This is a genomic window from Acinetobacter albensis (assembly GCF_900095025.1).
Classification (GTDB): domain Bacteria; phylum Pseudomonadota; class Gammaproteobacteria; order Pseudomonadales; family Moraxellaceae; genus Acinetobacter; species Acinetobacter albensis.
In genome coordinates this window covers 1-49162 of record NZ_FMBK01000017.1, presented here as the reverse complement: position 1 = coordinate 49162, position 49162 = coordinate 1, and the positions used below count along the sequence as shown (strand labels likewise).

The following is a 49162-nucleotide window of genomic DNA, read 5'->3' as shown; positions in this document are numbered from 1 at the left end:
TGTCCTGCGGTACCGAAACCACCAATCATGATGGTGGAGCCGTCTTTGATTTGGGAGAGGGCTTCACGTAATGAAGCAGTGCTTTTATCTATCATTTGACAACTCCGTTTGTACCCTGCATCAATCAAGATCATTTGTATTCTTTGGATGAATAACATCAATGATGCATCTATAATTTCAAATCATTCAATTCCGAGTATTTTAATTCGGATTTCTTGTTACTATTTTTGATTCTTTTTTAAAATTGATCTATGGTTAAACATCAATTAAGTTCGATCATTGCAATTATTGTTCGATCATCGAACAATAATTGCAATGATCTATCATATAATCCTTATATTCTATTTATCGAATTTTAAATGTTTAACATATACCAATGGAAACGCGGCTATGGATGATGTTAAAAGCAAAATAACTAAAACCTTACAAAACCCTGATAATCAAAAAGTGATGCGACACGAAGACTTTGTAGCAGGGATTAGCAAAGGCATGGCGATTTTAGATTGTTTCGGACCTGAACGACATCGCTTAAATATTAGTATTGCAGCAGAAAAAACAGGTATGACCCGTGCGGCAGCACGAAGGCATTTACTCACTTTAGAATACTTAGGCTATTTAGAGTTTGATGGGCACTACTACTACCTTTCACCTAAAATATTAAAGTTTTCAGGTGCTTATTTAAGTGGTGCTCAATTACCTAAAATTTGTCAACCCTTACTTAATCTACTAACCAATCAAACGTCGCTTATCTATTCAGTCATGGTATTAGATGGCTATGAAGCCATTACGATTGCTCGAAGTGCTGCACATCAACAAACGGATCGCGTTAATCCTTATGGTCTGCATTTAGGAAATCGGTTACCTGCTCATGCTACGTCAGCAGGGAAAATTTTATTGGCTCAACTGGAACCTGATGAACAAATACAATGGTTAGAAAAATATCCGCTCAAACGCTTAACCAAATACAGTTGTACCAATAATCAGGATTTCATGAAACTCTTGGCTGAAATTAAAGAACAAGACTGGTGCTATTCTTCAGAAGAGCATGAATTGGGTGTACATGCCCTTGCCGTTCCTATTCACAATCCTAAGGCCCAAGTGATTGCTGCCTTGAATATTGTGTCACCCACCATGCGAACTACCAAGGAATATTTAGTTGAGCAAATTTTGCCTTTATTGCAGGAAACTGCAAGAGAATTAAGAAATGTGATTTAACTTGGATAAATGAAAATATTGAATTCTTATGGATGATGCTCAGCAAAGTAAAGATTTATTCTTTATCAAAGCAATCAGAAATCTAGAAAGCTGTAGTGATTATCACTCGACATCATGAAGCACAATTTAATGCATTCACGATGCCAAGCATCTTAAATCATTACCATCCTTATGTAAGATTATTTAGACTCATCTTTCTAAAATTTGCCTTTCAATCTTCACTTGATCTAGCCACAAAATTGGCACGTGCGTGATGCAGTTTTTTATAACTCTCAATCAAGCGCAAATGTCGATCAAGACCTTCAAGTTTCATACTGGTAGGTGTTAAACCATAGAAACGGATGCTACCGTCCATCGAACCTATGACTGCATTCATACGTTCATCACCAAACATACGGCGGAAATTGGCTTCATAATCACTTAAGTCCATTTCATCATCAAGCTCGACTTCTAGAACCACATTCAGGCATTGATAGAATAATCCACGTTCTACAGTATTGGTGTTGTATTGTAAAAAAGCCCCAACCAAATCCTGAGCTTCTTCAAATTGTTGTAAAGCAAGATAAATTTGAAGTTTTAACTCCAGAATGGTGAGTTGGCCCCAAACAGTATTGTCATCAAATTCAATCCCAATCAAGGTCTTGATTTCAGTGTAATCATCTGAATCACATTCTTCTAAATGTTCAAGCAATGCCTCAAGACGTGATTCATCTAAACGATGTAAGTTCAAAATATCTTCACGGAAGAACAGGGCTTTATTGGTATTATCCCAAATCAAATCTTCGACCAGATAAATTTCTGAATAACCCGGCACTAAAATACGACAAGCTGTTGCACCTAAATGCTGATAGACCGCCATGTAGACTTCTTTACCCATTTCTTCAAGAATACCAAAAAGTGCTTTGGCTTCATCAGCATTGGAGTTTTCACCTTGACCTGAGAAATCCCATTCTACAAATTCATGATCTGCTTGAGCACTAAAAAAACGCCATGATACGAGGCCACTAGAATCAATAAAGTGTTCAACAAAATTATTCGGTTCTGTTACAGCATTACTGCTAAAAGTGGGTTTAGGTAGGTCATTAAGGCCTTCGAAACTTCGACCTTGTAATAATTCTGTGAGACTACGCTCAAGCGCCACTTCCAAGCTTGGATGTGCACCGAAAGAAGCAAATACTCCACCCGTTCGTGGATTCATCAAGGTGACGCACATAACCGGATATTTACCGCCCAATGAAGCATCTTTGACCAAGACAGGAAAGCCCTGTTCTTCTAGACCTTGAATGCCTGCAACAATCTGCGGATATTTTGCTAAGATTTCCTGTGGCACATCAGGAAGCGTCATTTCGCCTTCTAAAATTTCACGTTTAACCGCACGTTCAAAGATTTCAGACAAGCATTGAACTTGAGCTTCAACCAAGGTATTTCCCGCGCTCATTCCATTACTTAAATACAAGTTTTCAATTAAGTTTGAAGGGAAATAAACGGTTTCACCATCAGACTGACGTACAAATGGCAGTGAACAAACACCACGCTCCATATTGCCTGAATTGGTATCAAACAAATGCGTCCCCAGCAATTCCTCATCTGGGTTATAAATATCTAAAGTATATTCATCTAAAATTTCTGTTGGCAACGCCCCATCTACGCCTGGTTTAAACCATTTTTCATCTGGATAGTGTACAAACTCTGCCTGAGCAATGTCTTGACCCCAAAACTGGTCGTTATAGAAGAAATTACAGTTTAAGCGTTCAATAAACTCCCCTAATGCAGAAGCCAGTGCACTTTCTTTGGTTGAACCTTTACCATTGGTAAAACACATTGGAGATTGCGCATCACGAATGTGCAAAGACCATACATTGGGTACAATATTGCGCCATGAAGCAATTTCGATTTTCATGCCCAGACCTGCCAAAATAGCAGACATATTGGCGATGGTTTCTTCTAAAGGCAGATCCTTCCCTAAAATACGAGTGCTGCTTTCTGAAGCCAAATTTGGCATAAGCAATGCTTGTGCATCGGCATCAATACTTTCGACAGCCTCAATCACAAACTCTGGCCCAGTTTGAACGACTTTTTTGACAGTACATCGATCAATTGAACGCAAAATACCTTGACGATCTTTTTCTGAAATATCCGATGGTAATTCAATCTGAATCTTAAAAATCTGTTTATATCGATTTTCTGGATCAACAATATTATTTTGAGAAAGACGAATATTATCCGTCGAAATATCACGTGCTTGACAGTAAACTTTAACAAAGTAAGCTGCACACAAAGCAGAAGATGCTAAAAAGTAGTCGAATGGCCCCGGTGCAGAACCATCACCTTTGTAGCGAATAGGTTGGTCGGCAATCACCGTGAAGTCATCAAACTTAGCCTCAAGCCGAAGATTGTCGAGATAATTGACCTTAATTTCCATGTTTGCACCTAATAATGCTTATGCATTGTCACAAATACACAAGATTTTATATATTGATCGATAAGCCGAATCAGAGAGAAAAATTGACTTAAAAAAAGATGAATTAGATTTTTTGCATGCGGTGTGTACACCAAATACATCATTCTAAAAATAATGCTGCATATTATAGAGGGATTTTAGCGGATTGATAACTTTTGTCTGAATTCAGCACTTATTTCTGCTTTTAATTCATTTCGATGCGTTCTTCTTGTGGTAAACCTCCTAGTGCCAATCTCAACATACAGGTTGCAGAACTCAACCTCAGAACCTTACCATTTTAAGATATCAAGATTAATTTTATATATCACGCCCCTCTAGAACGATTATTTTTATTTGAATTTCCAGAATTTAATACTCAATTTTAACTTACAACCTCATCCCTAGACCTTTTTGAAATGATCTAGCCTGCTTATAATCAGAATAATTAACGATTGCTTTTAATCACATGCTGTGACGCAAAATGCTTATACGTTAGGCGTTCTGTTGAGTTTTCTGACAAAGGTTCAACCTCATGCATGCTATTTAAGCAACGTGCTGTGAGTTGAATATATTCTTCAGTCCCTTTTGTTTTCCATGCAATTTCATTTTCTGCCAGACTGCGAATCACGCGTGCAGGACTCCCTAAAGCCAAGCTATTCTCAGGAATTCTGGCTTTAGCTTTTACCGTACTATTTGCACCAATAATACTATTTTCGCCAATCTCTGCCTCATCTAAAATTACGCTATTCATACCGATCAGCACATTTTTACGAATCAAGCACCCATGTAAAATCGCACCATGTCCTATATGACCATATTCCTCAACAATGGTTACATAGTTAGGAAATCCATGAATAATACAAGAATCTTGAACATTGGCATTTTTATGGATATGAATTCCACCAAAATCCGCTCTTAAAGCTGCAAATGGTCCAATATAAGCACCCGCTTCAACGATCACATCTCCAATCAATACAGCCGTAGGATGAACATACGCTTTTGGACTAACGACAGGCATCACACCATCAATGGCATAACAAGGCATTTTCTCTTCCTTTAAAATTTAATTTAGAATTAAATTAATAACTCAATTCTTCCTGTTTTCAATGATCAAAGTATTTATAAAATTGCGAATTTACTGGAGGCATAAACCTTTAGAACTAAGATCAGTGTCTAGCAAGAACTCATGACCTGCATTTTGAAATGTCTAATATCCATTGCTATTTAAATTTCGTGCTTTTAAAAATTATGAACTCGCAGATAAAAGTTCAAGAGGTAAATTTGGATCTTGAAATAAAGTATGACGAAATAAACTCATAAACTGGCTAATCACTAGTGACCATTTTTTCTGATCATAAAGTCAGGACTTAAAATATGTTTTTAAATCCCCACATAAAAACATCAATATATTTAAATATACCGCTAATAGATTTCCTCTAACTGCTGCCCATTTAATACAGGCCAAATCTTTTGTAATTTCTGTTCAAAATCTTTATTTTCTACTTTCCATATAGGTTTCTTGTCTTTATCTACAATTAAAGCTCGAACGCCCTCTATAAAGTCTCCTTGCTCTAACCAAATATCTTGCAAATGACGTTCGAGTTGCATGCATTGCTCAATGGATAAATTTGGCCCCACTTGTTGTAGTTTTAGACTGACCTGTTTTGCAATCAATGGACGTTGTTGCAAAGTGTGTAAAGTTTTTTCCGCCCATACTTGCTGTTTTGGATCAGGCTCATTTGCTAAGCTTTGTTCAATTGCCTCTAAGTGAGAAGAGGAAAAATGTAAATGAATACTATCTGCGCGTGACTGAATTTCACTCGGCTCAGGTTCAGTCACAAATTCACTTATTTTTAGTCGAATCAAAGCTTCACTTAAAGTTGGCATTTCAGCGATGGCTGTGTGTAATTCACCCAATTTTTCACTTGGTACATGATAATCAACCAAATCTAAATGAAGTGCATCACTACAGCTGATTTGATCGCCTGTAAGTGCAAGATAGGTTCCAATTTCTGCAAGACGTGAAAGGAAATGGGTTGCGCCAACATCGGGGAAAAAGCCAATCGCTGTTTCAGGCATAGCAAAACGTGACTTTTCGCTACTGATGCGTATATGACAGGCTTGTGCTAAACCAAAACCGCCTCCCATGACATAACCATCTAAAAAGACCAAAATAGGTTTTTCAAATTGTCGAATGGTCGCCAACATTGAATATTCAGCTGCAAAGTAATCTCGGTAATCGGCCTCGCCTGAATGATAACTGTCATATAAATAGCGGACATCCCCGCCCGCGCAAAATGCTTTAGGACTATTCGAGTTGATTAAAATAGCCTGTATCTCTTCAGTATTACGCCATTCTTCTAATTGATCCCGAATCGCTTGAATCATGTCGATTGAAATAGCATTTAAATGTGAAATACGATCTAAAGTAATGACGCCGAGATGACCGTGCGTACTCACAATGATATTATTTTTGATCACAGTGTCGTTTTTAAGAAGATTATTATCATTATTCATATCAGATTTCTCAGCGCTGGTTAAATTGAGCAGGACGTTTTTCCACAAATGCTTGCATGCCTTCTTTTTGGTCCACTCCAGCAAAGATTGCATGAAATATGCGTCGTTCAAACCGTAAGCCTTCAGCTAAACTCACTTCAAATGTACGATTAATAGATTCTTTAATCATCATCACTGCGGTCAGTGATTTTTGTGCAATTTTTTCTGCGGCGTCTAAAGTCTGTTCAAGTAATTCATCTTGAGAGAAAACGCGGGCCACAAGACCACTTTGTTCAGCTTCTTGCGCTCCCATCTGTCTAGCTGTCAAACACATTTCCATGGCTTTTGCTTTTCCAATCGCCAAGGTGAGACGTTGTGTTCCACCAATTCCTGGAAGTACGCCTAGTGTGACTTCAGGAAGTCCAAATTTAGCATTATCGGCACAGTAAATAAAATCGCACATTAAGGCGAGCTCACAACCGCCACCCAACGCATAACCACTCACCGCAGCAATAATCGGTTTACGGCGCTGTGCGATACGATCTGCCAGACTGAAAAAATCATCTAAATAAATTTGTGGAAAGCTTAAATCTGCCATTTCTTTAATGTCAGCACCAGCTGCAAAAGCTTTTTTTGATCCAGTAATGACAATACAACCAATACTACTGTCTTTTTCTAACTGGTCTAGCACTTGATTAAGGTCAATAATCAGTTGGTTATTTAAGGCATTGAGTGCTTCAGGACGATTGAGTGTAATCAGTCCAACACCATTACGTTGTTCTAATAAAATAGTTTTCCATTGCATAAATCATTCCCTTTATTTTATAAACTACGTGCGATGACTAAACGTTGAATATCACTGGTGCCTTCATAAATTTGACAAATTCGCGCGTCACGATAAATTCGCTCAATGGGGAAATCTTTTAAATATCCATAGCCACCAAATATTTGTAAGGCTTGTGAACAAACACGTTCAACCATTTCTGAAGAAAATAGTTTAGCCATTGAGGCTTCAGTTAAACACGGTTCACCTGCTTCTTTTTTACGTGCAGCATAGTGAACCAATTGTCTGGCGGCTTCCACTTCGGTTGCCATACTGGCCAACCTAAAAGCAATCGCTTGCTGTTCAAAAATAGGTTTTCCAAAAGCAACTCGCTCATGTGCATAATGCGTGGCTTCTTCTAGAGCCGCTCTGGCTAAACCAACCGCTTGAGCAGCAATGCCAATGCGCCCACCTTCAAGATTAGACAAGGCAATTTTGAGACCTTCTCCTTCTGCACCCAATCTTAAACTTTGATGAATACGCACATCTGTTAATGCAATTTGACAGGTGTCTGAGGCATGTAAACCTAATTTTTCTTCAACACGAATCACTTCATAACCTGATGTATCACGCGGAATTAAAAATGCACTGATGCCTTTTTTACCTGCACTTGGATCGGTGACTGCAAAAACAATAATCATGCCTGCATTATGACCCGAGGTGATAAATTGCTTTGATCCATTAATAATGTAGTGATCGCCATCTTTGACTGCGCGTGTTTTAATGGCTGCAGCATCAGAACCTGTATGCGGTTCAGTTAAAGCGAAAGCGCCAATCATCTCGCCTTGCGCTAATGGAATCAAAAAACGTTGTTTTTGCTCGTCATTACCAAATTTAAGAATAGGAACACAGCCAACCGAGTTATGGACACTCATTACCGTTGAAGTTGCTCCATCTGCTGCGGCAATTTCTTCTAGCGCCAGTACATAAGCCAATGTACCTGTATCTGAACCACCATATTCTTCTGGAATAAGCATGCCCATAAAACCCAATTGTCCCATTTGTGCGAGGGCTTGTTTGGGAAATATACATTTTTGATCCCATTCACTGGCATGCGGTTTAATTTGCTCTTGAGCAAAACTTTTTGCCATATCCTGAATCAGTTGTTGTTCTTCGGTTAATTGCATGTCCATTCTCTTGAATTTTTTTAAATATATTGACTGGCATTATTTTTTATTTACTCATCTTTTATCTAAAAATAAAGACTTTTATAATGTGGTGTTTTTACAATGAATGATTGAATTGTCACAGCTTCAATCATCGCCTTACATTTAGTTTAAAGATCATTCGAAATCCAAAATTTTCATTCCAAACTTACCCGAAAGATGTTCTATTTTTCTACGATACCTTCGTTGGTAAATAGTGCTGAATAATACTAGAAAAGTCCAAATTGGCATCACCTTGCAGGCAAAGCTGCTGATAAAGCTGTTGCACCAAACCTCCCAGTAATACGGGTTGTTTTACCTGCCCCGCAGCTTCAATGGCAAGCCCCAAGTCTTTTAACATCAATTGTGTTGCAAAGCCTTCTGTATAGCCACGTGAAGCAGGTGCATTTTCACAAATATCAGGCCACGGATTATTGACTTCAGAACTCCAGCAGCGGCCACTTGAACTATTGATAACACCTGCTAAAGCCTGCGGATCAATACCTAATTTTGCACCAAGCGCCATGCCCTCGGCGACAGCTGTCATAGAAATACCCAAAATTAAATTATTACAAATTTTAGCCACCTGGCCTGTTCCAACCGCGCCACAGTGAACAATGTTTTTTCCCATAAAACTGAGTATCGGTTTAACAGCCTCATAACCTGCATGATCTGCACCTACCATAAAGGTTAAAGTACCGTTTTTTGCGCCCATCGTACCGCCAGAAACTGGTGCATCACAGACCTGTATCTGTTTTTCACTTCCCAAAGCAGCAATATCTTTGATGGTTTGAGGATCAATTGTACTGCTATCAATACAGAGGCTGCCTGCTTTTAATACTGCAAGTATGCCTTGTTCGCCCAAATACACATCGCGTACATGTTTAGCCGCAGGCAACATCGTAATGACTACATCGGCCTCTTGAGCAGCGGCTTGTGGACTGTCACAAATCACGCCGCCCGCTTCAGCAAAATGCTGCAATGCTTGTTCACTTAAGTCAAAGCCAGAAACCATTTGACCCGATTTCAGTAAGTTCTGCGCCATAGAACCGCCCATATTTCCTAAACCAATAAAAGCAATTTTCATAGGTTCTCTCCTTAGCGCAGACTAATCGTGGTATTTACACCACTTGATTCTTGATCATCTTCAAACCAGCGACTGGTAATCGTTTTGGTTTGCGTATAAAACTGTACAGCTTGTTTGCCATAAGGCCCCAAATCCCCGAGTTTAGAACCTCGTGAACCCGTAAAACTAAAAAATGGCACAGGCACAGGAATGGGAATATTGATCCCCACTTGACCAATATCAATTTTGTTTTGGAATGTACGAGCAGTTGCGCCACTTTGTGTAAATAATCCAACACCATTGCCAAATGGGTTTGCATTAATTAAAGCAATGGCCTCTTCTAAGGTATCAACATGAATAATGACGAGAACTGGTCCAAAAATTTCTTCTTGATAAATTCGCATCTCTGTTGTGGCATGATTAAAAATAGTCGCACCGACAAAGTTACCATTTTCATAACCGGGCACTTGAACATCACGGCCATCTAATAAAAGTTGTGCACCTTGTTCTACACCGCTCTGAATCAAATCCAATACTCTGGCTTTCGCACGCGTAGAGATGACAGGACCAATATCCGTATTTGGTTCATGTCCAGCATTGACCTTCAGGGTTTTTGCTTTAGCAACCAATTCATCGACCCAATGTTGGCTTTCACCGACCATCACGGCGACAGATAATGCCATACAACGCTGTCCTGCAGCACCAAAAGCAGCACCCACTAAAGCATTTAATGTTTGTTCTTTATTGGCATCTGGCATCACCACCACATGGTTTTTTGCGCCCATCATCGATTGCACACGTTTGCCATGTTGGCCCGCCAAGTTATATACATGTGTTCCAACTGCTGTAGAACCGACAAATGAAATGGCTTTAATATCTGTATGCGTACACAACATATCTACCACTTCTTTACCACCATGAACAACGTTGAGTACTCCAGCAGGAACGCCTGCTTGAATTGCAAGCTCAACCAACATCATGGTCGAAAGTGGATCTTGTTCAGAAGGTTTTAAGACAAATGTATTACCACACACAATGGCCATGGGAAACATCCACAATGGAATCATGGCTGGAAAATTAAAGGGAGTAATCCCCGCACACACCCCTAGAGGTTGTTGTAATGTATAGGTGTCTACCCCACGTGCTACACCTTCAAGGTATTCTCCCATTTGTAAAGTACCAATTGAACAAGCATGCTCAACCACTTCCAAACCACGCTGGATATCACCCTCAGCATCTGCCAAAGTTTTGCCCTGCTCTGCAGTCAGTACTTTGGCAATACTTTTTGCATGCATACGAATGAGGTCTTGTAGTTTCAGCATAATCCGCATACGTGCTTGTAACGGTGTTTCACGCCAAGTCGCAAAAGCATTTTGCGCTGCGGCAATTGCAGCATTCACTTCATCACGAGTCGCAAATGGAACTCGACCAATGACTTCTTGCGTTGCTGGATTAATAATGTCTTGCCATTGAGTCGTATTTGAATCAATGAATTCACCATTGATGAGAAGTTTTGCCTGTGTAAGCTGTTCAGTTTTATAGGCATTTTGAATCGTGTTCATTGTCTCTCCCTAGAGCATCTTTATTGTTGTTCCTGACTCGAAAAATACGTGATGAGTCGTGTTTTCTTTTGTAGGTTTTCAAGCAGATTAACAAAGAAAACTTTGACCACCTATAGAAATTGTTGCACGATGGTTGTGCAAATTTGCACAAGGCATGAACAGGATATTAAAAGCACATGAAAGTCGATTGGGATCATTTACGATTTTTTTTAGTGCTTGCACGTGCTAAAACGCTCACGAATACTGCACGCTTAATGGGTGTAGAACATAGTACCGTGTCACGTCGTATTCAATCGCTAGAACAGTCATTGGGAAAACAACTTTTTAAACGCGAAGCCACGGGTTATGAGCTAACATCTGAAGGGCTTGCTTTGGTTCCACGTGTCGAGCAAATGGAGCAATCATTTTTACAAATTGATCAACCACATAATCCATTACAAGGTCGTGTGCGAATAGGAACACCTGAAGGGTTCGGGACGACTTTTCTGGCGCGTTTACTGGCCGAATTTTCACAACATTATCCATTGCTGACAATCGATCTGATTCCAATCTCTAAAATGATTAAGTTATCGCACCGTGAAGCAGATATCGTGATCTCTATCGATCGGCCAAAATCTGGGCCTTATATTATTACGCGACTGTCGAATTACTGTTTAAAACTTTATGCAAGTAAACGCTATTTAGCTCAAAATGCACCGATAGAATGTTTACAAGACTTAACCGAACACCGATTTATAGATTATATCGATGATTTGGTTTATAGCTCAGAATTGTATTGCTTGGAACGTTTGCCCTTGCAATTAAGCGCTTGCTTTAGAAGTAACAGTATTTTGGCACAACAGGTTGCAGTAAGTGCAGGTGCAGGCTTAGGTATTTTGCCTGTGTTTCTGGCCAGTGATAAACCAGAACTTGAAGAAATATTAAGTGATGAAGTCTGTTTTACCCATACATTTTGGATGCTGACTTTAGTCGATTTGCAACATGAGCCCAGAATTAAATTGGTTTGGGATTTTTTACGTAAACAGGCAGATGTTCAACAAAAATTATTGATGGGGAATTAATCAATAAAAATAAAAGGTATCCATAGTGGCTACAGATACCTTCATATTAATTAATAATTAATGGTATAACTTAAAGCAAAAGTACGGCCTTCCGCAGGAATCGCCAACAAAGTATTGGCATTGGTCACTGCTGCTTGTTGAGCAAATACGGTTTTGTATTGATTGCCCCAAACATTATAAACCCCAAAATCTACGCGCCCTTTGGCCATCGGGAAATGCGCCAAGACATCCATAGTGGTATAGCCTTTAATTTCTGCTGCACTATTACTATCTGTTAAGCCTGCTGCATTTAAAGCTTGATCATCTTTGTACGCTTTGTTAGTCCCTTGAATGGCTTGCATTTGTGCACGAACACCATAACCTTCATCATTATTCCACTCAGCAAACAACGTTCCCTTCACTGGAGAAACGGCAAAAGCATTTAATTCATGCCAATTATTTGCTGCATCTTTATATTGTCCACGGGTATAGCCTAAAGTTCCACCGACTTTGTAGTTTTCCATAAATGGATAACTGACATTGGCTTCAGCACCATAAACACGTTGATCGGTATCAACTACTCTTGCAGCTCGTTTATCAAACTGGACAGTTTTATCTGAGGTGTTATAAAAACCAGTTAAGCTCATATTCAAACCATCATCTTGATTTAAACGCCAACCCAATTCATAACTATTTACAGTAATTGGCTGCAAATTAGACGTAGAAATTTGATATGTTGATACATCGCGGAGCATGCGTTGTACATCTGGATAACTAAATCCTTGTGAGAAATTGGCATACACCTGTTGTACATCGGTCAGTTTATAAACTGCACCTACATTAAATAATGTTTTATCATTATCAGTAGAATCTGCTGCCACTAAGGTTGTTTCTCGGCTAGGAATATAAGCTTCTGTATTTGCTTGTATATATTGATGACGAATTCCCGTTTGTACATTTAAATTATCGGTTAATTCATAATCAGCTTGTACAAATGCACCAATATTTTGGATTTCGGTATCTGGACCATACCCTTTACTTAAACCTGTTGGTGTATAAACTAAATAAGGGTATTGAGTGGCTAAGATATCAATATACTGTTTATTTTTTTCCCAATCATAATCTAATCCATAAGTTAATTTTAGATCTCTATCATTAATTTTTAAATCAGACTGTATGGTGGAACGTATGCCAGCAACTTCTATTTCAGATTGAGATTGATTTACGGTACTCACTGTTTTATTTGCCAAACCGTAAGGAAAAAATCTCGCTTTTTCATTTCGATAATATGCTTCAACATTTAAACTCTGATTTAAAAAATCATTATTTTGATATTGAGTATTTAATGTATAACGTTCTGTAAATAAGGGGTCACTTAATTTGAGACCTTTAATAGCTCGGTAACTAGGATTTGTTCCATCATTGCTTGTAGAAGTAGCGGGTAAATAAGAATAGTCAGGGCCATATTCTGTATCTTGCTCATCTTTATAATATTGAGCACCAAAACTTAAACTTTGATTGTCGGTTAAATTAAAATTTAAGCGACCATTTACATCAATGGTATCGGTATCCATGGTGCTGCCTTGCCACGGACTTAATGAAATGCGATCACCATTGCCATCAAACTGTGAGCCTCGTTTGGTATAATCTATACCGACAAAACCATCCACTTTATCATTGCTAAAAGAAGCAGTTTGTCCTACTTGATACGCCAAGCTATCACCACGGAAATTATCCGCCGATGTCAGACCCAGCTTGGTTTGAAAGCTGACAGGTTCCGATTTATCCGCACGTTTGGTAATAATATTAATAATACCGCCAGTTGCCCCTGAACCATAAATACTGGTTGCACCTGAAACCACTTCAATATGATCAATCATATTTGGGCTAATACTGTTCAGTTGGCGTGCTACATCACGGGATCCTGTTTGTGATACGCCATCAATCATCACCAACACATTACGCCCACGCATGGTCTGACCATAGTTACTGGTGTTACCACTGCTCGGTGCTAAAGAGGGTACAAGCTGTGCCAAAACATCTGCGACTTTACGTCCAGCACCTGCCTGTTGAGCAATTTCATCCCCTCGAATGGTTTGAACCGTTCCCGCAACTTCAGCAATACTTTTAGGCGTACGCGTTGCAGTCATCACAATCGGTGCTAATTGCGTATTTGCTTTTTTGGTTTCTTCTGATGCTGCTAATGACGGCTCTTGAATGACTTCATTTGCATACAAATGTGTACAAATGGCTGTAGTCAAAAGACAAAGACTAAAGTGAGACAGTCGCATTCTTATTCCTTGAATCATAAGTGTTAATACTGGTGCAAATAATAATCATTATTATTAATATTGTAAAACCTTTGTTTCCGTATTTCAGGGTTTCTTACGATTTTGAATTAAATGGAATATATAAAGATGTGGATATAAAACTCAAGTTTTAAAAAATATCAGTAAATACTATTTTAGAAAAAAGAATCTCAATTTAAAGCTGTGTATATTCCCCACATTCTTGATAAAATTTATATTTAAAACAATGATATAAAATGGCTGTCTTTTCGAGCATTTGAATTTTATGTTGTGCTTCAAATGCAATTTCTTGCGCCACATATTCATAAGATTTCACATTTTCATCAGGTTCTCCCACAATTTTTTCAGCGGGCGAATGTTCAAAAATAAAATAACTCATCATGCGCATCACTGCTTTAAAATGCCCTTTTCCTACGAAATTTTTTTCACCCAATAAAATATGCCAGCCTAAATCTGTGTCTAATGCAGAATAATATAAGGACAGCCGATCTCGTTTGGCTTCATAGATTTCTAAATACCCAACGTCACATCCGTCAATTTGAATAATATAAAGCCGTTGATGATCATCAATGATCATTTTTTCAAAATATACAGCGAGTTCCAGTTCAGGTTTATTCAGTTGCCATTGCGGAATCACATGCGGTTCATGCATCCATTTATAGAGTAATGGAAAATCCTGTGGCAGTTTTAATGCACGAAGAGCATAACCAATGCCTTTTTCTTGATAGGTAAATTGATTTGGGAGTTTGGATGTTATGGTTTGCATCTCATTTATTACTCTGTTAGGCATGGCATTGGTCATTAAATCGCGTGGTAATAGTGTTCAGGTGAATGCTGACTAAAAAATTGCTCACGTTTTTGCTGTTCTAATAATTCCATATTTTGAAATTTTTCCCCATGTTGTGCGGCAAGATCAGGTTTTAAAATAAAGACCCCATCGGCATCGGCAACCATGACATCGCCTGTAGAAATGGTGGCATCGAAATACTGGATGTCTTGATCAAAATCGACCAAACTCTCCCCTTCTGACCGTGTGGTTAAACAACTTACTCTCTGAGCAAATACAGGGACTTTCATTGCGCGTAACGCGTCGATATCTGTAACCGCACCTATGACCACAATGGCTGCCAATTGATGATAAATTGCAGCACGATGACGTTGTTCGCCCCAACAAGCGCGATATCCAAGTTTTCGTGCATCAATGACCAAGACATCACCCGCGTTACTTTCTAGAAGCGCATTCCGAATCTGCGTGGCATTAATCGAATTTAAGGTGACTGTGCGCACAATACCCACGACATGTTGAACAGAATTCACCGCATGAATGTCGGGTAAATAGCCTGTATCTAAAACATGCCCAATGGTTGAGCTGGCAATGGTTGCATATTGTTTTAATACACTATTTAATCGGTCTGACATACACTTACCTCTCTTTTTGGATACTTCTTTGCTAAAGGACAACTACTACAATATTCATGTTGAGCTTCGGGTAATTGAAAATAAAAACAACATTTTTTACGTTGATAACTTCCCGCATTTTCTTTTCTGCTTTGTTCCAACAATAAAAAAGGATTTTGTTTTAAGCCTAAAGACGCAGCAGCTAAATTTGATAGAAATTGACGTTGCTGCTGAATTTTTATCACTCCTACCTGTGGTAAATTTTTTCGTTCCATCAAGTCGTAAAACTGCAAAATGCGAAGCGCGGTATTTTCCCAAAGTAAAAACTTTTGTACTTTTCCAACTTTACTCATCACTTCAAAAATCTGATTTAAATCATCAAAAATCTTAGAAATAACAGCGTCATAAGTTTGGTTTTCGGTGTTAAAAGAATCTGCTGATAAACATGCAGGTTTCAAATTTAAATGCCGATCCCAATACCATGTCGGCGTCATTTTCACCGACAATGCAGAGAGTTCCCACGGCAAATGAACCTGTTCTGTCAATCGCGCATATAAATAGGGAAACAACAGTGGAACTGCCCAATATTTCATAAACATAGAGCCCGCACAGGTCAAATTGACCGCCTGAATTCGCTTTGAAAATTCAGTCAGTACCATCAAGCACTGCTTTGGCTCTAATAAGTCTGCAAAACTTAGGGCAGTATGCGTATGCAGTTGTATTTGAATATTAAGCTGATATGCCAAAACCTGTTTTGCACGAGACAACCCTAGATTTTCTAATTCCAGTTCTGATTCAACATTCAAGACAGAGATATGGGAACGCACGTTTTAAACCTTGTTTGATCAGTTATTATCAAAAGCATTAGCTTTTTTTAAAATATTACAGGTCTGCCCGACACTGCTTGGCATACTCCCAACGCGATTCGTTTGCTGTAATAATGGATGAATTAACTGTTTATACGGCCACTGCTCTTTTTCAAATAAAATATTTTGTAGTTCAGCGCGTGCATCCTCATTCAATGGTACGTCATTTAAAACCAGTTGTAATTGCTGAGCTAAAACCTGCCACAACTCATATTCATCAATTTGATAATATTCAGCAATCGATTCTAAGATGCTGGCTAAATTGACTTGAATCCCCAGCGTTTGAAGGTACAAAATCAGCGCTTCAATGGAATCATGGTAAAGCGTAATTTTAAAATCATGTGGACTTAAATAATTTGGATCTTGCAAACCATGTTGTTGTAGCCACGGTAAATAAATCCGCACTGAATCATGATCACGCAGCATAAAGCCTGAAAATTGTCCGTGTTTTAAGACAATACATATATTTTGACCATGAATTTCGCCCATCAAACCCAAACGGAATAAGCGTAAATTCACATCAAAAAAATCTCGACACAACGCCTTAAAAGTCGCAATGATATTTTCTTTGCAGGATTCCAATTGTTGCGCTTTAAAAATTATTTCAAATGGATAGATTTCTCCATCTATACAGTGTCCTAAACTTGCCATGGGCATAATTTGATACGGTTGCTGCAACAATTCAGCAGGAATACGGCGCCGTTGTGCCGCCAAGTGCATGGGTTGCTCCTCAAACAAAGTCAAATTATCGGGGGTTAAATTTTCAGGTTGATGCGGTAAATACGCCCACCACTGATTTTCATCACACAACCACAAGCGTTTTTTCAGCACCTCATCTTTTTCTTTGGCAGCTTGTAAAAGCTTTTGGTTTTTCTGCCCATTGATCATTTTCACAATTGGCAAAAAACGGAGTGATCCTAAAGATTTCACCGCCAAAGGCAGTTTTAAACTGTCTTGTGGTTTCGACACCGACAATAAACTTCTTAATGAAGAACTGGCATACATTTCGGTAGACTGAAATACCAAAGGAACAATGGCTTGATCGGCTAACTCTTGGGCAAATTTTTCCGATAACACATGTTCAAATTGCCAAGCATGTAGAGGCAATGTTAAATATTCATCCCCGACTCTCTTGTCATGCAACTCCTGTTGCAACTGTAAATTTTCTTGGTTATTTAAGAAAATTTTGGCAGGTTGATGAATGTTAATGTCACTCACATCCTGCCCATACACCACTTGTTCTTTTTTAATGGCCACCCAATTTAATTTGATCTGTTGTAAAAATTCAGGGCTAAATTGCTGATATTCATCTTGATCAAAACCATCTTTCAGTTTCGCCAAAGGATGATATGGTCGATCTCGCAGCCCTGCAAATTGCTCCAGTTGAATGAACAATTGAGCAGGTTGGGCTAAATCCCATCTCTCTGTTCGAATTTGATGTTGCGAGCTCAGTTGGCTTTGCTGCAAAGTCAGTTGTAAATCTGCTCTAAACGTATCTAACTTCGACTGTTCACAATGCGCAAAAAGTTCTAGGCGCTGCATGGCATCAAAAAGTTCTAACGCATTCAGCATACGCGATTGAAAATGATGCTCCTTCTGCACCAATACCTGAAAAGCAGGCGCTGTGGTTTGAATTTGCCAATCTTGTTTCATTGCCTGTCGCACAGGCAAAACAATAAATTCAGCTAATGTCGAATTGAATAAAACAGCACAATCATCTTGATGTGAATACGCTTCAAACAATGAAGCAAAATTTTGCTCGAAACGCGCTGTTAATAAGGCTTGAGCCTGCTGATGAGTCACAATTGATTGCTGAGAAATATAGCCTTCGACCAAAAAACTATTCACCAAATCGACCAGTACCATGTTCGCGGTCACTGTCGGGGAGAACAACATCGTATTCATCTGATCACCCCTTAAACTACTGCTTGGCGAAATGGGTGAAGTGGGTTATTCACCAAACGAAGTTGTACTTCAGCATCGCCAAACAAACGTCTTTTGGTTAATGATTCAATGCAAAACTGCGGTGCAAATACATCGAATTTGTCATATCTGCTTTGATGTTCTGGATGTTGCTGTTGAAAATGATGAATAATATCGGCGGCTTGTTGCCAGAATTGCTGTTCCGAAAAATTGATTTTTTGCTGTAAAGTCATCGCAATATCGCTTAAGGCAACGAAAAATAAACAAGCACAACTAAAATCTAGGACGGCGTTTAAATCGTCGGTCAAAATAAATGACATTCGGTTGGCTTTGGCATGCTCTGCGGGTAACGCATGTAAGTCTGGGTATTCATTGGGATGGGTTAAATGCTCTGGACTAAAGCGAACCCCATCATGAAAATCTTTTAAAATAATTCGGGTTGGCCAGCCATGTTGATGTACCAAAATAATGTTTTGACCATGCGATTCTGAGCCAATTCCTTCAGCATGCAATAAGAACAAAATAGGCTGAATCACGACGGATAGAAATTGTTCGACCCATGCTTCAGTCCCATGTTCATCTAACCACGGCTGAATCAGCAATTTTCCATCACGCTGTATATGACTCACACCATTAAGTGGAATCGCATCTTCTTCAGGCTTTAAATAAGTATGAATACTTTCACGCCATAAACTGCCAATTGTGCCATAGGCTTGTTTCGCATGGGATGTCGGTAGTTTAGTAAAATCGACCGCAGTGGCATGTACTTCACGCAATATGGCGAAATCTAAAGACTTTGCAATGTCGCTCTTTTCAATCAGACCTTGCAACCAATCAGTTATTAAAGGCCCATTCATGGCTGCATGCGACGCCAAAATGCGTGAACTCGATGTATTGGTTAAACTCATTGAAAGCTTAATATACGGCTTTTCAGGATGTTGCACATTGGTCAAAGTTCTGAGCGACTGCTGTGCAATATATGAGTCACTTCCTCGAGCTAAATACACAATTTTTTGTGCTGCGATTTCTTCAAAAAAAGTATGAACCAACGTGCTTTCCCATTGCCAAGGATGGACAGGTAAGCATGTGTATTCAGCCGTATTTAAGCGCTGCTCGATCAGCACTTGATTAAAATGTTCTCGCTCTTGTTCGGTCAATTGCTGCTGCAAAAATTGATCTGCATCAATTGAGACAGATGCATTTTCTGAAAGCAAAGAATGATGTACAGCAAGCCAAACTAAATGAATCGGTTGGGCATACTCCACGCCATATTTCAAATTATCTTGCAAACTAAAGCCGACGCGCGACTTATAACAAGGATGATATGGATGACCATCCATCAAATAAGTTTCTAAAACATCATAATCATGCTGCGCAGCGGGAAGCGCGTATTGGTTTTGGCAATGTTGTGATTGCACATCGTGAATAAAGGTACGTTTTAATTCATGAATGAAATCTTCTAATTTTGCCGCATTTGGAATCACTCGAATAATTTCGTCCACTATGCTATTTAATTGGGCGATGGATCTTTGCCCTGTATGGTCTTGGCGAATGACGTCTTGCTCACTCATACGTACCAAACCAAAGCTTAAATAATGTTTACCTGTGGCAAAGTATTGCACTGGTTGCTGATTTTGATCTTGAGCATGGATGATGAACCTGCCATTTTCGTATTGTGTTGCAATCACCTCTTCATAAATCAAGGCTTGCAGCAATTGTTTAATAACACGCTGTTCGACTTTTTGAATGACAGCTTGATCGGGTTGTTGCCAAGCCAATGTTGGTGTAACAGAAGACGTATTATTTTGTGCTAATGTTGGATGTAAGTGACCCATAATTTTTTTCCTGAATAATTAATTTTAAACATGAAGCTTCTGCTGTTTTTGCTTTGGAAATTTCCACGCATAGGGCAATGCCAAGAGCGTCATGCCCGCACAGAAGAAAAACAGCTCCCGTATCGCATACAGCTGTGCAATAGGCAGTTCATAGCTCGATAAGAAATACTGTGTGCGAATTTGCAAATAAAGCGCAGCCATAACCACAGCAACAGCCGCACAAAGACGTCGAAATAAGTTATTCACAGCCGCGCCTTGCGTGACCTCTGAATCGTTTAGATGATTGAGTCCTGCAGTGGTTGCAGGCATATATGACAGCCCAAAACCCAGACCATGAATAAGCATACAAACGATAAGTAAAATGACGGATATATTGGCGACCAATCCCAATCCAACAAATGCAATAACGGTCAATACCATGCCAAAACTAATCAGTTGTTTTGCACCATGCTGATCTAAATATTTGCCTGCACGTTTACTGCATAAACTGGTGCTTAAGGCACTGCTCATCAGCAATAATCCTGTCCAGATTGGACTTAACTGCAAAGTGTTTTGAATGAGCAAAGGAATGAGCAATAAGCTGATAAACAAGCTGACGGTATGCACGACCGAAATGATTAAACTGTAATTAAACGCACGACTTTGAAAGAGCTGCCAAGCAATAATCGAGTTGACTTTTTTTCGGCTCAGCGTAAAAAAACACAAAGCCGTAAAACAACTTAAAGTAAACAACGCATAGAAAGAAACATGCTGCAAGTCCTGTAATTGCTTAATCGTACTTAAAGCCACCAACAATGAAACAATCGAAATCGCCAGTAAACCAAAGCCAAGCCAATCAAACTTTAAATTTTTGCTCCCCGACTGTTTAGGCAAATACAGCCAACCCACGGTCAAAGCGAATAACGCCAACGGCACATTCAGCAAAAATAAAGCATGCCAATTGAACCAAACCAAGATGAGCGCACCCAACATTGGACCACATGCCAGGGTCAGCATAATCATTGCGCCCCATAGTCCTGTTGCTGTACCGCGCTGTTCTTGCGGTGTAACTGAAAAAATAATGCCCAATGACAAGGGAATCATTAATCCACTAGAAAAACCTTGTAGTGCACGCACAATTAAAACAGTTTCAAAAGACGAGGCGAATGCACCACCAATTGAACTCAACATAAAAATAATGAGTGCGGACAAATACACATGGCGTTTACCAAAGCGCTGACTTAAAAACCCAGTCACCAATAGACTTAAACTCATGGTCAGCAGAAAGATGACAATAACCCAACTCACTGCAGCCTCAGCGATTCTAAAATCTTGCATCATTTGGGGAATAGCAGGATTAAAACTACTATTATTGATACTGACTGTACCTGTCCCCAACATCACAGAAATCATTACCCAACGTTGAGACATGAAAGAAGCAGATGCGCTAAGAGAATCTGACTTAGATATTTCAGCCATTTAAATTTTGATCCTACTTCGCCAAATATTCAGAATATAAATCTGCCGTTTTTCTTGATATTTGAGACGACATACCCTCTGAACGATAGTTACTCTTGGCGATCGCACTCACAGAAAATGGACGCTCTATTTCTTTGGTTTGAAAATCTTGGAAACTTTGCCGTCCTTCAATTTCAAAATAAGGCTCACCTAAAATTTGATTGGCTATTTTTGCAGAACGAAAAGCACCTAACCCCAAGTCAGGTGTGCCCACACCATGATGATGTAAGTCTGTATTTTGAATATAAATTTCACCATCACCTTGATAGCTCAACTGATGATTTTCATTGATGTACCAGTGCTTCTGTTCATTTAAAGCAATATGAGGACTTAACTTATTTAGAAAATCCAGCGATGGATATTGATAACCTGTCGCGGCAATCACTGTATTGGCTTGAATATTTAAATTCTGCTGCTTCTGGGTTTGGAAAAACTTGAGCTGCATATCTTTTCCATTGATCACTTCTGCATATTCAAGTTGATAATGACCTGCAATAGTCACATGCGTATCAACTGCGCCAATGCTCCGCTGATAAAGTCGCTCATAAATATCACGAATGGTTTTGGCGCTAATACCTTTATATAAATTGGCTTGCGTATTCGGCAAAGTCTCTTTTAATTTTTGAGGTAAATCATAAAAATAAGACATATAGTCTGGACTAAAACTTTCCAAGCCTAACGGTGTATTTTCCATGGGGAAAAAGCCCGCTGAACGGGTTAACCAATATAGATGAAATTTAGGTTTCCCCGTTTCCAAATTGATTTGTTGATCAAATAAATCAATAAAAATTTCTGCCGCCGATTGACCCGAACCAATCAGAACAATATTGCCTGATAAATCATCAGTACATTGATGGATATAATTTGAAGAATGCAAACACTGTTTATTTTGCGCTGCAAGCATTTCTAAGGGTTGGGGTAACTTCGGTGTTGTGCCTGTTCCTAAAACCAATTTTCGTGTTTGATGAACAGAAAGCCGTCCTTTTTGCTCGGTAATGACTTGAAAACCACCCACAATAGGTGCGATGTCAGTGACTCGGCTTCCAAACTGTAAATGAGCTAACTGCTTAACCACCCACTGGCAATAATGATTGTATTCTTGACGTGGAATATATAGATTCTCACGGAAATAAAATTTATATAATCGCTGATGGGCTTTTAAATAATTTAAAAAACTATATGGACTGGTCGGTTCTACCATACTGACCAAATCTGCCATAAATGGTACTTGCATCATGGCATTCGGTAGTTGTATTCCAGCATGCCAATCAAACGCTTGACGTTTATCAAAAAACTGATATTTGAGAGAATGATGTGAATTCAGCAATGCCGCTAGGCTTAAATTAAATGGGCCTAGACCAATTCCAATAAAATCAAGCATATTCTGCCTCCACTACAGTTTGTGCAACATACAGTGGGTTTTTTAAATTGACATAAATGGACTGCTGAGCAATATCGGCTTGTAATTCATCTAACTCATATAAACGCGTCATGAGGTTACCTTTATAAGGAAAAGTATCCTGATGTAAAACGGTTTTTAATAAATTGCTTTCTGGGTATTTTTGATAGGCCTGAATTAAATACGCTTGTAGCATTTCAATCAGTTGTTGCTCTTTGACAACACCCGTCATACCTATAGCATTGATCAAACCAAATAGCGTATTACCAATAAAGTAATAACGGAAACGCTCATCGACTAATGCCAACGGACATACCGCTTGACCATCGGTAGCCAATGTTGGAAAACGTTCTAAAATTTCGCTGGCCAATTCCTCAATATAGTAAAATCCTTGGTTATCTCTAAACCAAACATTTTTCGGCATTCCAGCTTCTAGTTCAATTAAAGTATTTTGTTGATGTGCTTCAAATGCCATACCAAACTCATGGTACAACTCCATCAACGGTAAAATCGTCATCTCTAGAAAACGATCAAACCACTGTAAAGCAACATCCGGCTGGCTTTGACCTGTTTGCTGTGAAATATTGGCAAAAATTTCGCTAAAACGATTTTTAGCTTCAAATGGATGATCTTGGCACAATGATGCAATACAGGTGACATCATCACTTGGTTTAAAAGGATTTTCACGCAAGATACAAATGGTTTCATCTACAACCTGTCCATTGACTTTTAGTGCAATCCAAGCAGGATCGCTAATGGTTTGTAGGCGAGGATTGCGCTGTCTAAAATCTGCAAGACAGTGATCATTCCAAAGTTGATAACTGAGTAAACCACGATGGCATTCTTTATAAAGATTCACTCGAATTGAATTGGTTACGGCTACCGTCATTGACGCTTTAAACATCCACGGGGCGTGTTCACTATATAAAGTTCGCACCGAAGTTGTTGCTTTCATCTCCCACCCTAAAGCACCAAAATCGATCAGTTTGCCTTCATGTAAAAGCTGCTGATACCAATCTTTATCTTTTAGGTATCTTGCCTGCCATGGATGCAAAGGCAATAAAGCATAATCTGGGTATTCAGCCATTTTTGCATGATGATAGGCATTAAAGAATGGCTCTAAATCCTGTTTTAATTGACTTGGAATATCCACATTATGCGCATTGTCATGTATGACCTGATCTGGATGTACATATAAAAAATGCATTTTAAAAGCAGTTTTCGTTTCAGGAGAATATAATTGCCAATCATCCTGTACAAAGCCCTGACGGCTTTTCGGTGCAGGATGCATGCTGTGTCCAAGTACTAAGGCTTGTTCGCTTTGAATAAAGTTTTGCTCAAGTGCGACAACTTCATCTATCTGTTCTTCTCGATAGCTTATAAATTGCTGCAATGCTCGACGGCTCTGAATCCAACATTCTAATAATGATGATGTATCTAATTGTTTATCATTTTCTTGTATTGTTAAATTTTCCAGTAAATTCGCAGCTAAATTCACTGCGCTAATTTTGATCACCTGACCTTCTTGCTCAACCCAAGGTAAATCTGCAAATCGATGTCTGCCAACTTTACTTACATATTCAAGCGGCACGTATAAAAATGCAGAAAGTGTATGCAAAGGAATACATAGGACTGTTTTTCTCTGACTTTGATTTTGTAGCTGTTGGGATTGTTCAGCAAGAGCAATAAAACGTCCGTTGCCAGTTTCTTGTAAATAAGAGTTGATTAAGTGTTGTAAGGCGATCTTATCCGTGACTGATTTCATCAGCATCACTCTATTAAGTAAAATAGTGTGGTGATGAATATATACCTCTTTTCTCAAATGTAAATGATAATTGTTATTATTTACATTTGAGAAACAAAAGTTAAAACTTGTTCTATATTTAGCTTCTTGTCTTAACCATCATCTCTATGTATAGAACTACTCTTCAAATAAAATAATACTTTGAAAGAGGGTTAAAAACACAAGTTATTGAACTTATTGTCTATTTATAAAAAATAATCATTATAAAATTTAAACTGGCTTTAACTTCAGCTTAGCAATAGATGTGCTGTTCATCTTTTTTTTATTTAGCAAGTAAAAGCCATACATGAGGTTTAATCCATGACAATTTGCTTATAACCTAAACTTTGCACTGTAAGGAGCGACGTTTTATTGACATTAAAAATTGCAATTTTACCATCTGCTGTGCCACAGAGTGCGATATGTGACATGCCATCTGTACCAATTTCTGCTGAATACACCTGTATGTTCGCTTGCTCTAAAACTGCTTTATGCTTTTTCAATTCTGTATTTGGATCTGTATCAGAGCACTGCGTTGTACCTAATGGCTTAGTAATCGAAATCTGATGTTCTTGATTAGGGATTAAGTGCTGACAACCTGATAATCCAACAAATAAAACCGTACCTAAAAGTAGTATTTTTTTCATATTTTATATCCATTTTTTAAAGAATTTTTTATAAATAAAGTTTCAATCGTTATAATGATCATTCATGAATTTGTCGATACACCCACTGTAAAAACTTTGCTTTATCTAAAAAATCAGGAGATTTTGAAGAATCTATTATTTTTGAATGCCCATTAAATGTGCCTAAAAAACTATACGAATTTTTAACTTCAAAAAAACCACCTTCCATTTCATGAATTTCATAGAAAAATTCTTTAAGTTTTTCAAAATGACTATTTTGTAGAAAATCAGGACGCATAATTAAAAAATTATAAATCTGCTCTAAACTACATAATTCATTTTTAGAATTAATCCTCATCATCATTTTCCTTTTAGAAGCTAACTCTAATTTTATATATTTTAAATAGAATTCAAATTTACGATCCTACTTATATAAATTTTGTTTTACCTATTTAAAATTTGATTAAAAAATAAATTTATATTCTATAAACATCATCTTGAAAATAATAATATCTAAATATTTAATAAATTCTGATTTCACACTAGGCTTATCAATATTTTTCGTCAATATTACATCATGTAACATTAGTACAACTCTATGTAACTTCGAGAATATAGGTGCTACACATCTTCTTATTATTCAAAATAATACTTTTATATACATATAGATAGATAGAATATTCTAAAATTCTATTTTTATAATTAAAAAGAACTTCCATCCACTTAGTATAAAAATAAAACAAACTAAAAAGTAACATTAAATTTCAACTGTACCAGTATGTAACAAATTTAATTTTTAATTATTATATTCAATAACAAATATAAAATTCAAAATACTGATTTAAATTATTTTTTTGATAAAAAATTTCAATCAAAAGTCACAATTTCAAATACTAAAAAAGAAAAAAATATGTAATTTTTATTTACTTTATGTAGTCTTATTAATAATTTTAATCTCAATATAAATTTCCAATGTTATTAATAATATTCCAGATTAAAAAAGGATAATTTAAAAAATGTGCAGTAATAGGCTTGATTTAAAAAAAAGCAATAATGATTATAATATAAAAAAATTATTAGAAATTATCTCTATTCAATTATGGGAAAAAAAACAGTTTATTCTATTTTTAGATATTGATGGAACACTATCTGAATTTCACTCAGACCCTAGTCAAAGCTTTATTTCTCATACTACTTTAAAAATATTAGAAAAATTAAAAAACCTGAATGTTCAAGTGATTGCGATTACAGGACGTTCAGTAAAAATTGCATCTCAGCTTTTTTCCCCACTTGATTTACCAATTGCAGGCACACACGGCTTAGAAATAAAAATTGATCAGAAAAATCTTTCTAAAGAAATAGAATCTATTAATTATCCCTTAATTAGAGAAAGTCTTAAACAGGCATGTATACCCTACCCTAAACTACTAATTGAAAACAAAGATTATTCGGTTGCGCTTCATTATCGTCAATGTCCTGAACTTGAACAAACAGCCTATAAAATTATTAAAGACGTTCAAATGTTACATCCAGAATTAAAAATTAATACAGGTAAATACGTTTTCGAACTGCTTCCTCATGGAGCAGACAAAGGTCAAGCCATTCAGAAAATTTTACAGCATTTCAATTTACCCACAGCCTTTTCTATTTTTATTGGTGATGATAAAACTGATGAATCTGGCTTCAAAGTTATCAATGAAGTAAGTGGTATGAGCATAAAAGTAGGAGCAGAAGAAACTCGAGCAAGTTACAGGCTTAAAAATGTAAATGCGGTAGAAAAATTTCTTGATTTATTTTCAAAACTTTTAGAAAAGAATTCTTTGAGTACATCTCAAATATTAAATGGAGAAAATAAATGTCTAAATTAATTGTATTATCAAATCGAGTCAGTTTACCTCATCCAGATAAATCTACTGCTGGTGGTTTAGCCGTTGCTCTCCAAGATGCTTTATATGATATAGGTGGAACTTGGGTGGGTTGGAATGGGGAAAAAGTAAATCACCCTGATGAGCAATATTTCAATCAAACCCAATATAATGGGGTGGAATATATGACTTGCCCACTCACCGAAAAACAATATCAAGATTATTATTGTGGATTTTCGAATAATACCCTTTGGCCTGCCATGCATGACCGTCCTGATTTAATTGAATATCATGCTGAACAATATGAAACTTATCAAAAAGTAAATCAGTTATTTGCACAGCAACTTGATCAAATTGCCCAGCCGAATGATATTATTTGGATTCATGATTATCATTTTTTAAGTGTGGCACATTATTGCCGTGAGCTCGGCATGCAGAATAGAATCGGGTTTTTTCTACACATCCCTTTTGCTGACTTAAAAATTTGGGATTTATTACCCACCGCTTCTAATTTAATTCATGATTTAGCACAATATGATGTCATTGGGCTACAAACTGAATCTGATCAAAAGCAATGTTTAAATGTATGTCATCACTTTTTGAATGCACAAATGATGAATTCCACAGAAATGATTCATCAAGATCGACATATTACTGTTCAACATTATCCTATTGGCGTAAATCCAGAACTGATACAAAAAGTCGCTCAACAACAGAATAGTACTTCCAGTATTTTTGAGTTTGATGATTTCCAGCATCAGCAAACGATTATTAGTGTCGATCGAATCGATTATTCTAAAGGCTTAATTGAACGTTTTAGTGCATTTGAAGAATTTCTTAAAATGTATCCTGAATATCATCAGCACTTTACTGATTTACAAATTGCTTGCCCATGTCGTATGGATGTTCCTACTTATGAACATTTATTTGAGCAGGTAAAATTAAAAGTCGAATCCATTAATCAAGAATTTTCACAACAAGATTGGCAACCTATTAATTGTACCCACGAAACTGTTGAACACGATACTTTAATGAGCATCTATCGACAATCGGACATTTGCTGGGTAAATTCATTACGGGATGGCATGAACCTTGTGGCTAAAGAATATATTGCAGCCCAAGATCGTTTAGATCCTGGCGTTCTCATTCTCTCAAAATATACGGGTGCAGCAGAACAAATGCCAGAAGCACTTATCGTCGATCCTCAAAATCGTGCCAGTATGGTCAACGCCTTAAACACAGCACTGAAAATGTCTAAAGCGGAACGTTTAGAACGCTATCAGTATTTGATCAATGGTTTAAAACATTTTGACATCAATGACTGGCGAAATGCATTTTTAAAAGATCTTGAAGCGGATGATGCTTCAGATCAATTTGTAACTCCGATCGAAGAGCCATTCAAAAATATCGCTCATTCTTAATCTGCTTTATTTAAGCAAAACACCTGCTTAACAGTCAAAAATAGGTGTTTTGACTTAAAATGAAGACGGGGAAAACTAAAGGCTTTTGACCTGCGTAAAATGATTTAAAAATGCAATTAGCATTAACATAATCGCAATTATACTAAAAACTATGGTTAACCCAATCATTTCACTGCTGATACCGACTAAAGCTGGTCCAATTAAAGAACCGCTATACGCCATTGTAGAAACACACGACAAAGCAGCAGCCTTAGGCATCACATTCTGACGGCCTACTCGTGAGAACATTACGGGTACAATATTCGAACAGCCCAAACCCAACAACGCATAACCGATTAAAGCAAATGTCCAATAAGGTGCAACTACGACCATCAAAAGTCCAAATGCAGCACAGATGGCTCCATAAATAATAATATTTTTTTCACCTAATTTTTGCTGAAGGAAATGACCTCCAAAACGACCAATGGTCATTGTAATCGCAAAAAAAGTGTACGCCAATCCAGCAATAGCAGGATTGATCTGGTATTCACTAATCAAGTAAATCCCACTCCAGTCCATAGCAGAACCTTCAGCTAGAAATGCAATAAAACAGACTATGCCTATTAATAAAATAGTTGGACTTGGAATCTTTTGGCTAAACCGTTTTACGTGATTAATTTCACTTGGGGTGTCATGTTCAACTGCCGATAAACTATGAGGAACTGCAAATAGTCCAATCAAAACCAATAGACTACAAATAACCAATGCACTTATGAGGGGACTTGCACCTAAAGACAACAAAGCAGTTACGGTCATTACACCCGCTAATCCACCTAAACTGCACATGCCATGAAATTGTGACATCATACTTTTGGCACTATTTTTTTCAACCATTACTGCTTGTAAGTTAATTGCAACGCCTAAGCTGCCTGCTGCCGTACCGAATAGAAACAAAGCAAGCAACATGACCAAGATGCTACTACTCAAGGCAAAGGTTGGTAAAACCATTAACAATAATAAAAGTGCAATAGAGATGACTACTCTACAACCCACTTTTTGAATCAATAATCCTGTTGTAGGCATCGCAATCATGGAGCCTACCCCGATACACAACAATAATGTACCAAAGTCAGCATGATTCAAATGGAGTCTTTGCTGTGCGAATGGAATAAGTGGCGCCCAAGCCGCAGTACTTAGACCTAAACTAAAAAAACATAAAAGTGTCGATAAGCGCTGCGCAGCATGTTGAGTCACATGGTCTAGATGTGCGGTTCTGGGATAAAGCATGTGTGCCACCACAAAAAATAAGCCTAAGGCATTCCATTCCAAAAATAATTTCCATAGAAAAACCCCTGTAAATCTATAGAAATTCTATAATCGTACAGGGGCTTTATTTGGCGAAATTATACACAAAAAAATATTAAATCTATGGATTTTTTCTGTAGTTACAAAAATGTTTTTGTAAGTAAAATAGACTTCAAATTAATTGAGAAAACTCATTTAAAATGCTAAGAGTTCATTACTGTGATCTGGTCTCTGCTGAAGAAACAGCAGGCTGGTTCAAGTATGGAAAAAGATAGTCAACAAAACGTTTGGTACACCATAACCCTATTGCAGTGTGGTGAGCATGAGGAGCCAAATAAGGCAAAATTTTATTTATTTTCATACCCAACTGATCAGTTTGGGCGATTTGATGTTGTATATCCTCTAACGTTCCATCAGAAAAATGACTATATACAAAATCTTCCGAATTTGAATATGCAACGTTTAGTTTTTTATTGGAAGATTTTTTTTGAGAATATTCTGCTGCAATCCAGTCATAAATAATCTGCTTTTCTGTGGCATTGAATACCCCGAACATTTTGCCTTCTTCATGACTAATTAATTGCCAGAACCGGCTTTCTGCAGGATTTTTGCCTAAATTAATCCATTTTTTTTCAATTAAAACATCAATAAATTCTTCAACTGAATTTGGAGTAGACAACCACTGATTGATTGTTTTTTGATTTATTTTACACTTCTCATTATGAATCAAATTTCCGACCAAAGCCTTACGCTGTAAAATTTTAACAACCATTGCTTCTAAATTAAGATTCTTAATGATTTGAATGGAGGATAAACCTTTATTATTTAAAGCAAAACCTATCTTAACTTTTTCCATAAAGCTTGATTTATCTTTAAATTTACTATAAATTTTTTCGAGTGCTTTAGTCGATAATTGGGCATGACCATTATCAAAGTTATCAATCGTAATATGTAAATTAAAATATTGTGCGTTAATCCCCAACTCATTCAATTCATAATTGCTGATTAATAAATGCAGTGGCAGCTGCTCATACCCTAAGTTGAAACCAATAATTTCTGGAATAAATTCTGCTGGAGCATACGCCAGTGCAAGTTGAATGGCAGGTTGATGATAATATTTATCTTCCAAGTCCATGACAAAATGCTCTAAACCTAAGTTAAGCAACAAATCATCAAACACGCATACATGATTGGACTTTACACCGCCTAAACCTAATTCTTCTAAGTAAATTTGAATTAACTCTCGAAAAATTGGATCATTCCAATAGCGCATAATGCTGTATAACCAAGACCCATCTACGCGTTTTACGGGCGCGACTTTAATTAAAAACTCATAAGCCTGAGCTATATTTTTAAAATATTGCCGCTCTGATCCTGTTTTTCTTTTTTCCAGATAATGCTGATACTGATGACATTGTGCTTTATTTTGAGTAATCAGCCAGTCATGAACTTCGTTGATTTGGGACGGAAAATCAGCATCTAGTTTTAGTGACTGAATTTCTTTTTTTAAGAAATTTGATGCTTTTCTTTCTTTATCATCAATATCAATATTCGGATCTAGGAAAAAATCGACTAAATCATGATAACTTTGCTGGTTTTTATCAAGTAATTCTAGCAATCGTTCTTTTACTGCTTCTGGCATTTTTATTCTCCAAGCGGTAATGATTTATTAAATTCTGCATATAAATATGCCTTGAATTGACAGGTCTAATTGTTATCAATCGTTTAATTTATGTTTATATATTTAGTCAAGTAGTTAATGTTTTTAATTTTAAATCAATCCATTTAAAAAAATAATGTTGATATAATTTTTTAGTTTATTGATTGTTATTTAATGAAATAAATAGATTAAACCAGATAATAATAAAATTAAGATGGCAACTCAATATCTTAGATAAATGGATTTAAAAAACTCAAATCATGTTCATTAAAAGTATTTCAAGTGGTTATTTATTTCACCCTTATCCTTTAAGTCATTATTCTAAAGATATTTGAAATAGTATTTTAGTCTTTTACGACTTAAAAATAAATAAAAAAATTAACCTCATCATTTCATAAAAAGATATACATTAGAGTTTAAAAAAAGATGATCAATTAAAATAAAAAACGATTTAATTCATATATATATTTAAATTTTAAAAATTTAATGAAACGAGGTTGCTGATAAAAAATCTAAGTTTTTTTAAAATTTATAATTCTATTGAATATAAAAATAAAATATATAATAATCACTAATTATGCAAATATGAAAAATTAAATATAATTATACGTAAAAATTTCAAACCCCTCTTCTATATAATCAAAGGTGGTTAACTCATATAATCTATTACCCTTTGTAATCAAAATTTAAAAATGTAAATGCATAAATATTTATTTTTAATGTTATATCAGCTATTTAAGTTTTCTTTAAAAAATTATTATTACATTTCACATATTATGTAACATCCCTTTGATTTTTTATTTTTAAAAACCTGTTATTAATGGTCTTGTCTGTTTTATTCAGATACGTATCTTAAATTAATAATATGTGTAGAGGTATAGAAAAATGAGTAATTCAAATAATCAACAAAATGAGAACCAAAGCCAGCAACAGCAGCAAAATGACCAACAGCGTCAACAAAATAATCAGCAACAACAGCAAAATGGTAATCAAAACCAACCTAACCAACAAAATGAAAATCAAGGTCAGCAACAACAGAATGACCAACAACGTCAACAAAGTAATCAGCAGCAAAATGGCAATCAAAGCCAAACCCATCAACAAAACGATAACCAAGGCCAACAGCAACAGCAAAATGACCAACAACGTCAACAAAACAATCAGCAACAAGAGCGGAAAGACCAAAGCCAACAAAAATAATGATTCTAGATGAATGATGATTTTTGATATTTTCACCCGTCCTAGAATTCAAAGTTTGTATTTCTAGGCAAAATGAAACATTAGGAGCTCAGTCATAACCAACCAAAATTTAAACAATCAAAATCGTACTCCGGATAGTATAAATTCAGAAAATTATTGGCGAGAAACATATACTAATCGACCATATTACAATGATTTACAACGTGATATTCCCGATATTGATTACGACAGAGATTTATCTTCTGCCTATGAATTTGGGCGGAACTCACGCTCTGAATATGGTGAAAATGCTCGTTTCGAAGATTCAGAAAGTGACCTTCAAACCAAATGGGATAATTTTAAAGCAGAGTCTCGCTTAAAGTGGGAACAAGCAAAACATGCAGTTAAAGATGCATGGGATCGAATGTAATTCAATATTATGATTTAAAAAATGGGCCATTGGCCCATTTTTTGATTTATTCTAAATTAACCATTTATAAAAAAATGAGACTATTTTTATATAAATTTATTTTAGAAATCATAAATTGCTGTGAAATTTATTCGATTGTCCTTACCAGTCAAGTCATTGAAAGTTTTACGTTCGCCATACATATATTCAACGCCAAAGTTTAAAGTTTTAACTGGCGTGTAAAACATATTGATCCATGCTTCTTTTAATGATTCATTCTGTGTTGTCACATCTTTGACCAGTGTTGCAAATGCATTGTCATCTTTAGCTTTCATATAACCCATGCCTAAAGTTGAACGTAATTTAGGGGTAATTTTTTGTGTAATACCCAGTGTCAAAACATCAAATTCATTGGCTCTCATTTTGCCGTTTTGATCAAAAACATAGGCCATGTTAGACCAAAGTACATTTTTGGTATCACCTTTAATATGGTTATAGTCAAAACGTAATAATGTGCTGTCGGTCACTTGATACTTTCCACCCAATGCGGCACCCCAAGCCAGAAAATCATCATTGCCTTCGTGATTGGTCGCTTTTTGCGTTAAAAATGCACGTCCAGACAGTGCAGAACCATTATCAAATTTATAATTGATTCGACCCGTTGCTGACGGAAGCTTTAATTTTGCATCTGGGTCAGTGGTAAAATTCTGCGTCCCTGAGGTGGTGACGGTTTCAGCTTTAGAGTCTTCTAAGCTAAATGCCAAATTTAGTTTTTGATCTACAGGTACTGTATATTTAATTTGCGGTACACGGGTTAACGAACCACCAACAGACAAAGAAGCATCTACTGTTTCAGGGAAATATTCAAGTGCATTGAAGTTTGACCATGTTTGACCCACTAACCAGTCGTCATAGGTTAAATATGCATGTCGAATACGAAATGTATCACGCCCCGCTCCACCAAAGAAATCCATTTCCAGCTTACCACCTAAATTGTGATCTCCTGAAATAGGGGTTTTAAAATTTAGTCCAAAGCGGGTCGCATTGAGTGTGCTCTGAAATTTATCCGAATTTTTACGTTCAGCCTCAGTCCCTTCGAGCGGTACAGCACTAATCAAGTTATACATGCTATTAGGACCTTTAAATTGATAACTCGCGTCCGCACGCACATTTCCGTATAAAGTGATCTCAGTGTTTGATTTAATCGTATTTAACACATTGGTCGGTTTAGCCACAGGTTCAGCAACTACAGCAGGGCTTAGTTGAACTTTGGGCTGATTGACATAGTTTTGCAGCATCGTTTTCAGCTCTTTCACTTCCTGCCGCAATTGCTCTACTTCCGTTTGATCCTGCGCGTAGGCTTGCGAAATCGCCAACATGAGTCCTGAAGCGATCAGACTTTTTGTAAAAATACGCTTGGTGGTGAGTTTCATTGATAAATCCTTTTATTGCCCCTTATTCTTAAGGGATATTTTTGTTGGTGATTAATAAGTCATCATTGACCCATATTTTTTAAAAATTTTAATCTCTAAATACCACTGTTTCAGCAGATGCATACTTGAAATATACATCTGCTGTTTTTTTAATCTTAAAAACATCAATGATTTAAATTTTTAAGTCACACTTTCAGTCGATTTTAATAACAAATCGCGCAGTTTAAATTTTTGAATTTTTCCAGACGGTGTCATTGGAATTTCATCCCAAATTTCTAAACGTTCCGGAATATATTGCATGGCCAAATTGTGTGTTTTAAGGAACTCCACCATGTCGGTAAACTGCAACTGCTGAGTAGGATCTTTAAGTTTTACAATGGCACAGGCTCTTTCCCCTAAACGTTCGTCTGGATAGGCCACGATTGCAATGACAGCAATATTGGGATGCTTATAAAGTAAAGATTCAATTTCAGCGACCGGAATATTTTCTCCCCCCCGAATAATCACATCTTTTTTTCGCCCGCAAATTCGAATATAGCCTTGCTCATCCTGATAAGCGATATCTCCAGTATCAAACCAGTCATCCTGATCGGTGTCATTTAAATGTGAACGTTTTAAATAACCACCAAAACTTGAGCATGAACGAATCATGAGTCGTCCCGCTTCATTGACTGCTTTTTGCTGTCCCTGTTTATTGGTAATTTTTATTTCTACACCTGGTAATGCCACACCATCGGTATTGTAAGAACGTTCATCTTCATCAGAAATAAGTGTGGTGGTAATCGCGCCACATTCAGTCATGCCCCATGCCGAAATCACTTTAACCCCTAAAGTCTCACGCGCTTTTTGTACCAGTGGCCCCGGAATGGGTGCGCCTGCACATAAAAAAGTTTTAAGACTATTCACCTGATCATGATGTTCTGCAACAGTATTAGACAAATCGTTGAGGAATGGCGTAGAAGCCATTGTAAAGCTCACTTGATGTTGATGAATAAGCTCAACGGCTTGTGAAACTTCCCATACATCTTGCAAAATGACCTTGGCATTGAGCTCGATGGGCATGATTAAACCGTACATAAAACCAGTTTGGTGTGCCATAGGCGACGCCATTAAAACGACATCATTTTCATTCAGATTTAAACGTTTTGCATAAGGCACAATATTTGAATATAAAGTATTTGAGGTGTGCATTACCCCTTTGGGTTCACCCGTTGTACCTGAAGTGAAAATCAACTGGGTAATATCATCTGCACCGAGATTAAAATCATCTAAAGCAATTACCGCAGCTAGATGATTATCAAGCCCGTGATTCACCAATAACGCATTAAAATTATTTTCCGTATTTCCATCAATCACAACCACATGCTCTAAGGTTTCAATTTTAGCTTTTAATTGGTTGGCCAACTGCTCATGATCAAAATTACGAAAGATTTTTGGCACCACAAATACTTTTGATTCTCCGTGTCTCAACATAAATTCAAGTTCACGCTCACGGAAAATAGGCATCAATGGATTGAGTACTGCACCTATTCTGCTACAAGCCAAATACAACAAAGTAAATTCCCACCAGTTCGGCAACTGGCACGAGACCACATCATTTTTGCTGACCCCCAAATGCTTTAAACCTAAAGCAATTTTATTGGTCATTTCCCAAAGTTGTTGATAGCTAAAAGCACGTTCAGTTTTTTTGTCAGTTTTAAAACTCACCAATGCTGTCTTATCTGGGTTTTGTTGCAATGCAGTTTGAAGTGATCCGATAATGGTTTTATTTAACCAGTATCCTTCTTTAAGCATTTTTTCCTTTCTCGGTGCTATAAGCACTGCATCGAAGTCCATTTCCTAACTCCCTGATTTTAGTTTTATCTGCCTGATTTATTATAAAATTTAAGCGGGTACTGCTTTTCGTCCTGCTTTATGGCGTGCAATAATTGTTTTCATAATTTGTGCTGTACCGTCTCCAATTTGGAAACCCAATACATCACGCATGCGCTGCTCCATCACTCCGCGGTCATAACCTGCATGACCAAAAGTGAGTAAGCATTGATGAATGACATCATAAGCAAGTTTTGGCCCCCACCATTTACACATCCCCGCTTCTGCGGTATGCGGCAAATGATTATCTTTCAACCACAAAGTTTGCAAACACAATAAACGTGCGGCTTCAACTTGAGTTTCATAATCTGCCAATGGGTGAGAAACGCCTTGAAATGCAGTTAATGGCTGTCCGAAAGCTTGACGCTGCGCAGCATATTCCCAAGCTTCATCTAGACTAACGCGTGCAACCGCCAAAACCTGTAAGCCAATCAATGCACGAGAGAAATCAAAACCTTGCATGACTTGCACAAAGCCTTTATTTTCATCACCTAAACGGTGATTAACTGGAACGCGAACGTTATCAAAGAAAATTGAACCGCGCCCAATCGCACGTTGACCATGACAGTCAAAACGTGTGGTGCTAATTCCTGGTAAATTCATAGGAACCAGTAAAGCAGTCACGCCATGTGCACCATCTTCAATCGCGCCTGTACGTCCAAAAATCACCGATGCATCGGCCTGATCTGCGGCAGAAATAGACGTCTTTTCGCCATTGATGATGTATTCGTCGCCATCACGCTCAATTTTTAAACGCAAATTTGCAGCATCAGAACCTCCACGTGGCTCTGTCAATGCAATTGAAAAAATAGCCTCACCTGCAGTCAACTTTTTCAACCACGGTTCAACCACTTCGGGTTGGCCGTGTTCAGCCAAAATTTGTCCATTCAAAGAAGCCAACAAGTTAATATATGAAAAACTTAAATCGGCTTTGGCAATTGCTTCATGAATAACACCAGCAGCCAATCGTCCCATTCCTTGGCCACCATATTGTTCAGGCAACTCAGGTGCGATAAATCCCATCTCACCCATTTTTTTAACTAAATCACGATCAAAAACTCGACTTTGATCACGTTCTAAAAAACCAGGTGCAATAAATTTTTGCGCAAACTTTTCAGCTGTTTCTGCCAGATATTCTAAATCTTCATTAATATAAGGATTTTTAGTCATTCTGTTTAGCCTTTATTATTTATAGAATTTACGGAATTCTGGTTGGCGTTTCTCTTTAAGCGCATTTACGCCTTCACGCGATTCTTCAGTATCGTAATATAATTTCAATGCATACATGCCCATGCCTGCAATGCCTGCTTGATGTGCGGTATCCATATTAAAACTACGCTTTGCAATCGCAAGTGCAGTTGGACTACGCTGACAAATTTCTTCGCCCCAAGCTTGTACTTCTGCATCCAACTGATCGGCAGGAACACATTTATTGGCTAAGCCAATTTCAACCGCTTCTTGACCTGAATAACGGCGGCACATATACCAAATTTCACGTGCTTTTTTCTCACCGACAACACGCGCAAGAAACGCTGTGCCATAACCGGGATCAACTGAACCCATTTTTGGACCAACTTGACCAAAAATTGCTTTATCTGAGCAGATGGTTAAGTCACAAATAGTGGCCAATACATTGCCACCACCAATTGCATAGCCCTGTACACGAGCAATCACAGGTTTCGGCACATCACGAATTGCGGTATGCATTTCTTCCATGGGTAAACCAATGGTGCCACGTCCATCATAATTACCATCGTGTGCAGATTGATCACCACCAGTACAGAATGCTTTTTCACCCGCACCCGTAAGAACAATTGCACCCACTTCGCGGTCATAACCCGCTTTATTTAAAGCTTTAATAATTTCATCACAGGTCGTACCACGAAAAGCGTTCATTTTTTCTGGACGGTTAATCGTGATCCAAGCTACGCCATTTTTTACTTCATATAAAATATCTTCGAAATTCATTTTGTTCACTTCCTGTTCACATTATTAATTTAAATCTTTTATTTTAGAATACTGATTTTATGAAGGTTTTAACCATTCATAGTTAAACCACCAGAGACACTTAAAACTTGTCCAGTAATAAAGCTGGCATCATCACTTAAGAAAAATGCGATAGATGACGCCAAATCTTCAGGTTGACCTAAACGACCTAATGGAATCGCACGGACAAAAGCTTCACGCAGTTTTTCTGGATTAGATGCACCTTCAGTTACACCTGCCAGTAAAGCGGTATCTGTCGGGCCTGGGCAAATCACATTAATTTTGATGTTATTACGAGAGTGTTCACGTGCTAAGGTTTTAGAAAATGAAACCAAGCCACCTTTACATGCGGCATAAACAGCTTCACCTGAAGAGCCGACACGTGCAGCATCTGATGCAATGTTAACAATACTGCCAGAATTGCGCGCGACCATGCCTTTAAGAACGGCAAAGTGCATGTTCAACATACCCACCAGATTAATCTGAATCAGTTTTTCCCATTCTTGCGGGTTGGTTTTAACAAAAGGTTTAAAAATATCCCAACCTGCGTTATTGACTAAACCATCTACAGGTCCAAGCTCTTTTTCTATTTGCTGTACAGCCTGCTCAACGACATCGCTTTGAGTAATGTCACACTTAATGGCTAAGGCTTGACCATTTTGACTATTAATTTCATGAGCTAATTTTTCTGCCGCTTCAAGATTCATATCAAAAATAGCAACTTTCGCACCTTCTTCTGCCAAACGTTTACATGTAGCCGAACCAATTCCACCTGCACCACCAGTGACGATAATCACTTTATTCTGTAATCCTTTCATTTTTCTCTCCTTAAGATTTTTTATCCAATTTGATTGGCTATTTTTCAAGTTAGCGTTTGTTTAAAAAATAATAGGATTAGAATGATTTTATGTCAATACGTTTACATAAATTAAATTAATTAATATTTTTATATTATACTTATCAATATCTTACTATTTAAACTAATTAAATATATTGACATATATTTGCTTTTCACCTTAAATCTCAATCTAAAGTTCATATTCATCAACACGCTAAATTTTGATGAAAATTAATTTTTAAATTGTTTTGATTTGTCATGTAAAAATGAATGAGATGAGTAGAATTTAGGATTAAATTTTAAACAAAGTGGTTATTAAAATATGGCTTGCGTTGCTTTTAAATATGATTTTAAAGCGTTTTAATACATGAGCAATTGAGTTGTAAGGACAATATTCATCATCAAGATATAAAAATAATCTGTGTATGTTGAATTATTACTTTTTAAAAAACGTGATTTGGTTCCCGTTCATCATCAGCGAAAATGAATTAAGTGTCTGATTGAGATTTAAACCAAGCAGTTCATTTTGGTGTTCTCTAAATATTTTTATCTTTTAATTTATCTTTGAGTGGGTTTTTTATAATGAGTGATACCTTGCCCCCTGATTACAATCAATCTTTATATTCTGCCCACAATAGACTTTTTTTTAGGTTATTTCAGGTGGGAAATACATTAGATCGGCAGTCTTCAAATGAACTGGGTATTTCACCTGTGCATTGGTCGGTGCTTGGTGCACTGTCTAGACCACACGCAAAAATAGGAATGTCATTTTCTGACTTAACCGAATACTTGGGGGTCAGTCGCCAAAGTTTAGATGGCGTTTTGAAGCGATTAGAGCGAGATAGCTGGGTCGAACGTATTATTAATGAGAATGATAGACGTGCAAAAAATGTAGCCCTTACTGCAGAAGGTTTTAAAGTATGGGATAAACTGCAAATTAATTTTTTTAATTTTTATGGACAAGCGTTGGGCAAAATTGCTTTTGACGATGTCGTCACATTAATTCACCTTTTGAATAAAGTGAATGATGGGTTAAAAAGCATTAAAATGGAACAGCGCACGTCCTTAGATGTGTAAATACATTGAAATTCATCGTCTTTTTTAAGATTAAAGAATCAGTTCGCTTAACAATGAAGGCCGATTCATTTAATCAAAATGTGGCATTTTTATTTTAAAGTCAAAATGCAATTGAATTTATAATATGTGACTGATCAATTCATCAAAGCCACCATCTTGCTTTTTTACATACCACAGCGAAAATGATCCATGCTTGCTCGATTTTTTTTATTTGAAATAACATAAAATTAAAGGGTTTATTGCTAAACCCTTTAATGAATCACTAACTTTTTTAAAGTTAATCTTAAATTATTATTTCTTAAGGATATTATGACTTTTGCGGATCATATTGACGGTCTTTGATAAAAATTCCTGAGACTGCGCCACATAAGAAATATGCACCTCCCATGATCAGAAAACCTAAACCAATGGAACCGCCACTTGCAGCTGCACCAATAATGGCGGGAGCAAACATCGCGCCAATACGCCCTGCATTATAAGCACCACCGACCGCAGTACCACGAATGGACGTAGCAAAACTTTCAGTCATATAAGTGGCATTAATGGCGTAAGGAATACCATAAAGGAAACCGAAGAAAATAAGCAAATAGGCAATATTGTCTGGACTATTAAACAAAACAATGACAGGTAAGAATATCGCTGTTCCAATTGCACCAAAAGCAAATACGAAACGTCGACCTAAACGATCTGCTGCAAAACCTGCTAATACCTTACCAAAAATCATGGCAACATATGTACCAATCATATAACCTGCCATCGATTTAAAATCCATATGTAATTCAGATTCCAAATAAGCAGGCATCCAGTTATTGACCCCATAGTAGCCAAATTGTAAAAAGCCTGCGGTAAATATCCAGAGAATAAACATTTTTCTATTCAGTGGATCGCCAAAAATTTCTTTCATCGTGCTTTTTTTAACAGGTTGATTGCTCTTCGTTTCAACAGGTGCATATAAGCGTTGCAATCGTGCACGTTGCCAAGATTCTGGTTCTGGAACTAATTTTTGAATAAAAATCGCCATGATTGAGGGAATAATCGCCACAAAAAACAGCATCCGCCAGCCGTAGTCTGGAATAATCCAACCTGCCAATAGTGTTGCTACAATATAACCGACGGTCCAACCTGCCTGTAAGGTACCCAATACCGTGGTTCGGTATTCAGTGGGTACATATTCGGCCATTAATGTATTGGCGGCAATATAAAGTGAACCAATCCCAAATGCAGACAAGAACCGTAATACCGCAAATTGTTCAAAATTTTGGGTAAAACCCAGTGCCGCTGTTAAAATTGAAAAGATCAGAATAGATATAACCACGGTACGAACACGGCCTAAACGATCACAAGCCCATCCACCAATAAAACCACCTATTGCCATTCCACCCAGTGTAAAACTTCCAAGTGTGCCTGCTTGTAAGTTGGTTAAACCAAATTCAGCTTTTAGGCTATTTAAACTAAATGACAACAACAGCATATCTGCGCCATCCACCAACAAAGCTAAAAAAGCAAATATAAAAGCAATCTGTTGCGTCCTTTTGGTGGTGGGTTTTATTTTTGCTAACTCTTTGATTAAATCCGTCATGGTTTAAATGTCCTTGTTATTTATTTTCCTGTGTTTATTGTTCGGTCTCAAGCATGTGTATATCGCTTTTAAAATAAATGAAATTTCCACTAATTTTTTGAGATTACATGCTGCTTTGCTGACTTTTAAATATTGATCCGTTTAAAAAGAACAATAATTATGCAGTGATTTTTACCATAAATTCAATATTTAATTTTGTTATACGAAATTTTTTATCGAAATATTGATTATTTTCTGGTTTTAATATAGTTTTTATAAGATGGATATAATTGAAATGAAATTTTTAAAATTGAAACATGGAGCGTAACATGGGTGCTTTGACAGGCTTTCGGGTATTAGATTTAAGTCGTATTTTAGCGGGTCCTTGGTGCAGTCAAATTTTGGCAGATTTAGGTGCAGAAGTCATTAAAGTCGAGAAGCCTGATCACGGTGATGACACACGTATGTGGGGACCACCATGGTTAAAAAACAATCAAAATCAAGATACACACGAGTCTGCCTACTATCTGTCAGCTAATCGGGGTAAACATTCGGTAGCCATTGATTTATCGACGCCTGAAGGGCAAAGTATTATTAAAAAAATAGCCGAACAAAGTGATGTAGTCATTGAAAATTACAAAGCAGGTTCATTAAAAAAATATGGTCTAGATTATGCAAGTCTAAGCAGCTTAAATCCCAGACTGGTGTATTGTTCAATTACAGGTTTTGGCCAATATGGTCCACGTGCCAATGAACCTGGTTATGATTTTATTATTCAAGGTATGGGCGGTATGATGAGCGTTACAGGCGAACGTGATGATCTACCCGGTGGTGGTCCACAAAAAGCAGGTTTGGCATTTTCTGACTTAACCACAGGTTTATATTCTGCTATTGCGATTCAAGCCGCATTATTATCTCGGGAAAAAACAGGAGAAGGTCAGCATATTGATATGGCCTTGTTAGATACTCAAGTGGCTTCTTTGTCTGTTTTAGCAATGAATTATCTGACCTCCGAAAAAATACCGGGCCGTTTTGGCAATGCCCATGCCAATATTGTGCCTTATCAAGTTTTTAACGCGAAAGAAGGTGAATTTATTATTGCATGTGGAAACGATATGCAATTTAAAGCTTTATGTGAGGCAATTGGTCTACCCCATCTATCTCAAGATCCAAGATTTAATCAAAATTCAGGGCGCGTAATTCATCGTGAAGAAATCACTGATATTTTACAGCAACACTTTTATAGCCAAGCTGCCAAAACTTGGGTAGAGCTGATTCATGCTGTGAAAGTCCCTGTAGGCATGATCAATGATTTAAAACAAACTTTAGAAGAAGAACAAGTCATCGCTCGCGATATGGTTATTCAAATGCCTCATCCGTTACGGGAAGACTATATTTCCATTGGTTCACCAATTAAGTTATCCAAAACACCTGTGGAATATAAAAAAGCCCCACCTTGTTTAGGTCAAGATACCGATGCAATTTTAAGTCAGTTCTTAAGTCAGGATGAAATTCAGGAATTTAAAGACAAAAAGGTCATTCAACAACGCTAAAATGAATCATCAAACAAGGAATTCTAGGATTCCTTGTTTGATGATCAAGATTTATAGCGCAGTCATCTGCATCTGTTTACGGTCTAAGCGATCAAAAAATACCGTCATTAAACTAAAACCCAAACCGACAATACAACATCCTGTCCAGCCCCAATGATACCAAGCATATAGCCCTGCCATAGATCCAATTGCAGCACCCATAAAATACATAAACATATAAATTGAATGTTGTCTTGAACGAGTTTCATTGGCAGAACGTAAAATTAAACTTTGATTCAGTACATGCAATACCGAAATTGCCGAATAACCGCACAACAAGCCTATGACATATACCAATAAAGATTTTTGGGCAAAATATAGCAATAACCACTGAATAATCAATAATGCACAACCTAACACTGCAACAAATTTTTCTTTAGCCTGATCAATCTGTTTCCCTGCCCATTTTGTGGCAAACACACCAGCTGCACCGACAAAACCAAACAAGCCAATATACAATTCTGAAAATAAATAAGGTGGATTTGCCAATACAAATGCCATGGTGCTTAAAGCCAAAATCATCGAAGCAAATGCCATAGCCCCCACACAGCCTCTGCGAATAAGCTGCGGTGAATGCATGGCAATACTGAACATAGATTTATAAATTTGAATAAGTTTTAAATTCTGATTGGGTGCTGTGGGAATAGGTAATTTAAAATACATCACCACAGCCAAAAGAATAAGTAAGATACCACTGCTGAGATACACCAAATGCCAATCGGCAAAGGTAGTAACAATCCCTGCATAGGAGCGTGCCAATAAAATTCCTAAAAATAAGCCACTCATCAGTGTACCAATAATTTCAGACATTTTTTCTGATTCGACAATGCTGGAAATAAATGGAATTAAGACTTGAGATGCAATTGAAAAAGTCGTGGCAATAAAAGTAAAAACATACAGACTCCACAACTGCTGAGAAAAGGAAATACAAATTTGGGCCAAACCACTGATCACCATTAAACTAATAATGATTTTACGTTTGGAATATTTATCTCCCAAAGGAATCAAAACAATCAATCCGAGTGCATAAGCAAATTGACTGATCACAATAGTGACTGCTGATTGTTCCACCGTGACATGAAGAGACTTTGCCATGGCATAAATTAAGGGTTGGTTATAATAATTAGAACCCGCACAAACCCCGCAAGTGATGGCCATCATCAAGATAAAACTGCGGCTAAACAATGGTCGGCTCATAAAGTTTATGCGTCCCTTAAAATGATTCGATATTTAAAATGAAGAACTAAAATTTATATTGTGCAGACAAATTTACGCGAGAAATATCGGCTGTTTTGCCTTCAAAACTTTCTCGCTCTCCCAAATGATATTCCACCCCCAAATCCAAATATGGACGAGGCGTATAAATTAGGTTAATGGCATGGTCAGTTAATTGTTTATTATTGGTGATATTGGCTTTTGCATAAGCATTATCATCAGCAAACTTCATCCAAGAGGCTGCAATATTGCCTCGCCATTGATCATTGAGTTTGTGCGAATAGCCGAAAGTCAAACTATCAAACTCATTCATTAACAGTGAATTATTATTTAAGTCAATTGAATAATCTCCGCCCATAGCGGCACCATCACTGCTTGAACCTTGTGTGGTGTAAGACACAAATTTCTGATCACCTTTGACATGATAATAGTTGGCTTGAATAGACTGTTGCGGCGTAAATTTATAACGTGCACCTAAACCAATTCCCCAACTGAATTTATCAATATCTTGCTGATTGACTTCAGCACGTTTTTCATTAATGAAGCCTTGTCCCATCAGCAATATCGCCTGATTCTTATATATATATTTTGCAGTTAATGCCGGTAATTCAGAAGTACGATCACTTGCATATTCCAAGGCCAGTTGTAACTTGTTGCTTGCATTGAAATTAAAATCATGTCGAATCTGTGGTAACCGTGAGGTAGAAACACCTAAAAACTGAGTATAGTCAATGCTTTCTGTCATGGTTTCCATGTTCGACATTAATGACCACGTTTGCCCCAAAAGCCAATCGTCAAAGCTTACATATGCATGGCGAATTCTGAGTTTACCATCGCCTTTACCATTATCCACCCAGAAATCTGCTTCCAATTTGGCTTTCACATCTTCACGACCTGCCAAGTTTTTAATGTCGACACCAAACCGTGTGGCAGCAATGGTAAAATCAGAACGTTCACCTAAAATTGCATCAAACGGTACTTTATTAATTTGATTTGAGGTTCGACCACGTGCTGCTGTCGTATCTTTAAAATCTACTGCGCCATCTAAACGTAGAATGCCATACACATCCACATTGTCTGCTAAATGATTGATATTTTTTTGCGCTGAAGATTTAAGCTCACTATTTAATTGTGATTGCTGCTGTGCCAATTGAATATTGGCACTTTTTTGAACCGATATTTCCTGTTTTAAACGCTGCAATTCACTTTCCAACACATGAATACGCTGCTCTGTAGTTAAATTTTCGGCAAAAGAAGTTCCCGTCACCGCAGCACAAGCTACGGCTAAAATTAATTTTTTCATTATTTTCCCTAATAAATCAAATCAATATATTTACAATACAATGGCTGTTTTAGTGGTGGCATCAATTAAGATACAGCCCGTTTTTTGTTGGAGTTCTTCAAAACTTAAATCCTCTATCATTTCGGTCACAAATGCCTGATTCTCTTTTAACTCAATAATGCATAAATCGGTATAGATTCGATTTACACACTTTGCACCCGTTAAAAGGTAAGTCAGTTCCTGCACAATTTTAGGCTGATTATTTTTGGTCATATGTTCCATACATACATAAACCTGACGTGCACCTACTGCCAAATCCATTGCCCCGCCTACAGCAGGAACAGCATCTACAGAACCACTATGCCAATTGGCCAAATCACCATTTATTGCAACCTGAAATGCGCCCAAAATACAAATGTCTAAATGACCGCCACGCATAATATCGAAAGAGTCAGCTGAGTGCATAAAACTTCCGCCTCCCCACATACTGATGAGCTCTTTCCCTGCATTGATCAAGTCCTCATCGGCTTGTTCGGATGAGCTTAAAGCCCCAAAACCTAGAACTCCATTTTCTGAATGCAAAATAATTTCATGTTCAGGATTCAGGTATTTTGCGACTTTTGTCGGTAAGCCAATTCCTAGATTGACGTATGAACCAGCTTTAATATCTTGGGCAACACGTTCTACAATTTGTTCACGGCTACGTTTTTGAATAGTCATTTAATATCTCCAACTCTAACCACATGCTGAACAAAAATTCCGGGTGTAATGATGTGTTCTGGATCTAGATGACCTAATTCAACGACATCGTGGACTTGAGCAATTGTGGTTTTGGCCGCTTTGGCCATAATCGGACCAAAGTTTCGAGCGGCTTTACGATAAATCAAGTTACCCCAACGGTCAGCTTGGTGAGCGTAAATTAAGGCATAATCGGCATGAATGGGATATTCAAGTACATAGTTTTTCCCATCAATACAGCGTGTCTCTTTACCTTCAGCTATTTTTGTACCGTAACCTGTAGGAGTAAACACGGCTCCAAGTCCTGCACCCGCAGCCTGAATTCGACATGCCAAATTACCTTGTGGAACTAAATCCAACTCAATTTTCCGTGCTTTATATAAATCTTCGAACACAGTGGAATTACTGGCTTTAGGAAATGAACAAATCATTTTTTTAACCAAACCCGCACGTAATAAATTGGTTAAACCACGGTCACCTGAGGCTGCATTATTATTAATCACGATTAAATCTTTTGGACCAAAATCAATTAAGGCTTCGATTAACTCTACAGGTTGGCCTGCTAATCCAAAACCACTGGTCATGATGCGTGCACCATCTGGTATCGACTTTAAAATAATCTCAATATCCGTAGTGACTTTATTAATCATACTGTTTCCTAATACTTTTTAAGTTTCAAGATTTCAATTAATCTGCTTTTTGTGGGTCAAATAAACGATCTTTAATAAAGAAGGCTGGAATTAAACCACAGAGGAAGTAAGCCACACCCATAATCAGCAAACCTGTACCAATCGAACCACCTTGAGCAAAATAACCAATTGTTAAAGGCGCTAATACCGCACCTAAACGACCAACGTTATATGCACCACCTACTGCTGTTCCGCGCACTTTGGTCGAGAAACTTTCAGTCATATAGGTCGCATTAATTCCATATGGAATACCGTACAAAAATCCGAAAAATAGCATTAACCATAAAATGTTGTCTGGTGTATTACCAAATACAATAATCGGAATAAAAATGGCAGTCCCTATCGTACCGAAAGTAAAGACTGCTCGACGACCTATTTTGTCGGCAATAATGCCCGCAATGACTTTGGTACACATCATGATCAGGAATGTACCGATCATGTACATGGTCATTTCTTTAAATTTAATGCCTAAGTCTAATTCTAAATATGCAGGCAACCAGTTACTTACTCCGTAATAACCGAATTGTAGGAATGCTGTGCTAAATGACCATAAAATAAACATACGACGACTTAGAGCATCTTGGAAAATCATTTCAAAGGTATTTTTAGGTTTTTGTTCTACCATTCCGCTTGCTTTTTCATTTAAGCGTTTGTGACGAGATTCCATCCAAGATGCCGGTTCAGGCACTAAAAAATGCATAGCCACTGCAATAACGATGGGAATAATCGCAATATAAAATAAATATCTCCAACCAAATTCTGGCAATAACCAACCCGCTAAAAGGGTGGCAACGACAGAACCTAAAGTCCAGCCTGTCATTAGACCCGCCAATACTGTCGAACGGTATTTTGTGGGCACATATTCTGCCATTAAGGTATTACAGGCAATATAAAGTGCACCCAAACCAATTGCAGAAATAAAACGCAGCCATTTGAATTGTTCATAACTTTGTGCAAATCCAAGCCAACAAGTCAGCAAGGAAAATAAAGCAATCGCAATGACAATGACGCGTACTCGTCCAAACCTATCACAAGCCCAGCCACCAAAAAATCCACCAATCGCCATCCCGGCAAGCGTCCAACTTCCTAAAGCACCCGCTTGAATATTGCTTAAGCCAAATTCCTGTTTTAAACTGGTCAAACTGTAAGACAAAAACGCAATATCAGCCCCATCTACCAATAAGGCCAAAAATGAAAAAACAAATGCAATCATCCATACTTTGTTTTTAGGTTTTTCTTCACGGTTTAATACCATCTGTTCTGTGTTAACTGTCATCAGCTCTTCCCTATTCTTGTTCAAGCACTCCTGTGCTTTACAATTTTTTAAAAACTTGATTTCATATTTAGAATTTGATGCAGCTTAAAAGCAGATATTTTTTGATAAAAATACACAGCTTAATATGACATCCATTCAATACTTGTAGTCTAAAATCAGAATAAAAATAAAATTTCTTATAGCGAAATTTAATTTCAAATAATGATTTTTTATTTCGTTTCTAAAAATAAGTGAAAAATAAACCAGTAAAATTTACTGGCTTATTTTTAAATTTCTTAATTACAAAAAGCAGCAATGCCTGTTTGCGCACGACCTAAAATCAAAGCATGCACATCATGCGTCCCTTCATAGGTATTCACCACTTC

General features: G+C 37.3%; 41 protein-coding genes. 8 read left to right on the top strand and 33 right to left on the bottom strand.

Annotation, left to right across the window (positions count from 1 at the left end):
• Positions 1-95 (bottom strand): CoA-transferase (locus GA0116959_RS14210; protein ID WP_280513252.1); only part of this gene is annotated, 95 nt, incomplete at its 3' end.
• A gap of 295 nt (positions 96-390) precedes the next feature.
• On the opposite strand from GA0116959_RS14210, the gene pcaU reads away from it, so the two are divergent.
• A complete protein-coding gene (gene pcaU, locus GA0116959_RS13255; protein WP_092721091.1) occupies positions 391-1215 on the top strand; it encodes an IclR family transcriptional regulator PcaU in 825 nt (274 codons plus the stop codon).
• A gap of 211 nt (positions 1216-1426) precedes the next feature.
• Here pcaU and GA0116959_RS13250 read toward each other — a convergent pair whose 3' ends face one another.
• From GA0116959_RS13250 to GA0116959_RS13220, 7 genes are all read right to left on the bottom strand, one after another.
• Positions 1427-3637: an OsmC domain/YcaO domain-containing protein gene (locus GA0116959_RS13250; RefSeq protein ID WP_092721090.1), complete on the bottom strand. Its 2211-nt coding sequence runs from the start codon at positions 3635-3637 to the stop codon at positions 1427-1429.
• Positions 3638-4100: 463 nt separating this feature from the next.
• A complete protein-coding gene (locus GA0116959_RS13245) occupies positions 4101-4700 on the bottom strand; it encodes a gamma carbonic anhydrase family protein (protein WP_092721089.1) in 600 nt (199 codons plus the stop codon).
• A 377-nt stretch (positions 4701-5077) separates the two neighbouring features.
• Positions 5078-6172 carry an enoyl-CoA hydratase/isomerase family protein gene (locus tag GA0116959_RS13240; protein ID WP_092721088.1) on the bottom strand — a complete coding sequence of 365 codons (1095 nt, stop codon included), beginning with the start codon at positions 6170-6172 and terminating at the stop codon, positions 5078-5080.
• A gap of 10 nt (positions 6173-6182) precedes the next feature.
• Positions 6183-6956, bottom strand: coding sequence for an enoyl-CoA hydratase (locus GA0116959_RS13235; RefSeq protein ID WP_092721087.1), 774 nt, complete (start codon positions 6954-6956; stop codon positions 6183-6185).
• 17 nt (positions 6957-6973) lie between these two features.
• Entirely contained in the window at positions 6974-8101 is a 1128-nt protein-coding gene (locus tag GA0116959_RS13230) for an acyl-CoA dehydrogenase family protein (protein ID WP_053577909.1), read from the bottom strand.
• 211 nt (positions 8102-8312) lie between these two features.
• Complete coding sequence (mmsB, locus tag GA0116959_RS13225) at positions 8313-9206, bottom strand: 3-hydroxyisobutyrate dehydrogenase (protein ID WP_092721086.1); 894 nt, start codon at positions 9204-9206, stop codon at positions 8313-8315.
• A gap of 11 nt (positions 9207-9217) precedes the next feature.
• Entirely contained in the window at positions 9218-10747 is a 1530-nt protein-coding gene (locus GA0116959_RS13220) for a CoA-acylating methylmalonate-semialdehyde dehydrogenase (protein WP_092721085.1), read from the bottom strand.
• 176 nt (positions 10748-10923) lie between these two features.
• Here GA0116959_RS13220 and GA0116959_RS13215 point away from each other — a divergent pair, with 176 nt between their 5' ends.
• The gene (locus GA0116959_RS13215) at positions 10924-11808 is read left to right on the top strand and encodes a LysR family transcriptional regulator (RefSeq protein ID WP_092721084.1); all 885 of its coding nucleotides are present in this window, start codon (positions 10924-10926) and stop codon (positions 11806-11808) included.
• Between the two features lie 50 nt (positions 11809-11858).
• Here GA0116959_RS13215 and GA0116959_RS13210 read toward each other — a convergent pair whose 3' ends face one another.
• The 11 genes from GA0116959_RS13210 to GA0116959_RS13160 form a co-directional block, all read right to left on the bottom strand.
• A complete protein-coding gene (locus GA0116959_RS13210) occupies positions 11859-14078 on the bottom strand; it encodes a TonB-dependent receptor (RefSeq protein WP_092721083.1) in 2220 nt (739 codons plus the stop codon).
• A 193-nt stretch (positions 14079-14271) separates the two neighbouring features.
• Positions 14272-14862, bottom strand: a complete 591-nt coding sequence (locus GA0116959_RS13205) for a GNAT family N-acetyltransferase (RefSeq protein WP_092721082.1) — start codon at positions 14860-14862, stop codon at positions 14272-14274.
• A 35-nt stretch (positions 14863-14897) separates the two neighbouring features.
• Positions 14898-15515, bottom strand: a complete 618-nt coding sequence (locus tag GA0116959_RS13200) for an RraA family protein (RefSeq protein WP_092721081.1) — start codon at positions 15513-15515, stop codon at positions 14898-14900.
• On the bottom strand, positions 15500-16321 hold the full coding sequence (locus tag GA0116959_RS13195) for a (2Fe-2S)-binding protein (RefSeq protein WP_244878602.1): 822 nt from the start codon (positions 16319-16321) through the stop codon (positions 15500-15502). Before GA0116959_RS13195 ends, GA0116959_RS13200 begins: the two co-directional genes overlap by 16 nt.
• A gap of 18 nt (positions 16322-16339) precedes the next feature.
• Positions 16340-18265 (bottom strand): IucA/IucC family protein, encoded by a 1926-nt coding sequence (locus GA0116959_RS13190; RefSeq protein ID WP_092721080.1) that lies wholly within the window; start codon positions 18263-18265, stop codon positions 16340-16342.
• Positions 18266-18276: 11 nt separating this feature from the next.
• Positions 18277-20118, bottom strand: coding sequence for an IucA/IucC family protein (locus GA0116959_RS13185; RefSeq protein WP_092721079.1), 1842 nt, complete (start codon positions 20116-20118; stop codon positions 18277-18279).
• Between the two features lie 24 nt (positions 20119-20142).
• Complete coding sequence (locus tag GA0116959_RS13180; RefSeq protein WP_092721078.1) at positions 20143-21576, bottom strand: DHA2 family efflux MFS transporter permease subunit; 1434 nt, start codon at positions 21574-21576, stop codon at positions 20143-20145.
• A gap of 13 nt (positions 21577-21589) precedes the next feature.
• The gene (locus GA0116959_RS13175) at positions 21590-22996 is read right to left on the bottom strand and encodes a lysine N(6)-hydroxylase/L-ornithine N(5)-oxygenase family protein (protein ID WP_092721077.1); all 1407 of its coding nucleotides are present in this window, start codon (positions 22994-22996) and stop codon (positions 21590-21592) included.
• Positions 22989-24779 (bottom strand): IucA/IucC family protein, encoded by a 1791-nt coding sequence (locus tag GA0116959_RS13170; RefSeq protein WP_092721076.1) that lies wholly within the window; start codon positions 24777-24779, stop codon positions 22989-22991. The genes GA0116959_RS13175 and GA0116959_RS13170 overlap by 8 nt, the downstream gene beginning before the upstream one ends.
• A gap of 332 nt (positions 24780-25111) precedes the next feature.
• Positions 25112-25444, bottom strand: a complete 333-nt coding sequence (locus GA0116959_RS13165; protein WP_092721075.1) for a hypothetical protein — start codon at positions 25442-25444, stop codon at positions 25112-25114.
• A 58-nt stretch (positions 25445-25502) separates the two neighbouring features.
• Complete coding sequence (locus GA0116959_RS13160) at positions 25503-25784, bottom strand: hypothetical protein (protein ID WP_141684234.1); 282 nt, start codon at positions 25782-25784, stop codon at positions 25503-25505.
• 655 nt (positions 25785-26439) lie between these two features.
• Here GA0116959_RS13160 and otsB point away from each other — a divergent pair.
• Together otsB and GA0116959_RS13150 are read left to right on the top strand one after the other, a co-directional pair.
• Positions 26440-27291, top strand: coding sequence for a trehalose-phosphatase (gene otsB / locus GA0116959_RS13155; protein ID WP_092721073.1), 852 nt, complete (start codon positions 26440-26442; stop codon positions 27289-27291).
• Positions 27279-28709 (top strand): alpha,alpha-trehalose-phosphate synthase (UDP-forming), encoded by a 1431-nt coding sequence (locus GA0116959_RS13150; protein ID WP_092721072.1) that lies wholly within the window; start codon positions 27279-27281, stop codon positions 28707-28709. Before otsB ends, GA0116959_RS13150 begins: the two co-directional genes overlap by 13 nt.
• Before the next feature lie 75 nt (positions 28710-28784).
• Here GA0116959_RS13150 and GA0116959_RS13145 read toward each other — a convergent pair whose 3' ends face one another.
• Positions 28785-29975 carry an MFS transporter gene (locus GA0116959_RS13145; protein ID WP_092721094.1) on the bottom strand — a complete coding sequence of 397 codons (1191 nt, stop codon included), beginning with the start codon at positions 29973-29975 and terminating at the stop codon, positions 28785-28787.
• Between the two features lie 232 nt (positions 29976-30207).
• Positions 30208-31635, bottom strand: a complete 1428-nt coding sequence (locus GA0116959_RS13140; RefSeq protein ID WP_092721071.1) for an iron-containing redox enzyme family protein — start codon at positions 31633-31635, stop codon at positions 30208-30210.
• 903 nt (positions 31636-32538) lie between these two features.
• Here GA0116959_RS13140 and GA0116959_RS13135 point away from each other — a divergent pair.
• Both GA0116959_RS13135 and GA0116959_RS14450 read left to right on the top strand, forming a co-directional pair.
• Complete coding sequence (locus GA0116959_RS13135; protein WP_092721070.1) at positions 32539-32853, top strand: hypothetical protein; 315 nt, start codon at positions 32539-32541, stop codon at positions 32851-32853.
• 94 nt (positions 32854-32947) lie between these two features.
• Positions 32948-33262: a hypothetical protein gene (locus tag GA0116959_RS14450; protein ID WP_092721093.1), complete on the top strand. Its 315-nt coding sequence runs from the start codon at positions 32948-32950 to the stop codon at positions 33260-33262.
• A gap of 101 nt (positions 33263-33363) precedes the next feature.
• Here GA0116959_RS14450 and GA0116959_RS13125 read toward each other — a convergent pair whose 3' ends face one another.
• The 5 genes from GA0116959_RS13125 to GA0116959_RS13105 form a co-directional block, all read right to left on the bottom strand.
• Positions 33364-34674: a DcaP family trimeric outer membrane transporter gene (locus GA0116959_RS13125; RefSeq protein ID WP_092721069.1), complete on the bottom strand. Its 1311-nt coding sequence runs from the start codon at positions 34672-34674 to the stop codon at positions 33364-33366.
• A 180-nt stretch (positions 34675-34854) separates the two neighbouring features.
• Entirely contained in the window at positions 34855-36510 is a 1656-nt protein-coding gene (aliA, locus tag GA0116959_RS13120) for a cyclohexanecarboxylate-CoA ligase (protein WP_092721068.1), read from the bottom strand.
• Between the two features lie 48 nt (positions 36511-36558).
• Positions 36559-37716, bottom strand: a complete 1158-nt coding sequence (gene aliB, locus GA0116959_RS13115; RefSeq protein WP_092721067.1) for a cyclohexanecarboxyl-CoA dehydrogenase — start codon at positions 37714-37716, stop codon at positions 36559-36561.
• A gap of 15 nt (positions 37717-37731) precedes the next feature.
• Positions 37732-38514 (bottom strand): 2-ketocyclohexanecarboxyl-CoA hydrolase, encoded by a 783-nt coding sequence (gene badI / locus GA0116959_RS13110; RefSeq protein WP_092721066.1) that lies wholly within the window; start codon positions 38512-38514, stop codon positions 37732-37734.
• 68 nt (positions 38515-38582) lie between these two features.
• On the bottom strand, positions 38583-39350 hold the full coding sequence (locus GA0116959_RS13105) for a glucose 1-dehydrogenase (protein WP_092721065.1): 768 nt from the start codon (positions 39348-39350) through the stop codon (positions 38583-38585).
• Between the two features lie 602 nt (positions 39351-39952).
• Here GA0116959_RS13105 and GA0116959_RS13100 point away from each other — a divergent pair.
• Positions 39953-40447, top strand: coding sequence for a MarR family winged helix-turn-helix transcriptional regulator (locus tag GA0116959_RS13100; RefSeq protein ID WP_092721064.1), 495 nt, complete (start codon positions 39953-39955; stop codon positions 40445-40447).
• Between the two features lie 307 nt (positions 40448-40754).
• Here GA0116959_RS13100 and GA0116959_RS13095 read toward each other — a convergent pair whose 3' ends face one another.
• The gene (locus tag GA0116959_RS13095) at positions 40755-42026 is read right to left on the bottom strand and encodes an MFS transporter (RefSeq protein ID WP_092721063.1); all 1272 of its coding nucleotides are present in this window, start codon (positions 42024-42026) and stop codon (positions 40755-40757) included.
• 308 nt (positions 42027-42334) lie between these two features.
• Between GA0116959_RS13095 and GA0116959_RS13090 the strand changes: the two genes are divergently transcribed.
• Positions 42335-43558 carry a CaiB/BaiF CoA transferase family protein gene (locus GA0116959_RS13090; RefSeq protein ID WP_092721062.1) on the top strand — a complete coding sequence of 408 codons (1224 nt, stop codon included), beginning with the start codon at positions 42335-42337 and terminating at the stop codon, positions 43556-43558.
• A 51-nt stretch (positions 43559-43609) separates the two neighbouring features.
• On the opposite strand, the gene GA0116959_RS13085 is transcribed toward GA0116959_RS13090, so the two are convergent.
• From GA0116959_RS13085 to GA0116959_RS14445, 6 genes are all read right to left on the bottom strand, one after another.
• The gene (locus tag GA0116959_RS13085; RefSeq protein ID WP_092721061.1) at positions 43610-44794 is read right to left on the bottom strand and encodes an MFS transporter; all 1185 of its coding nucleotides are present in this window, start codon (positions 44792-44794) and stop codon (positions 43610-43612) included.
• Between the two features lie 46 nt (positions 44795-44840).
• Positions 44841-46115 (bottom strand): DcaP family trimeric outer membrane transporter, encoded by a 1275-nt coding sequence (locus GA0116959_RS13080; RefSeq protein WP_092721060.1) that lies wholly within the window; start codon positions 46113-46115, stop codon positions 44841-44843.
• Between the two features lie 30 nt (positions 46116-46145).
• Positions 46146-46814 carry a 3-oxoacid CoA-transferase subunit B gene (locus GA0116959_RS13075; protein WP_092721059.1) on the bottom strand — a complete coding sequence of 223 codons (669 nt, stop codon included), beginning with the start codon at positions 46812-46814 and terminating at the stop codon, positions 46146-46148.
• Positions 46811-47482, bottom strand: coding sequence for a 3-oxoacid CoA-transferase subunit A (locus GA0116959_RS13070; RefSeq protein ID WP_092721058.1), 672 nt, complete (start codon positions 47480-47482; stop codon positions 46811-46813). Before GA0116959_RS13070 ends, GA0116959_RS13075 begins: the two co-directional genes overlap by 4 nt.
• A 37-nt stretch (positions 47483-47519) precedes the next feature.
• Entirely contained in the window at positions 47520-48797 is a 1278-nt protein-coding gene (locus tag GA0116959_RS13065; RefSeq protein ID WP_244878601.1) for an MFS transporter, read from the bottom strand.
• A gap of 275 nt (positions 48798-49072) precedes the next feature.
• Positions 49073-49162: hypothetical protein (locus tag GA0116959_RS14445; protein ID WP_244878580.1), on the bottom strand; the 90-nt coding region annotated here is incomplete at its 5' end.

Coding starts and splice junctions, on each gene's coding strand:
- GA0116959_RS13160 (WP_141684234.1), bottom strand. CDS start 25,784: ATGATGAGGATTAATTCTAAAAATGAATTATGTAGTTTAGAGCAGATT.
- GA0116959_RS13235 (WP_092721087.1), bottom strand. CDS start 6,956: ATGCAATGGAAAACTATTTTATTAGAACAACGTAATGGTGTTGGACTG.
- GA0116959_RS13070 (WP_092721058.1), bottom strand. CDS start 47,482: ATGATTAATAAAGTCACTACGGATATTGAGATTATTTTAAAGTCGATA.
- GA0116959_RS13230 (WP_053577909.1), bottom strand. CDS start 8,101: ATGCAATTAACCGAAGAACAACAACTGATTCAGGATATGGCAAAAAGT.
- GA0116959_RS13205 (WP_092721082.1), bottom strand. CDS start 14,862: ATGCAAACCATAACATCCAAACTCCCAAATCAATTTACCTATCAAGAA.
- otsB (WP_092721073.1), top strand. CDS start 26,440: ATGTGCAGTAATAGGCTTGATTTAAAAAAAAGCAATAATGATTATAAT.
- GA0116959_RS13185 (WP_092721079.1), bottom strand. CDS start 20,118: ATGGGTCACTTACATCCAACATTAGCACAAAATAATACGTCTTCTGTT.
- mmsB (WP_092721086.1), bottom strand. CDS start 9,206: ATGAAAATTGCTTTTATTGGTTTAGGAAATATGGGCGGTTCTATGGCG.
- GA0116959_RS13105 (WP_092721065.1), bottom strand. CDS start 39,350: ATGAAAGGATTACAGAATAAAGTGATTATCGTCACTGGTGGTGCAGGT.
- GA0116959_RS13100 (WP_092721064.1), top strand. CDS start 39,953: ATGAGTGATACCTTGCCCCCTGATTACAATCAATCTTTATATTCTGCC.
- aliB (WP_092721067.1), bottom strand. CDS start 37,716: ATGACTAAAAATCCTTATATTAATGAAGATTTAGAATATCTGGCAGAA.
- GA0116959_RS13200 (WP_092721081.1), bottom strand. CDS start 15,515: ATGTCAGACCGATTAAATAGTGTATTAAAACAATATGCAACCATTGCC.
- GA0116959_RS13095 (WP_092721063.1), bottom strand. CDS start 42,026: ATGACGGATTTAATCAAAGAGTTAGCAAAAATAAAACCCACCACCAAA.
- GA0116959_RS13190 (WP_092721080.1), bottom strand. CDS start 18,265: ATGAATACGATGTTGTTCTCCCCGACAGTGACCGCGAACATGGTACTG.
- GA0116959_RS13125 (WP_092721069.1), bottom strand. CDS start 34,674: ATGAAACTCACCACCAAGCGTATTTTTACAAAAAGTCTGATCGCTTCA.
- GA0116959_RS13080 (WP_092721060.1), bottom strand. CDS start 46,115: ATGAAAAAATTAATTTTAGCCGTAGCTTGTGCTGCGGTGACGGGAACT.
- GA0116959_RS13220 (WP_092721085.1), bottom strand. CDS start 10,747: ATGAACACGATTCAAAATGCCTATAAAACTGAACAGCTTACACAGGCA.
- GA0116959_RS13250 (WP_092721090.1), bottom strand. CDS start 3,637: ATGGAAATTAAGGTCAATTATCTCGACAATCTTCGGCTTGAGGCTAAG.
- badI (WP_092721066.1), bottom strand. CDS start 38,514: ATGAATTTCGAAGATATTTTATATGAAGTAAAAAATGGCGTAGCTTGG.
- GA0116959_RS13245 (WP_092721089.1), bottom strand. CDS start 4,700: ATGCCTTGTTATGCCATTGATGGTGTGATGCCTGTCGTTAGTCCAAAA.
- GA0116959_RS13135 (WP_092721070.1), top strand. CDS start 32,539: ATGAGTAATTCAAATAATCAACAAAATGAGAACCAAAGCCAGCAACAG.
- GA0116959_RS13240 (WP_092721088.1), bottom strand. CDS start 6,172: ATGAATAATGATAATAATCTTCTTAAAAACGACACTGTGATCAAAAAT.
- GA0116959_RS13075 (WP_092721059.1), bottom strand. CDS start 46,814: ATGACTATTCAAAAACGTAGCCGTGAACAAATTGTAGAACGTGTTGCC.
- aliA (WP_092721068.1), bottom strand. CDS start 36,510: ATGGACTTCGATGCAGTGCTTATAGCACCGAGAAAGGAAAAAATGCTT.
- GA0116959_RS13145 (WP_092721094.1), bottom strand. CDS start 29,975: ATGCTTTATCCCAGAACCGCACATCTAGACCATGTGACTCAACATGCT.
- GA0116959_RS13090 (WP_092721062.1), top strand. CDS start 42,335: ATGGGTGCTTTGACAGGCTTTCGGGTATTAGATTTAAGTCGTATTTTA.
- GA0116959_RS13085 (WP_092721061.1), bottom strand. CDS start 44,794: ATGAGCCGACCATTGTTTAGCCGCAGTTTTATCTTGATGATGGCCATC.
- GA0116959_RS13180 (WP_092721078.1), bottom strand. CDS start 21,576: ATGGCTGAAATATCTAAGTCAGATTCTCTTAGCGCATCTGCTTCTTTC.
- GA0116959_RS13215 (WP_092721084.1), top strand. CDS start 10,924: ATGAAAGTCGATTGGGATCATTTACGATTTTTTTTAGTGCTTGCACGT.
- GA0116959_RS13210 (WP_092721083.1), bottom strand. CDS start 14,078: ATGCGACTGTCTCACTTTAGTCTTTGTCTTTTGACTACAGCCATTTGT.
- GA0116959_RS13170 (WP_092721076.1), bottom strand. CDS start 24,779: ATGAAATCAGTCACGGATAAGATCGCCTTACAACACTTAATCAACTCT.
- GA0116959_RS13165 (WP_092721075.1), bottom strand. CDS start 25,444: ATGAAAAAAATACTACTTTTAGGTACGGTTTTATTTGTTGGATTATCA.
- GA0116959_RS13150 (WP_092721072.1), top strand. CDS start 27,279: ATGTCTAAATTAATTGTATTATCAAATCGAGTCAGTTTACCTCATCCA.
- pcaU (WP_092721091.1), top strand. CDS start 391: ATGGATGATGTTAAAAGCAAAATAACTAAAACCTTACAAAACCCTGAT.
- GA0116959_RS13175 (WP_092721077.1), bottom strand. CDS start 22,996: ATGCTTGATTTTATTGGAATTGGTCTAGGCCCATTTAATTTAAGCCTA.
- GA0116959_RS13065 (WP_244878601.1), bottom strand. CDS start 48,797: ATGACAGTTAACACAGAACAGATGGTATTAAACCGTGAAGAAAAACCT.
- GA0116959_RS13140 (WP_092721071.1), bottom strand. CDS start 31,635: ATGCCAGAAGCAGTAAAAGAACGATTGCTAGAATTACTTGATAAAAAC.